Source organism: Amycolatopsis sp. NPDC101161 (genome assembly GCF_044768185.1).
Lineage (GTDB): Bacteria > Actinomycetota > Actinomycetes > Mycobacteriales > Pseudonocardiaceae > Amycolatopsis.
Map to the genome: position 1 here is coordinate 135,440 of NZ_JBIWPI010000009.1, position 55,345 is coordinate 190,784.

Genomic DNA, 55,345 nt, shown 5'->3' on the forward strand with positions numbered 1-55,345 from the left:
CCCCGGGGGCGGGGGGGGGGTGGGTGGGGGCCCGGGCCCCGGGGTGTTTTGTCACAACCTGTTTTCAACCCTGTTTCCCCCCCCACGACCGGTGCTCAGTCGCAGGCCTTCAGGACCGCGTCCGCCACTTCGCCCAGGTGCGCCGCCGCGCTGTGGCCCGACACCAGCCGGTCCGTCAAGTACGCGAAGACCAGCCGCCGGCCCGGGTCGGCCCACGCTATGCAGCAGTTGCTCCCGTTGTGCCCGAACGTGTCCCGCGCGCTCAACGTCCCCATCGGACGGCCCACCCCGCCCAGCTGGAAGCCCTGGGCCCAGCGGACGCGCGTCCCGATCGTGCGGTCGACCACCGCGTCGCCCGAGGGCCGGCGGGCCTCCGTGACCGCCGCTTCCGCGAAACCGTCCAGCAGGGCCTGGTAGAACCGGGCCAGGTCGCGGGCCGTCGTCGAGATGCCCGCCGCCGGGATCACCGCCCGGCGGACCGCGCGGCGGTTCACCACCCGGGCCGTCACCGGGCCGCCCAGGCCGTAGCCGCGGACCGGGACGTGCCGGGACCACAGCGACGACGGCAGCCCGAGGAACGTGTCCGCGAGCCCCAGCGGGACCAGGAACTCCGACGACAACAGCGACTCCACCGGCGTCCCGGTCACCCGCCGGACCAGCTCGCCCAGGATGTGCCCGAACACTAGCGGCTGGTACGCCGCCACCGAACCGGGCTCCCAGCGCAGCGGCGCGCGCTCGATCGCCCGGACCGTGCGCGGCCAGTCGGTCATCGTGAGGGCGTCGCCGGCGAACCCGCGGGCCGTCGCGAAGCCGGACCGGTGCCGCAGCACCTGCCGGATCGTCACCGCGCCCTTGCCGCCGCCCGCGAACTCCGGCCAGTACCGGGCCACCGGGGCGTCCAGGTCCACCTCGGACCGCACCGCCAGCTGGTGCACCAGCAGCGCGACGAACGGCTTGCTCGCCGAGAAGATCCAGTACAGCGCGTCCGGCGGGCCGATGTCGAGCAGCACCCGGCCGTCGCGCAGGACGCACAGGCTCGCCCGCGCGCCACGGGCGTGCACCAGTTCCGCGACGTGGATCACCAAGCGAGGCTACCCGCGCGGCGTATGCTCACGGGCGGACAGGAGGGGATTTGCCATGGCAGGCCACGAAATCACCGACCGCATCGCCGACCTGATCGACGAGGAGCACCGCCTCCGCACGGGCGCCCTCCACCACGGCGGGCTGACGCCGGAGGAGCGGCTGCGGCTCAAAGACCTCGAACAGCAGCTCGACGCGGCCGTCGACCTGCTGCACCGCCGCCAGGCCCTCTCGGTCTTCGACGAAGACTGACGCCGCGGTGCTCAGGCGTGGCGCAGGATGGCGCCGAAGCCTTCCCAGAGGTCCAGGCGCTCGTCCAGCACCACCACGCGCGCGCCGGTCGCCACCGCCGCGAAGGGGAGCGCCTCGTCCGCCCGGCGCGGCTCCGGCTCGCTGACCCCCAGCGCCCGCAAACCGGCCTTGCCCACGGCCACCTGCGCCGGGTCGGGGCCGCCGAACACCGCGGTGTCGCCCGGCGATCCCACCAGCAGCGTCTCGACGTTCGCCTCGGCCAGGGCGCCCGTGACCGCCTCGAGGCCGCTGACCGCCAGTCCGTCCTCGCGGCCCGAGCCGGCGCGGAACCGCTCGGCCAGGTCGTCGAGCACCGCGAGGTGGCGGCCGGCCAGCAGCTCGTGCACCTGCCGGTCCAGCTCCGCGCGTGACGAGCCGTCGGCCCGGGTGGCGCCTTCGACCTCGTGGGCGATCCGGCGGACGGACTCGGGCAAGATCTCGTGCAGGGCCGCGCGGGCCTGCTTTTCCCCGGCCAGGACGACGAGCCCGGCGCCGGACCGCTGCGCCGCCTTCGCCACGTGCTCGGCCACGGTGGCCAGGTTGCGGCGAGCCGTCTCCTCGGCCGAGTTCTGCAGGTGGTGGTGGGCCGGGCCGCCGCCCCGGACCTTGTGCACGGGGTGGTCCGCACCCTCGACCGTTTCGGTGCGGGGCTCGCCGCCGGCGTACTCGGTGATGTCGGCGCCGATCCGGTCGGTCACGACCAGGACGTAGGCCGGGGCCTCTTCGGTGTGGGTCGCCAGCGGCAGCAGGTACGGCAGCGCCGAGAAGCGCACGACCTGGGCCGGCGGCGGGGCGATCAGGCGTCGGTCGAGCAGCACCTCGCCGTGCGCGGCGACGATGCTCCGGCCCGCTTTGCCGGCCGGTGGCTCGCTTTCGCGCACCGCCCGCAGGACGGCTTCGATCGTCGCCTGGTCGGCCCGCTGGTCGCTGAGGGCCGCTTCGATCTCCTTCAGCCGGAGTTCGAGGACCTTGGCGGCGTCTTCGGTGTCGTGCGAGAAGTCGAAGTGGACGGACGCGAACGGCCCGTCCGCGACGGTCAAGTCACGCAGCGGCGAGGTATCCACAGTGGACTCCTTTCCGGATCGGGTCACGGAGTTCGACCCCTCCGGTTACCGCCCGTCCGCGTGCCTAAACGTCGCCGAGCGCCGCGCGGACCGCCGCCACCACGTCCGGGTGGCCGAGGGGCAACGGTGGTGGCACCCGGTCTTCCGGACCTCCGGTCGTCGACGCGACCAGCCGCACCTCCGTACCCGCTTCGCGCAGTTTCGCCACGACGTCCTCACGCTCGGCCAACCACTCCTCGTTGGCCTTCGCGGCGTCGCCGGCGGGCAGGAACGCGTCCGACGCCGGGTCGACCAGCAGCAGGTGCGTGGCGCCGCCCGGGTGGCGTTCGACGAGCTGGAGGGCTTCGGCCGCGAACGGGCCGCTCGCCACGACGGCGATGTCGGGATCGCCGGGCCCGTGGTCGCCGACGAGGTCGTCGGCCTCGGTGAGCGCGCCGCCGGCCGGAACCCGGCACCAGAAGACGCCGCGCTCCTCCGCCAGCGGACGCCAGGTGGCGGGCAGCTCGTCGTGGCGCGCGGCGCCCGCCGGATCGAGCACGATGATCTTCGGCCCGGACAGGTCGCCCGCGGTCACGACCGACGGGCCTTCGGAACGAGCGGGTGCGGCGGCCATGGAAGGTCCTCTCACTGGCGGGGGAGTTCGGGGGAGTCGGTGTCGAGCGGCACCGCGCCGGACCGGACCAGTCCCAATTGGACGGTCTGGCGGCCGGTCAGCCGGTCCAGGACCCAGTCGACCGCCGTGCGCACGCGGTTGCCGGGCATCGCCATGAGGTGGTAGCCGCGCGTCACGGCCTTCGCCGGGAGCCCGGAAAGGGGGATGTGCAACGGGTTCGCCGCCGCGGCGCCGGCCCCGAGGTCGACGACGAAGCCGAGGTCGTGGTGGCGGTAGGTGCCGGGACGGCCGTAGCCCAGCGACGCCGCGACGTTGCGCCCGGCGAGCTTGCCCTGCCGTTCCGCGTGCTGCGCGGTCATCGCGGTGTACTCGCCGGGGCGGGTGAGGTCGGGCACCGCGGCCGCGTCACCGCAGGCGAAGACGTCGTCGCGGCCGGGCACGGTCAGCTGCCCGGTGACGACCAGCCGGCCCTTGGCCGTCTCCAGCCCGAGGCCGGCGACCAGCGGGTCCGGCCGCACGCCGACGCACCACACCAGCGTGTGGGTCGGCACCGGGTCGCCGGTGGTCAGCGTGACGCCCTTGGCGTCCGCGTGGTCGATCGAGGTCTTCATCAGCACCTCGACCCCGCGGGCGCGCAGCACCTCGTCGGCGGTCCGGCCGAGCCGCTTGCCCAGCTCGGGCAGCACGCGCTCGGCGAGGTCGAGCAGCAGCCAGCGGATCTTCTGCCCGGCCAGCTCGGGGTGGCGCCGGGCGAGGGCCTCGGTGAACGCGGGTCCCTGCGCGGCGACCTCGGTGCCGGTGTAGCCGGCGCCGACGACCACGAACGTGCAGCGCGCGTCGCGTTCGGCGGGGTCGTCGGCGGCCGCGGCGAACTCGATCTGACGCGTGATGTGGTCACGCAGGTAGAGCGCCTCGGGCACGCCGCGGAAGCCGTGCGCGCACTCCGGCACACCCGGGATCGGCAGCAGCTTGTTGACGCTGCCCGCGGCGAGCACGACCCGGTCGTAGCGGATCCGGTGCTCGCGGTCCTCCGGGTCGGTGTAGCAGACCTCGCGGGCGTCGAAGTCGACCCCGGTCGCCCGGCCGAGCACGAGCCGCACCCCCGGCAGCGTCTCGGGGATCGACACCGTCACCCGCCGCGGGTCGAGGATCCCGGCCGCCACCTCGGGCAGCAGCGGCAGGTAGAGGAAGTAGTCGGTGGGGTTCAGCACGACCACTTCGACGTCTTCGCCGGCGGTCTTCCGCAGGCTCTTGGCCGCGTGGTAGCCGGCGAACCCGCCACCGACGATCACGACACGCATGGGTCTCCCTCCGGGGCGGACGCTTTCCGCGCCGGTTACCCGGGACCGCGCCGCGGAAACCCCGCGGGGTTGACCTGAGGGCTCAGGGGCGTACGGTCATGGAGTTGGCTGTTGTTCAGAATCAGTGCTCCGGTCAGCGCCCCTGCACGCTGCGTTAGGGAGCGCCATGTATCGTTTTCGCACGATCGACGAGCCGTCCGGCTTGACCTTCACCACCACCACCCGACCGGGCGATGTCCGGGTCATCACGGTGGTGGGTGACATCGACGCCGCCACCGTCACCACCCTCGACGAAGCTCTCGCCACCGGCGAGCGGCTGGTCATCGACCTGACCCGCGTCGCCTTCCTCAGCTGCGCCGGCGTCCGGTCGCTGCTCGAGGCGAACACCCGCGCCGAGGTCGCCGTCGTCGTGAGCGGCCACGCGGTCTCCCGCTCGCTGGAAGCCACCGGCGCGGACCTGCTGCTGACGATCCACCCCCGCGTCGGCGCGGCGATCGCCGAGCTGACCCCGTTGCCCGGCCGGGAGGCGTGACCGCCCGGCGGTCCCGCCTCCCGCCGTCCACTGTGGACAAATGGTGAGCGTCAGTCGTCCGGCCAGTCGCCGGTGGCCTTCTCGTACCCGATGGCACCGGCCCGCTCGGTAGCGGCCTTGACGGCGGCGAAGATCGCGCCCTGCACCGCCGCCGCGATGATCACCTGCTGCCAGGTGTAGTCGCGGTCGGTGGCGTCGGGCGCGTCTTCTTCGCCGGCCACGCGCTTCCAGACCTGCTTGAAGACCTGTCCGGCGAGGATGCCGCCGAGGGCGCCGACGACCCAGCTCAGCGGCTTGTACAGCGCCTTGTTCACGAGTCGTTCCTCCGTCGCAGGATCAACCGGATCACGATCACCAGGCCCAGCACGCCGGCGAACACCGGCAGCGGGTTGCTCCGGACGACGTCGGCGCCTTGGCGGAACTTGACCGCGGTCGGCGCGTTCGTCACGTCGGCGACCTTCGCGGTCGCCAGGTCGAGCTTCTCGTCGACGCTTTCCTTGACCCGGGTCTTCACGTCGAGCTTCTGCCCGAGCGCTTCCAGCGTCTCGGTCAGCTCTTCCCGGGTGGTGTCCCGGTCGAGCCGCGCCTCTTCGGCGTTCTTGGGGAAGTCCCCGCTCATGAGTGCACTCCCTGCTTCACGGTGTCCACGTCCTGGCGGACCCCGCTGATCGCTTCCTCGGGCACCGGTGGCACGCCCTGGGTGACTTCCTTCTTCCCGATCAGCGCGGCGATCCCGGCGACCAGGAACAGCGCGACCGCGACGAGCACCGCGGCCAGCCAGCCCGGCACGACGAGCGCCAGCGCCAGCACAGCGGCCGCGACCAGCGTGCCCGCGCCGAACAACGCGAACAGGCCCGCGGCGCCGAACAGCCCGGCGCCCACGCCCATCTTCTTGCCCTTGCGCTGCAGTTCGAACACCGCGAGCCGCATCTCGTCCCGGACGAGCCGCTTGACCTCGTCGGTCAGGTCCGTCACCAGCTCACCGACCGAGCGGTCGGCCGCCGGCTTCTTGTTCACTTCTTCGATCACGGAACACCTCCTTGCCTGGCCGCCGTGTACCCGGGTCCGCGCGAGGTCAACCACGCCGGGTTTGACGGGTGCGGCACCGGGTAGCCGATTCGGCGACACCACCGACGAGCCCATCGACGAGCCCATCGACGAGCCCATCGACGAGGAGGAGTGCATGAGCACGATCACCGAAATCGTGGACGTGGAGGTCCCCGTTTCGACCGCGTACAACCAGTGGACGCAGTTCGAGGAGTTCCCGCGGTTCATGGAGGGCGTCGAAGAGATCCGGCAGGTCGACGCCACCCACACCCACTGGGTGACGAAGTTCGGTGGCGTGACGCGCGAATTCGACGCGACGATCACCGAACAGCACCCCGACGAGCGGGTCGCCTGGACGTCGGACTCCGGTCCGGACCACGCCGGCGTGATCACGTTCCACCGGCTCGACGACTCCCACACCCGGGTCACCGCCCAGATGGACATCGACCCGGAGGGCTTCGCCGAAAACGTGGCGGACAAGCTGGGCGTCCTCGGCCGCCGGGTGAAGGGCGACCTCAAGCGCTTCAAGGAGTTCATCGAGCACCGCGGCGGCGAAACCGGCGCGTGGCGCGGCGAGGTGGACCGGCCGGGCAGCTAGTTCACACGATCGAGTGACACGGCGGGGCGGGCACCGCCCCGCCGTGTTTCGCGCGCGGACCCCTCGGGTAGGCGGCAGGCATGACGACCACCGACGTCCCGGCCGTGGAACTGAACAACGGCGTGCGGATCCCGCAGTTCGGGTTCGGCGTGTTCCAGATCCCGCCCGAGGACACCGCTGAAGCCGTGCGGACCGCGCTGGAAGCGGGGTACCGCCACATCGACACGGCGCAGATGTACCGGAACGAAGAGGGCGTCGGCGCCGGCGTCGCGGAATCCGGGCTCGCGCGCGAAGACGTGTTCGTCACCACGAAACTGGCGAACGACGCGCACGGGCACGACAACGCGATCACCGCGCTGGAAGGCAGCTTGCGGCGCTTGGGTTTCGACTACGTCGACCTCTACCTGATCCACTGGCCGTTGCCGCACAAGGACAACTACGTCCGGACGTGGCAGGGCTTCGAGGACATCCTGCGGGCGGGCAAGGCCCGCGCGATCGGCGTCTCGAACTTCCAGCCCGCCCACCTCGACCGGCTCGCCGAGGAGACCGCAACGGTGCCCGCGGTCAACCAGATCGAGCTGCACCCGGCGCTGCAGCAGGCCGAACTTCGCGCGTACCACCGGGAACACGGCATCGCGACCGAAGCGTGGAGCCCGCTGGCCCAAGCGGAAGTCCTCGGAGACCCGGTGCTCAAGGAACTGGCCGAAAAGCACGGCCGGACGGCCGCGCAGGTGGTGCTGCGCTGGCACATCCAGCTCGGCACGATCGTCTTCCCCAAGTCGTCGTCACCGGAGCGGATCCGGCAGAACATCGACGTCTTCGGCTTCGAGCTCGACGACGAGGACATGGCGGCCATCGGCGAGCTCGACGCGGGGCACCGGACCGGCCCGGATCCGGACACCTTCACGGGGTGACCGCGGCGTTTCCCTCCGCAACCCTCCGGGTACCCCACCCGGAGAGGTCCCCCTGGAAGGAGCGTCCCCGCATGAGCACCAACGCGTACTTGTCGTTTCTCGTGATCGGGGCGGTGCTGGTTCTGATCGACGGGCAGATCATCTACCGCAGCGGCCGCCGCTACCTGGAGAGCTCCTACGGCGACCCGGCGGCCGGTGCTTCGATGACCCGCCTGGTCACGGTGCTGTTCCACCTCGCGACCCTGGGTGTGCTGGCCCTGGTGTCGACCATCGACCTCGGCGGCGACATCACGGGCATCGTCGCCCGCATCGGCGTGCTCCTGCTGATCCTGGCCATCGCGCACGGGATCACGCTCGCCGTGCTGTCGCGCATCCGCGGTGAGCAGGAGGTCGAGGCGGTCGTCCAGCGCGGCCCCCGGCCGCGGGTCGACCCCGAGCCGCAGACCCCGACGGTGACGCCGGTGGTGCCGGGCCAGCCGGCTTCCTACCCGGACGTCAGCCCGTCGATGGAGAACCGGTCCCCGTACTCGGCCCAGTAGCCGGCGAAACGTTCGTGGGCGGCACTTTCGCGCGAAAGTGCCGCCCACGGTCGCGTCAGGCTTCGGCCACCGGGAGATCGACCTCGGTGTGCCGAGCGGCGAGCGTCAGGGCCAGGTCGGCCAGCTTGACGTTCAGGTCCTGGGACGCGCGGCGCAGCACGTCGAACGCTTCGTCGGCGGTGATGCCCCGCCGCTGCATCAGGATGCCCTTCGCCTGGCCGATCACGTCCCGGCTCTCGACGGCGCGGCGCAGGTGCTGGCGCTCCAGCTCGGCCGCCGCCACTGACTGGGTGTGCGCCAGCGCCAGCGACGCGTGTGTCGCCAGCAGGAGGGCCAGGTCGAGCGATCGGCTGTCGAACGCGTCCGGCCGGCTCGAGTAGATGTTGAGCGCCCCCGAGCGCCGGGGCGGGCGGGCGTCGGGCAGCAGCGCCGTCGCGAGCACCGAGTGGTAGCCGAACGCGGCCGCAGCCGGCCCGAACGACGGCCAGCGCGGGTCGTTCGCGAGGTCCTGCGACCAGCCGATGGCCGGGCCGTCCGGACGGGCCGACTCCACGCACGGCCCTTCGCCGTGGTCGTACTGCACCTGGTCCAGCCGCACCGCGACCGGGTCGGTCTCGACCGGGGTGTGGTACCTGCCGCCGGGCTCCCGCAGGGTGACGCTGACCAGGTCGGCGCCGGGGACGAGCGCGCTCGCGGCGCCGACGACGAGCCGCAGCACACCCCCGACGGTCGGCGTCACGTCGAGCAACGTGCGCGTGAGTTCGGCGAACTGCCGCGTCAGCGGGCCGGCCGGCGGCTCGCCGTCCTGCCCGAAGCGTTCCCGGTCGCGGGCCCATTCGTCTTCACCGATGCTCATGCCGGTCGTCGTCCTCCCTCAGGTGCCGGGTCCCATTCAACCCGATGCCGGCACCCGCCCCGTGCTCAACCGGGCGAGTCGGCGGCGCGGCGGAGCGCGTCCCGCGCCCGGTCCACGAAACCCGGGCCCGGCCACAGCTGGTCGATCTGCGGCACCCGGTCGGACAGATCCGGGTGCGGCACCGTCGCCGCGGCGTCGCGGACCGCGAGGACTTCCTTGCCCAGCTCGGCTCGCCGCTCGGGCGAGCAGGTGAGCCGGACCTGGCGCACGGCCGCCGGGCCCTCGTCGTGGACGTGCCGCCGGACGGCGCGGATGAGCCCGCCCAGCAGCCGCTCGAACCGCGTCTCCTGCGGTCCCGCCCCTTCCAGCTCCCGCATCAGGCCGTCCGCCTCGGCGAGCGCGCCGTCGCCGTCGATGAAGGACTCTTCGGCGACGGCGTGGCGGACCAGCTCCGCGATGAGGTGGTCGGCGAGGTCCTTGCGGTTCTCCGGACTGCCCTGGCCCAGCTCGAGCTCGGTGCACAGGCGGTCCAGCTCCCGGTGGTCGCCGGCGAGGACGGTGGTCAGGTCGGTTGCGGGCTGGCTGCCGTTCATGCACGCTCCTGGTCCGGGGCTCGTGGTTCGCGTTCGGGATACCCGCCGCTCGCACGGCGAATCCCGTGTCGGGTCCCCGCACGCCGGGTATCCGTCGGGAGAACCGGTCCCAGAGGAGGATGATCATGGCAGCGCCGTCGTCGGTGACCGAACGCGAGCGCAAGTACGAGATCGTCGCGGGCAGCGGGGTGCCGAGGCTCGTCGGCGTCGCCGGTGTCGCGACGCAGGACGATCCGGTCGAGCAGATCCTCGACGCGTCCTACTACGACACCGAGACGTTCCGGCTGGCCAGGAGCGGCATCACGCTGCGGCGCCGTGTGGGCGGCCACGACGCCGGCTGGCACCTCAAGCTGCCGGTGTCCGCCGACGAGCGGCAGGAGCTCCAGCTGCCGCTGGGCGGCGACCCGAACAAGGTCCCCGGCCGGCTGCGGCGGCTCGTGCGCGCGTTCACGCTGGGGGAGAAGCTGGTGCCGATCGCGCACCTGCGCACCGACCGGTTCGCCCACCGCCTGGCCGACGGCGACGGCCGGACGGTCGCGACGCTCACCGACGACCACGTCACCGGCGAGGCAGGCGGCGAGAGCGCGCGGCTCGACGAGTGGCGCGAGCTGGAGCTCGAACTGGAACCCGAGACCGACCCCGGCCGGCTCGACGAGTTCGACCGGGCCCTGGCCGACGCCGGCGCCTCGGCCTCGCCGTGGCCGTCGAAGCTGCGGCGCCTGATCGGCGACCGCGTCCCGGCGCCGCCGCGCGGCCGCAAGAAGCCGACGGCGGGCGACGTCGTGCTGGCCTCGCTGCGCGAGCACCACGCCCGCCTGCGCCGCGCGGACGTCGGGGTCCGGCTGGACGTCGAGGACTCCGTGCACCAGATGCGCGTCGCGACCCGGAAGCTGCGCAGCGCGCTGCGCACGTTCGGGTCCATTGTGGACAAGGACGCGACCGCGCCGCTCGCGGCCGAGCTGAAGTGGCTGGGGCAGCAGCTCGCCCCGGCCCGGGACACCGAGGTCACCGAGGAGCGGCTGCGCGAGCGGCTCGACGATGTGCCGTCGGAGCTGGTGTTCGGGCCGCTGCGCCAGTACCTCACGCGCTACTTCGCCCGCGAGGCCGAGGAGGGCCGGACCCGGGCGATGGCGGCGCTGACCGGCAAGCGGTACCTGAACCTGCTGCGCGCGCTGGACACCCTGGTCGAGGAACCGCCGTTGACCGCCCGCGCCCGCAAGCCCGCCAAGGCGGCGCTGCGCAAGCCGGTGCGCAAGGCGGCCAAGAAGCTGCGTCGCGCCGAGGCGGCGGCGAGCGGCGAGGAGGGCCACGAACTGGAGACGGCCCTGCACGACGTCCGCAAGAAGGCGAAGCGGGCCCGGTACGCCGCCGACACCGTGAAACCGGTCTACGGCAAGAAGCTGCGGGCGTGGCGCAAGAACGTCAAGGCCGTCCAGAGCACGCTGGGTGAGCACCAGGACACCGTGGTCGGCCGGGACGTCCTGCACCACCTGACCATCGCCGGGCACGGCGAAGGGCAGAACACCTTCACCTTCGGGCTGTTGTACGCGCGGGACGCCGCGGCGGCGGACGAGCTGCGCGAGCGGTTCGCGGGGGAGTGGCGGCGGCTGCGCAAGGGCGACCGGCCGGGCTGGCTCTGAGCAGCACCGTGTCGTCGTGAATGAGTCATTCAGGACCGGGAGAGGTCCTGAATGACTCATTCAAGGCGGGTGGTGGAGAAGAGGAGCGGGAGCCGGCGGGCGTTCAGCCTTCGCCGGTGAGCTTCCCGCGGAGCTGCTCCAGCGTCTGCGACAGCAGCCGGGAGACGTGCATCTGGGAGATCCCGACGCGGTCGGCGATCTGCGTCTGTGTCAGGCCGCCGAAGAACCGCATCACGAGGATCGCGCGTTCCCGCTTGGGCAGTTCCTGCAGCAGCGGCTGGAGGGCCTCGTGGTTCTCGACCATGGCCATCTCGTGGTCGGGTTCCCCCATGGTGTCCGCCAGCGACAGCGCCTCGGCGTCGTCGTGCACCGGCTTGTCGACCGACAGGGCCTGGTAGGCGTTGCCGGCCACCAGTCCTTCGCGGACCTCTTCGACGTCCAGGCCGAGGTGCTCGGCCAGCTCGGTCGGCGTCGGGGCGCGCCCGAGCCGCTGGGACAGCACCGCCGAACCCTGGCTCAGGGACAGGTGCAGCTCCTTGAGCCGCCGCGGGACCCGCACCGACCAGCCGGTGTCCCGGAAGTGCCGCCGCACCTCGCCCATGATCGTCGGCACGGCGAAGGACAGGAAGTCGTGGCCGCGGCTGGGGTCGAACCGGTCGACGGCGTTGATCAGGCCGATCCGCGCCACCTGGACCAGGTCTTCGCGAGGCTCGCCGCGTCCGGAGAACCGGGTCGCGATGTGCTCGGCCAGCGGCAGGAGCTCGGTCACCAGCTTGCTCCGGACCGCCTCTCGTCGCGGGTCGCCGTCCGCCAGCGTCCCCAGCTCTTCGAACAGCGGTTCGCAGTGGGCGTATTCGTCCGGGCGGTGCAGGAGGGTTTTGCGCTCGCCGCTCACGCGCTCGTTCCCGGGTTCAGCACCAGCTCGATCGTGACGATGCCCGCGCCTCCACCGGGGAGAACGTCGCAGTGCGCGGTCACCGACCGGCTCAGCGTGGTGAGCACGTGCCAGCCGAACGTGCGGTCGCTGGGCGGCCGCGGGTCCGCCGACCGCGTGGAGACGACCACGTGGAGGCCATCGACGGCCTGCACGAACCGGCAGTGCAGCTGGGTACCGAGCTCGGCCAGCTGGACCAGCTGGGCGCACGCCTCGTCGACGGCCATCTTCGCGTCGGCGATGGCGTCCAGCCCGAAGTCCGCGCGCGACACGACGCCGTGCGTGAGCATCCGGACCAGCGGGATCTGCTCGGCCATGGCAGGTAGCCGCAGCTCGACCGGCTCTTCGAGCAGTTCGTCCAGCGTCGGCTTGCCGCTGTGCGCGCCGCCGCTTCGTGTTTCTTCCATGCGCGAGTTACTACCCATCTGGGGGAATGCTGACACGTGCCGATCAGGGGTTTCCGGTTTTGTCACCGGCCGAGCGCCCGTTCGAGTTCCTTCTTGGTCATCGTCGAGCGGCCGTTGATGTTCCGCTTCTTCGCTTCGTTGTACAGCTGGTCCTTCGTCGGGCCTCCGGGGCCCTTGCGGTTGCCGGAGCGCTCGCCGCCGCGCTGCTGCGGCGACTTGTCCTTGACCGACGTCTTGCTCGCCTGCCGGGACTCGCCCGACTGCGCGCGGTTCTTGTTCACTGTCCGGGCCGCGATCTCCTCGGCCCGTTTCGTGCTCGCCCCGCGGTCCTCGGCCGAGTCCTTGACGTGCTCATATTGCCGTTCGCGCTTGGCGCTCCACGACTGAGGCATCGCACACTCCCTTCTCCTCGCGGGCGGGATACCCGGTTGATCACCCGGTAAACCCCGGCGAAGGCCGGTTACCCACGCCACCGGGCGGGTACGCGGGGAGCCGACCCGAGAGGAGGCGCCGATGAAGATCGGCTACACGCTGATGACCGAGCAGGCCGGACCGAACGACCTGGTCCGGTTCGCCGCCGGTGCGGAACAGGCCGGCTTCGACTTCGAGGTGATGAGCGACCACTACTCGCCGTGGCTGGACGAGCAGGGACACGCGCCCTACGCCTGGAGCGTGCTCGGCGCGGTCACGCAGAGCACCGAACGCGTCGAGCTGATGACCTACGTGACCTGCCCGACCATGCGGTACCACCCGGCGGTGGTGGCGCAGAAGGCGGCGACGGTCCAGGCGCTGTCGGGCGGCCGGTTCACCCTCGGGCTCGGCGCGGGGGAGAACCTCAACGAGCACGTCGTCGGCCGCGGCTGGTCGCCGGCCAACGTCCGGCACGACATGCTCGCCGAGGCCCTGCAGATCATCGGCGGCCTCTTCGACGGCGGGTACTTCGACTACGAGGGTAAGCACTTCCGCGTCGACTCGGCGAAGCTGTGGGATCTGCCGGAGCTGCGGACGCCGATCGGGGTCGCGGTGTCCGGTTCGCAGTCGATCCGGCGGTTCGCCCCGTTCGCCGACGCGATGATCGCCGTCGAGCCGAAGGCGGAGCTGGCGAGTGAGTGGGACGCGACGAAGCCCGGGCCGCCGAGCCGCAAGATCGGCCAGATGCCGGTGTCGTGGGGCACCGACCGTGACGCGGCGGTGAAGCGCGCTCACGAGCAGTTCCGCTGGTTCGCCGGCGGCTGGAAGGTCAACGCCGAGCTGCCGGGGCCGGCCGGGTTCGCCGGGGCGACGCAGTTCGTCCGCGAGGACGACGTCGCCGGCTCGATCCCTTGCGGCCCGGACGCCGGGCCGATCGTCGAGGGCCTGCGCGAGTTCGAGAAGGCGGGCTTCACCGACGTCGCCCTGGTCCAGATCGGCGGCGACCAGCAGGACGGCTTCCTCGACTTCGCCGAGAAGGAGCTGCTCCCGGCTTTGCGGGAGTAGTTCCACCCGTTCGGGGGAACGCGGGACGTCGCCATCAGGAGTAGTACGCGGGTTACGGGACAGTCCGGCGACAGGAGTTGCGGATGACCGAGGTGAAGCCGGCACCGAGCCTGCGGGCGGTGCCCCTGGCGGTGGCGCGACGCGGGCCGAAGGGCGGGACCCTGCTCGCCCTGTTCCGGACCACCGACCCGAAGCAGATCGGGCTGCTGTACCTGACGACGTCGTTCGCCTTCTTCATGGCGGGCGGCGCGATGGCGCTGCTGATGCGGGGCGAGCTGGCCCGGCCGGGGCTGCAGTTCCTGTCGCCGGAGCAGTACAACCAGCTGTTCACCATGCACGGCACGATCATGCTGCTGCTCTACGCCACCCCGAACCTGTTCGGGTTCGCCAACTACATCCTGCCGCTGCAGATCGGCGCGCCGGACGTCGCGTTCCCCCGGCTCAACGCGTTCGCCTACTGGCTCTACCTGTTCGGCGGGCTGATCGTGATCAGCTCGTTCCTCACCCCGGGCGGCGCGCCCGACTTCGGCTGGACGGCCTACACGCCGCTGTCCAACGCGATCCACTCGCCGGGCATCGGCGGCGACCTGTGGATCATGGGCCTGATCGTGTCCGGGCTCGGCACCATCCTCGGCGGGGTCAACATGGTGACCACCGTCGTCTGCCTGCGCGCCCCCGGGATGACGATGTGGCGGATGCCCATCTTCACCTGGAACATCCTGTTCACCGCCGTGCTGATCCTGCTGGCGTTCCCGATCCTCACCGCCGCGCTGTTCGGCCTGGAGGCGGACCGCCGGCTCGGGGCGCACGTGTTCGACCCCGAGAACGGCGGGGCGATCATGTTCCAGCACCTGTTCTGGTTCTTCGGCCACCCCGAGGTCTACATCGTGGCCCTGCCGTACTTCGGGATCGTCACCGAGATCGTCCCGGTGTTCAGCCGGAAACCGCTCTACGGCTACCGGCTGATGGTGTTCGCGACCGTCGCGATCACCGGGCTGTCCGCGGTCGTGTGGGCGCACCACATGTTCGCCACCGGCGCGGTGCTGCTGCCGTTCTTCTCGATCATGACGTTCTTCATCGCGGTGCCGACCGGGATCAAGTTCTTCAACTGGATCGGCACGATGTGGAAGGGGCACCTGTCCTTCGAGACGCCGATGCTGTGGTCGGTCGGCTTCATGGTGACGTTCCTGTTCGGCGGCCTCACCGGCGTCATCCTGGCGTCGCCGCCGCTGGACTTCCACGTCACCGACTCCTACTTCGTCGTCGCGCACTTCCACTACGTCCTGTTCGGCACGATCGTGTTCGCGACCTTCGCCGGGATCTACTTCTGGTTCCCGAAGATGACGGGGAGGATGCTCGACGAGGGTCTCGGCAAGTGGCACTTCTGGACGACGTTCATCGGCTTCCACACGACGTTCCTGATCCAGCACTGGCTGGGTGACATGGGCATGCCGCGCCGGTACGCGGACTACCTGTCCTCGGACGGCTTCACGACGCTGAACACGATCTCGACGATCGGCGCGTTCATCCTGGGCGCGTCGACGCTGCCGTTCATCTGGAACGTGGTGAAGAGCTACCGCTACGGCGAGCAGGTCCTGGTGGACGACCCGTGGGGCTACGGCAACAGCCTCGAATGGGCGACGACGTGCCCGCCGCCGCGGCACAACTTCCTGGACCTGCCGCGGATCCGGTCGGAACGGCCCGCCTTCGAGCTGCACCACCCGGAGGCGGTGGAGCGGATGAAGGAGGAGCGGTACGTCCGGTCGAAGCGGGCCAAGGCCAAGCTCCTCGATCCGGGCGCCGACCCGGCCGGGTCGCGGGAAGGCCACGCCGGCTCGGCCGGTTCTTCGCGCTGACCCGGCTGCCGGAGTCAGGCCGGAGCGGGCTCCGGCCGTCCGGTCGCGATCGTGAGGCGCCGGTCGGCGGCCGTCACCCGCAGCGCGCGCCGGACCATCGGGTTCGTCCCGGTGACCACCAGCAGCTCGGTGCCGTTCTGCTCGGCTTGCAGCGCCGCGTGCAGCAGCACGCGGACGCCCGCCACGCCGAGGAAGTCCACTTCGGACAGATCGAGGGTGAGCCGCTCCGGAACCGCCCACAGGCGGTCCGAAACCAGCGAAGCGAGGTCCGCCGCCGTCGCCGTGTCGAGGGCACCGCGGGCGGTGATCAGCACCGCGTGCGGGGCGGGCCACGTCGTGCGCAGCCGGAGGGCGGGATTTCGGGGTCGGGGGACTTGCATGCCGGTTCGCCGCCGTCCTGGGTGCGCGGGTCGGAGCGCCGCGCTCGAGGGTGTTGCAGAGCCGGCTGCTGTGTTGAACCGTCACCCGAGCCTAACCGCGTCCGGACCGGCCGCAACCGGCGTTGCTCCGAACGGGGGTGTCGCCGCGCCGCGGCGGTGACCGCTTGTGCCTGCCGTGACCGGGATGCAGTAATCTCGCGCTGGACCCGTTAAAGCGCTAGCGGCCCACTAGTGGCGCGCGCCCGGGTCCTCCCTGGTTGAGAGCGCCCCGAGAACCGAGTAGAGGGGCGTCACCAGGATGACGGGCGGCGATGAGCAGCTCACCGCGCGGTTGGACGAGGTCACGCTGGCGATGGAGTCGCTGACCGCGATGCTGGACACCGAGCTGGACCTCGGCCAGATGCTGCAGTCGGTGTGCGACCACGCCGTGCAGGTGGTGCCGGGGGCCGACATGGCCAGCATCACGCTGGTGCGCGAAGGCGTCCCCGAGACGGTGGCCAGCACCGACCAGCGGGCGGTGAACTTCGACCGCGAGCAGTACCGGATCGGGGACGGGCCGTGCCTGCGCGCCGCCGAGACCGGGCAGCCGGTCCGCGTCGGCGTCGGGGCGGTGGGCGATGTGTGGCCGCAGTTCGTGTCGGCGGCCGAGCAGCTGGGGGTGGCCAGCTTCCTGGCCGCGCCGCTGACCGTGGACGAGGACATGTCCGGCGCGGTGAACCTCTTCGGCTTCGGCGAACACGGCTTCAGCGAGCTGGGCACGAAGATCCTCGAGCTGTACACGGCGACGGTGGTGATCGGCCTGCGCAGCGCCCGCCGCTACTTCGCGGCGCGCGAGCTGATCGACCAGCTGAACCGGGCCCTCGAAACGCGCGCGGTGATTGACCAGGCGAAGGGGATCCTGATGGCCGCGCACCGGATCACCGCGGAGGAGGCGTTCCAGCGCCTGGTGAAGCGGTCCCAGGACGGCAACCGGAAGCTGCACGAGGTGGCGGCGGAGTTCGTGGCGGCGGTCGCGACCACGAGGGCCTAGCCGGCCGGGACTGTCGGGGCGGACGCTCCCGCCCGGCTGCCTCGGCGACCGGCTGTGCTCCGGGCCTCGCGAGCCGGTGAGCTAGCCGGCCGGGACCTCGTCCGGCGGCGCTTCGGTCTCCGCCGCCTCGGGTCTGTGCCGGCCGCGCTGGCACGTCGTGCAGACCAGCGTGCGGCCGAGGACGGTCCCGTCGTCGGCCACCACCCGGGCGACGTGCATCGTCGGGAAGCCGCACACTTCGCACGGCAGCGACCCGTCCTCGCGGCTGATGCGGAGCTGGGTGCCCATCCGGCCTCCTGATGTGACGTGGGTCTCACACACCTTGCCGGTTTCCTCGGCAGAACCGGGTGAATTCACTCGTTCGGCCTAGTCGTGGCCGTCTCCGGGAACCCGATCGGTGCCTCTTGTGTTGGGCAGGGTGAGACGGGGTAATCGGCCGGCGACCGGGTTCACCGGGGGACTGCCGGAGGGGAGCGAACAATGCGAGACAAGCGGAACGACCTGCGACCGGTGGCGGACCTGCTGCTCGAAGGCGGGGACACGCCGGCCCAAGCGGACACGCGGCGCAAGGCGGCGCTGGCCGTCGCGGCCCGGGCGAAGGATCCTGAGGACTGCGCGCAGCTGCTCGACATGCTGGGCCTGCACCGGTCCGGCGGGCGCAGCAGCGAAGTCGCCTGACGAACGACCCCCGGAGCCCGCCGAGACCACCGGTCCGGCGGGCTCCGGTGCGTCACCCTGCGCTACGACGGGGCGTTTCGGGCCGTGATCACGCGGGTATCGCTGCCGGTGAGGAGGTCGACATGGCCAGACCGGTGTGGAGCGGTGCCCTGAGCCTGGGGCTGGTCACCGTCCCGGTGGAGCTGTACCCCGCGGTGGCGGACCACACGATCCACTTCCACCAGTTCGAACGCGGGACGTCGGACCGGATCCGCAATCGCCGGGTCAACGAGCGGACCGGCGACGAGGTCACCCAGGACGAGATCGTCAAGGGCTACGACCTCGGCGGCGGCGACCACGTGCTGGTGGAGCCCGACGAGCTGGACGAGATCGCCCCGGAGCGGTCCCGGCGGATCGACATCGAGCAGTTCGTCGGACTCGACGAGATCGACCCGTGGTTCTACGACCGCACGTACTGGCTGAAGCCGGCGAAGGAGGACTTCGCCAAGGCGTACGGCCTGCTGCTGCAGGCGATGGACCGCAGCGAGAAGGCCGGCATCGCGAAGTTCGTGCTGCGCGGCAAGGAGTACCTCTCGGCGATCCGCGCCGGCGAGGACGTCATGGTGCTCAACACCCTGCACTTCGTCGCCGACCTGCGGAAGCCGAAAGACGTGCTGGGCGGGCTGCCCAGCCTGCCCAAGCCGCGGCCCAAGGAGCTCGACATGGCGCTCGCGCTCGTCGACGAGATGACCGCGCCGTGGAAGCCCGAGGACTACCGCGACGAGTACTCCGAACGCGTCGAGGAGCTCATCAAGGCCAAGAAGCAGGGCAAGGAGATCGCCCACGAAGAGGAGCCGGAGCCTTCGGCCGACGTCGTCGACCTGTTCGAGGCGCTGTCGCGCAGCGTGAAGAACCGCAAGGGTGGCGGCAAGAAGACGGCGAAGAAGAAGGAGCCGGACCTCGCGGAGCTGACCAAGTCCGACCTGGACAAGCTGGCCCGCGAGCAGGGCGTGAAGGGCCGCTCGAAGATGACGCGCGCCGAGCTGGAGAAGGCGCTGAAGGCCTCGTGACCGGAGGGACCGGACCCGGCTGGCGCGAACCGGCGCTGGCCACGCTCACCGACCGCCGGTTCTCCGACGAGGACTGGATCTACGAGCGCAAGCTCGACGGCGTCCGGGCGATCTGCGTGCGGGACTCGGGCACCCCGACGCTCTACTCGCGCAACCACAAGGTCATGGACAACGCCTACCCCGAGCTCGTCGAGGCGCTGGCGGCCCAGGGCGGGCCGCGGTTCGTGGCGGACGGCGAGATCGTGGCGTTCGACGGCGCGAACACCAGCTTCGCCGCGCTGCAGCCGCGGATCCACCTCACCGACCCGGACCGGGCGCGGGCCACCGGCGTGCGCGTCTACTACTACCTGTTCGACCTGCTGTACTACGACGACCAGGACACGACCGGGCTGCCCCTGCGGCAGCGGAAGGCGTTGCTGCGCGACGCGTTCGACTTCCAGGACCCGCTGCGGCTCTCGGCCCACCGCAACACCGAGGGCGAGAAGTTCTACGCGGAGGCCTGCCGGCGCGGCTGGGAGGGCGTCATCGCGAAGCGGGCGGAGGCGCCGTACCACCACGGACGGACCCCCGACTGGCTGAAGTTCAAGTGCGCCCAAGGGCAGGAGTTCGTCATCGGCGGTTTCACCGACCCGCAGGGCGCCCGCCACGGCTTCGGTGCCCTGCTGCTCGGCTACCACGAGGACGGCGCCTTGAAGTACGCCGGCAAGGTCGGCACCGGGTTCGACGAGCGGCTCCTGGCGTCCCTGCACGCGCAGCTGAGGGAGCGCGAGACCACGCGGTCGCCGTTCGCCGGGACGGTGAAGGAAAAGGGCGCGCACTGGGTCCGGCCGGACCTCGTCGCGCAGATCGGCTTCTCGGAGTGGACGCGCGACGGGCGGCTGCGGCACCCGCGGTTCGCCGGGCTGCGCGAGGACAAAAAGGCGGCGGACGTCGTGCGGGAGCGCGGATGAAGATTTCCCATCCGGACAAGGTGTACTACCCCGGCGACGGGCTGACGAAGGGCGACGTCGTCGAGTACTACCGCGCGGTCGCCGGCGTCATGGTGCCACACCTGCGCGGCCGCCCGCTGACGTTGCGGCGCTACCCCGACGGCATCGAGGGCCAGGGCTGGTTCCAGAAGCACCCGGGGGAGCACTTCCCGGACTCGATCCGCGTCGAAAGCGTTCCCCGGCGGGGCGGCGGCACGGATGACTACGTCGTCTGCGAGGACGCCGAAACGCTGGAATACCTGGCCGGGCAGGGCACGCTGGAGTTCCACGTCTGGCTGTCCACTGTGGACGCACCGGAGCGGCCGGACCGGCTGGTGCTCGACCTCGACCCACCGGACGGCACGCCGGTCGCCGAGCTGCGCGCGGTCGCGCGGCGGATCCGCGACCACTACGAGCGGGTGGGGCTGACGCCGTTCGTCCAGGCGACCGGCGGCCGCGGCTTCCACGTGCTCGCGCCGCTGGACACCAAGACCGACACCGAGACCGTCCTGGAGCTGTCGCGCGCACTGGCGGACCGCGTCGCCGCGGACGACCCGGACCGCCTGACGACGGCCCAGCGCAAGGACAAGCGCGGCGACCGGATCTTCCTGGACGCCAACCGCAACGGCTACGCGCAGACGTTCGTCGCGCCGTACTCGCTGCGCGCCCGCCCGGGTGCCGCGGCGGCGACCCCGCTGGACTGGCGCGAGCTGGGCAAGGCGGAGCCGGCCGGGTGGAGCCTGGCGAAGGAGAAGCAGCGCTTGGCGCGCAAGGAGGACCCGTGGCGGGACCTGGACGCGCACGCAGCATCGGCCGAAGCGGCGTTGAAGCAGCTCACTTGAGCAGCTTGCTCGCGGCCTTGAGGTCGTCGACGAACGCCGCGTAGGCCACGTCGCGGTCGGGGGCCCGCAGGACCGCCGACGGGTGCACGGTGGCGATCGCGGCGGGGACCAGCTCGGCCACGTCCTCGGGCGCTTCGACCACTTCGCCGCGGTGGGCCGTCAGCTTGAACTTGGTGCCCAGCAGCGACTGCGCGGCCGTCGCACCCAGCAGCAGCACCAGCTCCGGGCGCACCGCGCGCAGCTCCGCCAGCAGCCACGGCCGGCAGGCGACCACCTCGGTGCGGCCGGGCTTCTGGTGGATGCGGCGCTTCCCGCGTTCGTCGCGCTTGAACTTGAAGTGCTTGACGGCGTTGGTGACGTACAGGGCCTTCCGGTCGAAACCGGCCTCCTCGAAGGCGCGGTCGAGGAGCTTCCCGGCCGGCCCGACGAACGGCTCGCCCGCGAGGTCCTCCTTGTCGCCCGGCTGTTCGCCGACGACCAGGACCTTCGCCTGCTTGGTGCCTTCGCCGAACACGGTCTGCGTGGCGTCCTGGTACAGCGAGCAACCTCGGCAGCCCGACGCCGCCGACCGCAACCGGTCGAGATCGGTGGTGTCCGGCGGCTCGGCACCGCGGGTGTCCGGCATGTGCCGGGAATTTCCCGCCGCGGCGCCCGAGTAAACCCCCGCGTCCCGGGTAGCCGCGCCGTGACGCTCGAGAAACGGAAGGAGTTCGCGATGACCACCGCACGCGAGATCATGACGTCGGACGCGACCTGCGCCCGGGAGTCGGACACCGTGCACGACGCGGCGCAGACCATGGCCCGGCTGAACGTCGGCGCCCTGCCGATCTGCGGTGAGGACAACCGGCTGAAGGGCATGATCACCGACCGCGACATCGTGGTCAAGGTGCTGGCCGAGGGCAAGGACGTGCGCGCGGTCCACGTCGGCGAGCTGGCGCAGGGCGAGGTCGTGACGATCGGGGCGGACGACGGCGCGGAGGAGATCCTGCGCACCATGTCCGAGCACCGCGTCCGCCGGCTCCCGGTGATCGACGGGCACGAACTGGTCGGGATCGTCGCGCAGGCCGACGTCGCGCGGGCCTTGTCGAACCCGACGGCCGGTGAGCTGGTCGAGGCCCTGTCCTACGACTGAGCGACGGTGATTCGCCCCGCGCGGTCCGGGTACCCCGCGGATATGTCACGCAGCCGAGGAAAAGTGGAAGTCGCGACCCGCGTCGCCTTGGACACCCCCGACGACCTGGCCGAGCACTACACGCCCGGCGTCGCGGAGCAGGCGAAGCGGGTCTGGGACGATCCGTCGGTCCTCGCCCGCGAGACGGTCAAGGGCAACTCGGTCGCCATCGTGTCCGACGGGTCCGCCCTGCTCGGGCTCGGCGACCGGGGCCCGGCCGCCGCGCTGCCCGTGATGGAGGGCAAGGCGGCGCTGCTCAAGCGGTTCGCCGACGTCGACGCGTGGCCGATCTGCCCCGTGAGCCGCGAACCCGACGACCTCGTCCGCACCGTGAAGGACCTGGCGACGTCGTTCGGCGCGATCAACCTCGAGGACATCGCCGCGCCGCGGTGCTTCACCGTCGAGCGGCGGCTGCACGACGAGCTGGACATCCCGGTGTTCCACGACGACCAGCACGGGACGGCCGTCGTCGTGCTCGGCGCGCTGCACAACGCGCTGAAGCTGACCGGCCGCGACCCCGAGGGCACGTCGGTCGTCATCGCCGGGGCGGGCGCGGCGGGCAGCGCCATTACCCGGCTGCTGCTGCGCGCGGGCTACCGGTCCGACGGCATCATCGTCTGCGACAGCGAAGGCGTGCTCCACCCGGACCGGGACCTGATGGGGGAGAAGCACTGGCTGGCCGAGCACACCAACGCCGGCCGCGCCACCGGCAGCGTCCAGGACGCGCTGCGCGACGCGGACGTGTTCATCGGCGTCAGCGCGGGTGGCCTGCTCGACCCCGGCGACCTCGCCACGATGGCCGACCGCCCGATCGTCTTCGCGCTGGCCAACCCCGAACCGGAGGTCGACCCCGAAGCGGCGGGCGAGCACGCCGAAATCGTGGCGACCGGCCGCAGCGACTTCCCCAACCAGATCAACAACGTGCTGGCGTTCCCGGGCATGTTCCGAGGCCTGCTCGACTCGGGGGCGCCGAAGGTGACTCCCGAAATGCTGCTGGCGGCGGCGCACGCGCTGGCGGACGTGGTCGGCGACGGCCTGGACGCGGGGCACATCGTGCCGAGCGTGTTCGACGAGGCGCTGGTGCCGGCCCTGGCGGAGGCGGTGGCCGGCGCGGCGAAGGCGGCCGATCAGTCGACTGTGGACCCGGCCGCCGGCGTCCCGTCCTGAGCGGACTTCGGGGCCGTCTCGGCGCGGGCGATGTGCCAGGCGACCAGCGCGCCGGCGCCGACCGTGCCCCAGAGCACGAGCGCGGCGTCGCGGGCGAACAGGCCGACGACGAGCATGACCACGGCGGTGACGTCGCACAGCACGAGCAGCAGGTTCCACCGCTTCGCCTCGCGCAGGGTGCGGCCGGTGAAGGCGGCGGCGAACGCGGGGTCGCTCGCCTGCAGCTCCGCTTCGATCTCGCGCAGAGCGTGGCGCTCTCGGTCCGGCAGCATGGTGGCCTCCTCGCCTTCGGCTACCGCAGAGGTACCCCCTCCGCGCGCCTCCCAAGCAGCACTTTCTCGTGAAATCGGCGCTAGTGGTTGTCGCGGGGGATGCCCTTCGTCTTGGCGATCCGCTGGTAGGCCACGGCCGGGCGGAGCACCATGCCGTCGCACAGCTGGTCGACCATCGAGCGCTGGATCTCCTGCCACGGCGTCTGCGCGTCCGGGACCGGGTAGCCGCCCGCTTCGGCCAGCTCCTTGTGCCGCAGCGCGAGCTCTTCGTCCGGGATCAGGACGTCGGCGGTGCCGGCGGCGAGGTCGATCCGCACCCGGTCGCCGGTCCGCAGCACCCCGAGCCCGCCGCCCGCGGCCGCTTCCGGGGAGGCGTTGAGGATCGACGGCGACCCGGACGTGCCCGACTGGCGGCCGTCGCCGAGGCACGGCAGCTCGTGGACGCCCCGCTTGATCAGCTCCGCCGGCGGCCGCATGTTGACCACCTCCGCGGAGCCGGGGTAGCCGAGCGGGCCGGTGCCGCGCATGACGAGCAGCGAGTGCTCGTCGACGCCGAGGTCCGGGTCGTCGATGCGGGCGTGGTAGTCCTCGGGGCCGTCGAACACGACGGCGGTGCCCTCGTAGACGCCGCCGGCCAGGTAGCGGCGCCGGAACTCCGGCGAGATCACGCTGGACTTCATGATGGCCGCGTCGAAGAGGTTGCCCTTGAGGACCAGGAACCCGGCGTCTTCGGTGAGGGCGGTGCCGAAGGTGCGGATGACGTCGCGGTCCTCGGCTTCGGCGTCGCGGCAGTTGTCGCCGAGCGTGCGGCCGTTGACCGTGCGGGCGCCTTCGTGGATCAGGTCGTGGCGCATCAGCTCGTGCACGACGGCGGGGACGCCGCCCGCGCGGTGGAACTCCTCGCCGAGGTACTTCCCGGCCGGCTGGAGGTCGACGAGCAGCGGGACGGCGTAGCCCAGCCGCTGCCAGTCCTCGAGGGGCAGGTCGACGCCGACGTGCCGGGCGATCGCGCCGATGTGGATCGGCGCGTTGGTCGAGCCGCCGATCGCGGAGCTGACGACGATGGCGTTCTCGAAGGCTTCGCGCGTCAGGATGTCCGACGGCTTGAGGTCTTCGCGCACCATCTCGACGATCCGTCGCCCGGTCAGGTAGGCCATCCGCGCGCGGTCGCGGTGCGGCGCCGGGATGGCGGCGCAGCCGGGCAGGCTCATCCCGAGCGCCTCGGCGAGCGCGTTCATGGTCGAGGCGGTGCCCATGGTGTTGCAGTGGCCGGGCGAAGGCGCGGAGGAGGCGACGAGCTCCATGAACCCGGCGTCGTCGATCTCCCCGGCGGCGAGCAGTTCGCGCGCCTTCCAGATGATGGTCCCGGACCCGGTGCGCTCGCCCTTGTGCCAGCCGTTGAGCATGGGGCCGCCGGACAGCACGATGGCGGGGAGGTCCACGGTCGCGGCGGCCATCAGGCAGGCGGGGGTGGTCTTGTCACAGCCGGTGGTGAGGACGACGCCGTCGATGGGGTAGCCGTAGAGGGTCTCGACGAGCCCGAGGTAGGCGAGGTTCCGATCCAGGGCGGCGGTCGGGCGCTTGCCGGTCTCCTGGATGGGGTGGACGGGGAACTCGATGGCGATGCCGCCGGCCTCCCGGATGCCCTCCCGGGTGCGGTCGGCGAGCTGCAGGTGGTGCCGGTTGCAGGGGGACAGGTCGGAGCCGGTCTGCGCGATGCCGATGATCGGTTTGCCGGACTGCAGCTCTTCGCGGGTCAGGCCCCAGTTCATGTACCGCTCGAGGTAGAGGGCGGTCATCCCGGGGTCGGCGGGGTTGTTGAACCAAGCTTCGCTGCGCAGTCCCATACCGGCCAGTTTGGCAATGCGGGCGGCCGGATGCACGCCCCTGGGGCGGGGAAGGTGTTGGATGAGTCCTCGCCTCTGTCTCACCGCGCTCCCTGCCGCGTCCTCGCTCTTGCCTCACCGCGCCCCCCTGCCGTGCCCTCGCCCTTGCCTCGCCGCGCCCCCTGCAGCGCCCTCGCCCCTGCCTCGCCGCGCCTCCCTGGCGCGCCCTCGCCCTTGCTTCACCGCCCCTGCCGCCCACTCGCCCTGCGTCACCGCGCCCCCTGCCGCGCCCCTGCCTCACCGCCCCCCTGGCGCGCCCTCGCCCCTGCCTCGCCGCGCCTCCCTGGCGCGCCCTCGCCCCCCCCGCGCGTCCTGAATGACTCCTTCGGGACCCCCGACGCCCTGAATTGGCGCAGCAGGGGGCGGCGCGGTGGGCGGGGCAGGCGCGTTGGGGCGACGTGGAGCGGGGCTCGGCCGTGTGTGGTGACGGTCGCGGACCCTAAAAGCCCTTCCGGCACCCCGAAGCTGTCATTGTGACTACGGCCGGCAACACCGCGTCAAGGCGGGAAAGATGCCTTGACCCGGCGCTGCCTGCCGTGTTCTGGCTTCGGATCGGGGTGCGGGGGAGTCTGGGTACTCGTCCGTGTCTGTTCTCGAGTTCCCCTTGCGTTCGCATGCTGGCGTGGGCGGCTCGCCTGCGGAACCGGCCAGAGGGGCGCGGCGTGGGGTGTGGCGGCCGGGCCCGGATCCCTCGGGCCCGGCCGCACCCCTCGGCGGGCGGTGGCGGCCAGCCGCGCCGGTGGTCGCCGCCGCCGTGCGGGTCAGCCGAGGCCGTTCAAGCCGATCACCCGGGAGTACCAGTGCGCGCTCTGCTTCGGCGTCCGGCGCTGCGTCTTGTAGTCCACGTGGACCAGGCCGAACCTCTTCGCGTAGCCCTCGGCCCACTCGAAGTTGTCCAACAGCGACCAGTAGAAGTACCCGCGCAGATCCACCCCCGCCGCCAGCGCGTCGTGCGCTGCCCGCAGGTGGGAGTCCAGGAACGCCACGCGGTCGGTGTCCACGATCTCGCCGCCGTCGGCCAGCACGTCCGGGTACGCCGCGCCGTTCTCCGTGATGTACAGCGGCACGCTCCGGTAGCCGCGGTGGACCTGCAGCAGCGACTCGGTCAACCCGGCCGGCTGGACCTCCCAGCCCGAGTCCGTGCGGGGGGCCGCCGGGTCCGGGACGAAGTGGACGTCGCCCGCTCCGACCCACTCGGGCCCCGCCGGCTCGCTGCCCGGCACCGGGCGGCCCGCTACCCGGTAGTCGCGGTAGTAGTTCACGCCCAGCCAGTCGATGTGCGCGGCGATGACCGCGGCGTCCTCGTCCCGGACCACGTCGCCGAGCCCGAACGGGGCCAGGTCGGCGACCAGGTCGTCCGGGTAGCCGCCGCGCAGGACCGGGTCGAGGAACAGCCGGTTCTGCAGGCCGTCGATGCGCCGGGCGGCGGCGACGTCGCTGACGTTCGCCGGGTCGTGCGGGGCGACCGGGTACAGGTTGAGCGTGATCCCCGCCGGCGTGCCCGGCGCGTGCCGCCGGATGATGTCCATCGCCAGCCCGTGGCCCAGCAGCAGGTGGTGCGTGGCGGCGACGGCGGCCGGGTGGTCGGTGCGGCCGGGCGCGTGGATGCCGCCCGCGTAGCCGAGCATCGCCGCGCACCACGGCTCGTTCAGCGTCGACCAGCTGGCGACGCGGTCGCCGAGCCGGGCCAGCACGGTCTCGGTGTACTCGGCGAACCGGTACGCCGTGTCCCGCGAAGTCCAGCCGCCCTGCTCCTCGAGCGTCTGGGGCAGGTCCCAGTGGTAGAGCGTCGCCCACGGCTGGATCCCGGCCTCCAGGAGGCAGTCGACCAGCCGGTCGTAGAACGCGAGCCCGGCGGCGTTCGGCGCGCCGCCGTCCGGCCGGACGCGGGGCCAGGCCAGCGAGAAGCGGTACGCGCCGAGCCCGAGCTGGCGCATCAGGCCGACGTCTTCGCCGTACCGGCGGTAGTGGTCGGCCGCCGGGTCGCCGGTGTCGCCGCCCACGACCGCACCCGGACGGCGCGCGAAGACGTCCCAGACCGAGTCGGTGCGACCGTCGGCCGTGGTGGCCCCTTCCACCTGGAACGCCGCGGTGGCGGCGCCCCAGACGAAGCCGGGCGGGAACATCAGCGCTGTCTCCGCCCGAACGCTGTCGGGATGTACGGACATGTTCACCCTTTCACGGCACCTTGCATGATCCCGGCCACGATCTGGCGGCCGAGGAGGACGAAGACGATGAGGATCGGGATGGTGGCCAGGGTCGTACCGGCCAGCACCAGCGAATAGTCGACGTAGTAGCCGCTCTGCAGCTTCTCCAGCGCGACCTGGACGGTCGGGTTGCCCGCGTCCAGGACCACCAGCGGCCACAGGAAGTCGTTCCACGACATCATGAACGTGAACATCGCCAGGATCGCCGCGGCCGGCCGGACCGCGGGCAGGCAGACGTTCCAGAAGATCCGGATCATGCTGCAGCCGTCGACGCGCGCGGCCTCGATCAGCTCGTACGGCAGTGCGTCCACTGTGTACTGCCGCATCCAGAACACGCCGAACGCGGTGACCAGGTTGGGCACGATCACCGCCTGGAGGTGACCGGCCCAGCCCAGCTCCGACATCGCGATGAACAGCGGGATGATGCCCAGCTGCGTGGGTACCGCGAGCGTCACGACGATGAACACGAACAGGCCGTTGCGGCCCTTGAACCGCAGTTTCGCGAAGGCGAACCCGGCCAGGGACGAGAACAGCACCGTCGTCAGCGTGACCGTGCCGGACACGATGACGCTGTTGGCCAGCGCCTTCCAGAACGGCACGGAGTCGAAGACCCGGGCGGCGTTGGCGAAGAAGTTGCCGCCGGGCAGGAACGGCGGGATGCGCTCGGTGAGCATCCCGTTGTCGCGGCTGGCCACCAGGAACGACCAGTAGAACGGGAACAGCGAACCGACGACGAAGATCGCCAGCACGACGTACGTCGCCTTGCGCGGCTTGCCGAGCGTGGCGACGCGCCGGCGCAGGTCGCTTTGCAGTGCGGTCATTTCTTCTTCACCGCCGGGGTGTTGGCCAGCCGGCTGGTGAGGAAGAAGTTCACCAGCGCGATGAGCACGATGATCACGAACAGGACCCAGGCGATCGCCGAGGCGTAGCCGAGGTTGTAGTTCTCGAACGCCGACTGGTACAGGTACAGCGTCACGGTCTGGAACTGGTTCGTCGACCCGCCGTTGTTCGACCCGGGCAGGGCGTCGAACAGCTTCGGCTCGGTGAAGATCTGCAGGCCGCCGATCGTCGAGGTGATGATGACGAAGATCAGCGTCGGCTTCAGCAGCGGCAGGGTGACGCTCCGGAAGCGGCGCCACATGCCCGCGCCGTCGATCAGCGCCGCCTCGTGCAGCTCCTTCGGGATGGCCTGCATGGCCGCCAGCACGATCAGGGCGTTGTAGCCCGTCCAGCGCCAGTTCACCATGATCGCGATGGCGACGTGGCTGCCGAAGCGGCTGGCCTGCCAGTCGACCGGGTCCAGCCCGATCGTCTGCAGCACCCCGTTGATCAACCCGTACTTGGGGCCGAACAGGTTGGCGAAGATGATGCCGATCGCGACGAGGCTGGCCGCGTAGGGCAAGAGAATGCCGACGCGCCAGCCCGTCGCGCCGCGCAGGCGGGCACCGAGCAGCGCCGCCAGCATGACCGCCATGATGATCTGCGGGACGCTGGAGAGCAGGAAGATGCTGACCGTGTTGGTCAGCGCGTTCCAGAACTGGGTGTCGGCGAAGAGGTCCTTGTAGTTGTCGAGGCCGATGAAGTCGGGGTCGTCGGACCCGGCCTTCCACTTGAACAGCGAGACATACGCGGTGTACAGCAGCGGGAACAGCCCGACGATGCCGAACACGATGAAGAACGGCGCGACGTAGAGGTACGGCGATACCTTGACGTCCCACCGGCTCAGCTTGTGCCGGAAGGTGGGCCGGGGAGACGTTCGCTCCCCGGCCTTGCTCCCTTCCGGCGCGACTTTGTCGAGGACGGTCATGAGGTCAGCGGGTGATCTTCTTCGCCGAGTCGACCAGTTGCTGCCAGCCGTCCGCCGCCGACTTGCCCTGTTCGACCGCCTGCAGTGCCGGGCTGGCGGCGTTTTCCTGGATCTGGCCGTCACCGGGGCCCTTGTACTGCGGCTTCTGGACCTTCTTGGCCTGCTCGGCGAACAGTTCGCCGACCTTCGCGCCGCCGAAGTAGGCGTCGGTCTGGCTCAGCAGGGCGGGGTCGGTCAGCGCCTTGACCTGGCTCGGGAACGTGCCCTTGGCCTGGAACGCCTTGATCTGCTGCTCCGGCGCGGTCAGCCAGGCCGCGAGCTCGGCGGCCTCCTTCGGGTGCTTCGACTGCGTCGGCACGGTCAGGTACGAGCCGCCCCAGTTGCCGCCGCCGCCGGGGAAGGCCGCGGTGACCGCCCACTTGTTCGCGTTCTCCGGGCCGGCCTGCTCCTTGATCACGCCGAGCATCCAGGCCGGGCACACCTTCGTGGCGAACGCGCCCTGCTTGAAGCCGGTGTTCCACTCGTTGCTGAACGCCGTGAGCTTGGCCGACTCGCCCTTGGCGACGGCGTCGGTGACCTTGGTCCAAGCGTCCTTGATGCCCTGGTTGTTCTCGACGGCGAGCTTGTCATCGCTGCCGATGTAGCCCTGGGGGAGCTGGTTGACCATGGCGTTGAAGTTCTGCGAGGCCGAGTCGAACCAGGCCTTCTTGGTCTTGGCGGCGTAGTCGGCGCCGGCCTGGAAGTAGCTGTCCCAGGTGGCGAACAGCGGCTTGACGGCCTCGGGGTCGGTCGGCAGCCCGGCCGCGGCGAACATGTCCTTGCGGTAGCACATCGCCAGCGGGCCGATGTCGGTCCCGTAGCCGATGACCTTGCCGTCCTTGGTCTTCGCGGCGTCGTACTTCCAGCTCAGCCAGCGGTCGGGGGAGGCGTCGGCGGGACCGATCTTGCTCAGGTCGTTGAACTTCGAGCCCTTGTCGAGGACGTCGGACAGGTGGCCCTCTTCGACCGCGGTGACGTCGGCGAGGCCGGAGCCCGCGGCCAGCTTGGTGATGAGGTCCTGGTGGTAGGGCCCGCCCTGGCCGGTCTTGCGGTGGGTGATCTTGATGTTCGGGTGCAGCCGCTCGTACTCCGGGATGAGTGCCTCGTAGCCGAACTCGGTGAACGTCGCCAGCGTCAGGTCCACGTGCTCGTTGGGGGCCGCCGCCGGCGGGGTTTCGTCACCGCCGCTGCCGCAGGCCGTGGCGCCGAGCGCCGTCATCGTGATGCCCAGTGCGAGGACCAGGCCGTTCCGGATCGTTCTCACGTGTTCAACCACCTTGTTGATGGGAATGAGCGCTCTCACTGCTGGGAGCCCGACTGGGAGCGCTCCCAGGTGTCGCAGAGTCTGCTGGGGGCCTTCACCGGTGTCAAGGGGTCGTAACCGGAGTGTTTCCTGCGAGGAGCGCTCCCGGACGTGCGAGGGCGTGAACGTTAAGCTGAGGCGGTCAGGGTGGTAGCGGGTGATTGAGGGCGGTGCCGTGGGGCCTCGAGCAGGGGATGAAGAACGGCCGACGCTGGAGGACGTCGCGGCGTTCGCCGGCGTGTCGCGGTCGACGGCGTCGCGGGCGTTGAACGACGACGCGTACGTCAGCGCGGCGGCGCGCGAGAAGGTCCTCGCCGCGGCCCGCGACCTGGGCTACTCCCCGAACCAGGCGGCTCGTTCCCTGGTCACGCGCCGCACCGGGGCCGTCGCGGTGGTGCTGTCGGAGCCGGAGTCCCGGCTGCTCGACGACCCGTACCGCGCCGCCGTCATGCGGGCCGGCTACCGGGAGCTCGCCGACGTCGGCCGCCAGATGGTGCTCATCTTCAGCGACATCCGTGAGGACCTGAGCCGGACGGTCCGCTTCCTCGAAGGCGGCCACGTCGACGGCGCGCTGGTGTTCGCGCCGCACCGCGCCGACCCGCTGCCCAAGGCGCTGCGGCTGCTGCGGATCCCGGTGGTGTTCGGCGGGCAGGCGGCCGGCATCCGGCGCGGGGTGCACGTCGTCGACTTCGACAACGAGGGCGGCGCCCGGCTGGCGGTCGAGCACCTGGTCGCGTCCGGGCGGCGGCGGATCGCCACGATCTCCGGCCCGCAGGACCAGAGCGCGCCGATCGACCGGCTCGCCGGCTGGCGCAAGACCCTGCTCGACGCCGGGCTCGACCCCGCCGACCTGGCCGAAGAAGCCGACTTCACGCTGTCGGGCGGCGCGAACGCGATGTCGGCGCTGCTGAACCGGCACCCCGACCTCGACGCGGTGTTCGTCGCCAGCGACATGATGGCGGTGGGCGCGTTGCGGACGCTGGACTCGGCGGGCCGGCGCATCCCCGAGGACGTCGCGGTGGTCAGCTTCGACGACAACGCCACCCTGGCCCCGGCGATGGACCCGCCGCTGACGTCGGTCCACCAGGACCCGCGCGAGCAGGTCCACGCGATGGTCGAGACGCTGATGCAGCTGCTCGACGACCAGAGCCTCAAGCCGCGGCAGCACATCCTGCCCGTCTCGCTGGCGGTCCGCGCCTCGAGCTGATCTCCCTCCCACCGGCCCTCCGAGCACGCGTGCTCGGAGGGCCGGTGTGTTCCCGGGTGCCGATGGCCGGGAGCGCTCCCCGTTCAGATCTACGCGTTCGGCGCTAAACAGTGTTTCCCCGGCACTGCGCGTGACCATTTCGCTGGGCCGTTCGAGTGAACGGCCGACGATCGGCGGCGGCTGTTCAGGAGCGTTCAGCGAGCCCTCGTGCGCCGGGTGCGCCGATGTGACGTTCGCGGTCGCGGTGTCCTTCTGACTCGATTCTTTACATCCAGGTTTCCGGCTGGCTACCGTCTGCGCCTGGAAGCGCTCCCAGATCGCTGGCTCCCTACGGACAAAGGAGTTCCGCAGCCATGCGTTCCTCTCCCCGAATGCGCCGGTTGCGCGGCCGCACCCTGGCCCTGGCCTCGGCCACGGTCGCGGTCGCCGCCGCGCTGGTCGCCCCACCGCCCGCGCTCGGCGCGGACATCGCCTGTTCCGTCACCTACACCACCAACGACTGGGACACCGGGTTCACCGCCAACGTCTCGCTGCGCAACGACGGCGCGCCTCTCGACAGCTGGAAGGTCGGCTGGACCTTCCTCGACGGCCAGAAGGTCCAACAGGGCTGGAGCGCCACCTACGCCCAGTCCGGCGCCGCGGTCACCGCCACGAACCTCTCCTACAACGGCCACCTCGACACCGGCGCGAGCACGTCGTTCGGCTTCAACGGCTCCAAGGGCTCCGCCAACCGCCCACCGACCGACTTCTCCGTCAACGGCAGCGCCTGCACCGGCGCCAACAAGGCGCCGACGGTCACCCTGACCTCGCCCACGTCGAGCGGGACGTACTACGCCCCGGCCACGATCCCGCTCGCCGCGACGGCGGCCGACAGCGACGGCACGATCAGCAAGGTCGAGTTCTACGCCGGCGACACGCTGCTGGCCACCGACACGGCCGCGCCGTTCGAGGGCAACTGGGGCAACGTCCCGGCCGGGACGTACTCGATCACGGCGAAGGCCTACGACAACAAGAACGCCTCGACGACGTCGGCCCCGGTCAGCGTCAAGGTGCTGTCCGGCCCGACGATCGTCGCTTCGCCGGCGACGGCGCAGGTCAAGCAGGGCGGGACGACGACGTTCGCCGTCAGCCTCGCCGGGGCGCCGACCGCTCCGGTGACCGTCGACGTGGCGAGGACCGCGGGGAGCACCGACCTCACCGCGAGCCCCGCGAGCCTCACCTTCTCGACGACGAACTGGAACACCCCGCAGAACGTCACGGTGAAGAGCGCCGACAACGGGGGAGACCTGGGCAGCGCGACCTTCACCGCGAGCAGCGGTGGCTACACCGCCGCGACCGTGACGGTCAACGAGATCTCGTCGTCCACATCGGACTACCAGCTCGCGTTCCTGACGCAGTACAACAAGATCAAGGACCCGAACAACGGTTACTTCCGCAAGTTCGGGAACATCCTGGTGCCCTACCACTCGATCGAGACGCTGATCGTCGAGGCCCCGGACCACGGCCACGAGACGACGTCGGAGGCGTTCAGCTACTACCTGTGGCTGGAAGCGTCCTACGGGCGGATCACCGGTGACTGGGCCCCGTTCAACCAGGCGTGGACGTCGATCGAGACGTACGCGATCCCGTCGGCGGCCGACCAGCCCGGCAACTCCGGCTACAACGCGAGCAAGCCGGCGACCTACGCGGCCGAGTACCCGAGCCCGAAGCAGTACCCGTCGCAGCTGCAGTCCGGCGTTCCGGTCGGGGCCGACCCGATCGCGGCGGAGCTGAAGGCGGCCTACGGCTCGGCGGACGTCTACGGCATGCACTGGCTGCTCGACGTGGACAACATCTACAAGTTCGGCCACTGCGAGGACGGCACGAACACCGCGCCGGCGTTCATCAACACCTTCCAGCGCGGCTCGCAGGAGTCGGTCTGGGAGACGGTCACCCAGCCCAGCTGCGACCTGCTGAAGTTCGGCGGCAAGAACGGCTACCTCGACCTGTTCACCGGCGACTCGTCGTACGCGAAGCAGTGGAAGTACACCGACGCGCCCGACGCGGACGCCCGCGCCGTGCAGGTGGCCTTCCAGGCCGAGAAGTGGGCCGGCGCGCAGGGCAAGAGCGCCGACGTCGCGGCCGTCGTCAAGAAGGCGTCGAAGATGGGCGACTACCTGCGGTACTCGCTGTTCGACAAGTACTTCAAGAAGATCGGCAACTGCGTCGGCGCGTCGAGCTGCGCCGCGGGCACCGGCAAGGACAGCGAGCACTACCTCATCTCGTGGTACTACGCGTGGGGCGGCTCGATGGACTCGTCCAGCGCCTGGGCGTGGCGGATCGGGGACGGCGCGGCCCACCAGGGCTACCAGAACCCGCTCGCGGCGTACGCGCTGTCGACCGACCCGGGCCTGAAGGTCACCTCGGCCACCGGCGCGACCGACTGGGCGAACAGCCTCAGCCGGCAGATGGAGTTCCTGCAGTGGCTCCAGTCGTCCGAAGGCGGCCTCGCCGGCGGCGCGACCAACAGCTGGGACGGCCAGTACGGCACCCCGCCGTCCGGCACGCCGACGTTCTACGGGATGTTCTACGACCAGCAGCCGGTCTGGCACGACCCGCCGAGCAACCAGTGGTTCGGCTTCCAGACCTGGGGCATGGAACGGATCGCCGAGTACTACCAGGCGACCGGCGACGCCCGCGCCAAGAAGATCCTCGACAAGTGGGTGCCCTGGGCGATCGCGAACACCACGGTCGGCGCCGGCGGGAGCTTCCAGATCCCGTCCGACCTGACCTGGAGCGGCGCGCCGGACACCTGGAACGCCACCAGCCCGGGCGCGAACACCGGCCTGCACGTCGCGGTGAAGAACTACAGCCAGGACGTCGGGGTCGCGGCCTCGCTGGCTAAGACGCTGCTGTACTACGCGTCCGGGTCGAGCAACGCCCAGGCCAAGACGGTCGGCGAGCAGCTCTTGACGGCGCTGTCGGCGAACGCGGACAGCAAGGGCATCGCGGTGCCGGAGACGCGGTCGGACTACAACCGCTTCGACGACACCTACAACGCCACCACCGACCAGGGGCTGTACGTGCCCAGCGGCTGGAGCGGCACGATGCCGAACGGCGACGCGATCAACCCGAGCTCGACGTTCCTGTCCATCCGGTCGTTCTACAAGAGCGACCCGCAGTGGCCGAAGGTCCAGTCCTACCTGGACGGTGGCGCCGCGCCGACGTTCACCTACCACCGGTTCTGGGCGCAGTCGGAGATCGCCACGGCGTTCGCCGCGCACGTCGCCCTGTTCGGCTGAAAGGCACTCGATGAAGCGACTGCTCGCACTGGCGGTCGCCGCACTGGTCGGGGGCGCCGTTCTCACGGCGTCCCCGGCCACCGCGGCCCCGCAGGCAACCGGGACCGGCACCGGGTACTGGCACGCGTCCGGTTCCCAGCTCGTCGACGCCACCGGCGCGCCGGTCCGGATGACCGGCGTCAACTGGTTCGGCGCCGAGACCGGCAACTACTCGCCGCACGGCCTGTGGAGCCGCAACTACAAGGACATGCTCGACCAGATGGCGGGCCTCGGCTACAACACGCTGCGGCTCCCGTACTCCAACCAGCTCTTCGACCCCGGCGTCAAGCCGAACAGCATCGACGCCGTCCAGAACCCGGACCTGCAGGGCCTTTCCGGCCTGCAGGTGCTCGACAAGATCATCGCCTACGCCGGTACCAAGGGCATGCGCGTGATCCTCGACCAGCACCGGCCGGACTCCGGGGCGCAGTCCCCGCTCTGGTACACCAGCGCCTACCCCGAGAGCCGGTGGCTGTCGGACTGGACGATGCTCGCCCAGCACTACAAGGGCAACCCCACGGTGATCGGCGCCGACCTGCACAACGAGCCCCACTCGATCCAGGGTGGCGGGGGAGCGTGCTGGGGCTGCGGCGACACCGCGACCGACTGGCGGCTGGCCGCCGAACGCGGCGGCAACGCCGTCCTGGCGGCCAACCCGGACTGGCTGGTCATCGTCGAAGGCGTCGACTGCGTCAGCGGTACCGGCGACCCGCAGTGCGGCTGGTGGGGCGGCAACCTCTCCGGCGCGCGGCAGTTCCCGGTCCGGCTGTCCAAACCGGACAAGCTCGTCTACTCGGCGCACGAGTACGCGACCTCGGTGTTCGCCCAGCCGTGGTTCTCCGACCCGTCGTTCCCGGCGAACCTGCCCGCGCTCTGGGACCACTTCTTCGGCTACCTGCAGAAGCAGAACATCGCGCCGGTGCTGCTCGGCGAGTTCGGCACCACCCTCGCCGACCCGCGCGACAAGACCTGGCTGCAGGAGCTGATGAAGTACGCCGGCACCGGCGCGACCGGGATGAGCTTCACGTACTGGTCGTGGAACCCCAACTCCGGCGACACCGGCGGCATCCTCAACGACGACTGGACGACGGTCAACCAGGCCAAGCAGTCGATCCTGCAGCCCTACCTGATCCCCCCGGTGGGCTCCGGTGGCGGGACGACCGACCCGCCGCCCGCGGTGAGCTGCGCGGTCACCTACCACGTCGACAACACGTGGCAGGGCGGGTTCGTCGCCTCGGTGACGCTCAAGAACACCGGCACCTCGCCGCTGAAGACCTGGGCGCTCGGCTGGACCGTGCCGTCCGGGGTGCAGATCACCGGCAGCTGGGGCGCGACCGTCACCCAGACCGGGCAGCAGGCGAGCGCCAAGGCGCCGTCGTGGGCGCCCGACCTCGCCGGCGGCGCCTCGACGTCGATCGGCTTCCAGGCGACCGGCGCCTCGACCGGCACCCCCGGCGGCTTCGCCGTCGGCGCGACCGCCTGCACCACCTGACCCACCCACCGAACACGAAGGAGCACACTCGATGAAGAGTGAATTCTGGTCCGCGAGGAGGAAGTCACGGCTCGCCGTGGCGTCCTCGCTGACGGCCGCGGCCGTCGTCTCGGGGCTCCTGGTGGCCGGCGGCAGCCCGGCGACCGCCGCCACGGGCTGCAAGGTCACCTACACCGTCAACCAGTGGGACACCGGGTTCACCGCGAACATCGCGGTGACCAACCTCGGCGACGCCGTCTCGAGCTGGGACGTCCAGTGGGACTTCGCCGGCAACCAGCAGGTGCAGCAGGGCTGGAGCGCCACGTTCAGCCAGTCCGGCAAGCACGTGAGCGCGAAGAACCCGTCGTGGGGCGGCGCGCTCGGGTCGAACGCGACGGCGAGCTTCGGCTTCAACGGCTCGTACTCCGGCACGAACGCCGTCCCCGCGTCGTTCACGCTGAACGGCGTCGTCTGCGACGGCAGCACGGGCGGCCCGACCACCACGCCGACGACCCCGACCACGCCGACCACCCCGACGACGCCCACGACCCCGACGGGCCCGACCACGACGCCCCCGCCCGGGACGCACGTGGACAACCCGTACGCCGGCGCGAAGGGGTACGTGAACCCGGACTGGTCGTCGGAGGTGTCGACCGCGGCCGCGGCCAAGGGCGGCACGCTCGGCGCCCAGATGGCCAAGGTGGCGAACACGTCCACGGCCGTCTGGCTCGACCGGATCGCCGCGATCGAGGGCACGTCGAGCGCCCGCGGCCTGCGCGGTCACCTCGACGCCGCGCTGGCCCAAGTGAGCGGCGGGACGCCGGTGACGATCCAGATCGTCGTCTACGACCTGCCCAACCGCGACTGCGCGGCGCTGGCGTCCAACGGCGAGCTGCAGGCCGGCTCGAACGGCCTGGCCCGCTACAAGAGCGAGTACATCGACCCGATCGCGTCGATCCTGTCCGACGCGAAGTACGCGCCGCTGCGGGTCGTGGCGATCGTCGAACCCGACTCGCTGCCCAACCTGATCACCAACACCGCGACGGCCAAGTGCGCCGAAGCGCAGTCCACCGGGGCCTACACCCAGGGCATCCAGTACGCGCTGAACAAGCTGCACGCGATCTCCAACGTCTACAACTACCTGGACATCGCGCACTCGGCGTGGCTGGGCTGGGACAGCAACTTCGGCCCGTTCGTCAACCTGGTCAAGCAGGTGCTGCAGGGCACGACGGCGGGGGTGAACAGCATCGACGGCTTCATCAGCGACACGGCGAACTACACCCCGCTGACCGAGCCGAACCTGCCGGACCCGAACCTGACCGTCGGCGGTCAGCCGCTCAAGTCGGCGACGTTCTACCAGTGGAACCCGTACTTCGCCGAGGTTCCGTTCGCGACGGCGATGTACAACGCGTTCGTCGCCGCGGGCCTGCCGAGCGGGATCGGCATGCTGGTCGACACCTCGCGCAACGGCTGGGGCGGCGCGGCCCGGCCGAGCGGCGCGTCGGGGTCCACTGTGGACGCTTACGTCAACTCCGGCCGGATCGACCGGCGGCTGCACCGCGGCAACTGGTGCAACCAGAGCGGAGCCGGGCTGGGCGTGCGGCCGACGGTGTCGCCGGCGGCGCACTTCGACGCCTACGTCTGGATCAAGCCGCCGGGTGAGTCCGACGGCGCGAGCTCGCAGATCCCGAACGACGAAGGCAAGGGTTTCGACCAGATGTGCGACCCGACCTTCCACGGCAGCTCGCAGGCCAACGGCGGCAACCTGACCGGCGCCCTGCCGAACTCGCCGCTGTCCGGCAAGTGGTTCGAGGCCCAGTTCGAAGAGCTGGTCCAGAACGCCTACCCGCCGGTGTCCTAGCAAGACTCCCGGGCCGGGCGGTGCCGCGCAGCCGCCGTCCGGCCCGGGTCTCCATCAGAGGTCTTTGCGGAAGGACAGCCGGTCCAGTCCCGGCCCGTCGTAGTCGGGCTGGACCGGCAGTCCGCCGACCTCCTTCGGACCGGGCTCGGTGACGAACCCCATCCGGGTGTGGAAGGCGTGCGACGCCGTGTTCACGGGCGAGGTGATGGCGCGGACGACCTCCCGGCCGTTCGCGCGGCTGTAGGCGAAGAAGCGTTCGTACAGCGCGGCACCGAGGCCCTTGCCGCGCTCGGCGGGGTCGACGCCGACGAAGTGGATGTAGCTCTCGGCCGGCCGGGACGGCGAGAGGAACCCGATCAGGAACGCGGCGATCCCGCGGTCCGCGGTCACCAGGAAGCTGCTGCCGGTGAAGTGCTGGAACATCAGCTTCGGCAGCAGCAGCGCCCGCTGGCGGGAGCCCTCGTCGCCACCGAGCCCACCCCACCAGCGGTCGAGCACGGCGAGGACGGGCAGGTGGTCGTCCGGGCCGGGGTGGCGGACGGGGTGGCCGAGGAGCGGGGAGAGGTCCGGAGTCGTCACGGGGCCAGGGTGCCGGAGCGGAGTGGGTCGCGCGACCGGGTTTCGGATGGGCTGTACCTCCTGGCCATCTCCCACGTGGCGACCGTCCACTCCGGAGCGACCCAGCCCCGGGCGGCATGGCTCAGACCATCGACAGGAGTTCGCCGGGTGTCCCTCCGCCAAGGCAATCCACTCCGCCCGGCCGTCCACTCCGGACCGGCCCGGCCGTCACGGCACCACGCGGTGCACCCCGATCAGCACCTGCTGCCAGACCGCGGCCGGGTCGGCGCCGTGCTCGACCGACTTGAGCGCCGGCGCGACCACCGTCTCCTGGATCTTGCCGTCGCCCGGGCCCTTGTACTGCGGCTTCCCGACCTTCCGCGCCTGGGCGACGAAGACCTGCCCGCTCAGCGCGCCGCCGAAGTAGCCGTTCATCTCGCTGAGCAGGTCGGGCGACGTGAACGCGTCCACCTGGCTCGGGAAGGTCCCGCTCACCCGGAACGCGTGCAGCTGCTGCTCGGGCGCGGTCAGCCAGGCGGCCAGCGCCGCGGCCTCCCGCTGGTGCGGGCTCGCGGCCGGGACCGTCAGGTAGGAGCCGCCCCAGTTGCCGCCGCCGTCCGGGAACGCGTCGGTGATCGCCCACTTGCCCGCGTTGCCGAGCCCCGCCTGCTGCTCGATGACGCCCAGCATCCACGCCGGACAGACCTTCGTCGCGAAGGCGCCCAAGCGCAGGCCATTGTTGCCGTCGTCGGCGAAGGCGGTGAGCCCGGCCGACTGCCCCTGCTTCACCGCGGTCGTGACCTGGTTCCACGCGGCGCGCAGCGCGGTGTTCGTCTCGAGCGTCGGGTGGTCGTCGCGGTCGAGGTAGCCGACCGGCAGCTGGTTGACCATCGCGTTGAAGTTCTGCGCCGCGGAGTCGAACCAGGCCTTGCCCTTCGAGCGCTTGACGTACCGCTCGCCGGCCGCGAAGTAGCTGTCCCAGGTCGCGAACATCGTCTTCACCGAGCCGGGGTCGGTCGGCAGCCCGGCGGCCTCGAGGAGGTCCTTGCGGTAGCACATCGCCAGCGGGCCGATGTCCGTGCCGTAGCCGACGAGCTTGCCGTCCTTGCTGCGGCCGGCTTCGTACTTCCACTCCAGCCAGCGGCCGGGCTTCACGTCGGGCGGGCCGATCTCGGCGAGGTCGGCGAACTTCCCGGACTGCGCGAGGACGTCGGCGAGGTGGCCCTCCTCGACGGCCTGGACGTCGGCGAGCCCTTGTCCGCTTTGGAGCTTGTCCAGCAGGTCCTGGTGGTACGGTCCGCCCTGCTCGGTCCGGACCTGGGTGACGGTGATCCCGGGGTGGGTGAACTCGTAGCCGGGGATCAGGTCGTCGTAGCCGAACTCGCCGAACGTCGCGAGCGTCAGCGTGATGCGCTCGGGCGTACCGGGGCCGCAGCCGCCGGTCAGGACGAGCAGGACGACGGCGACGGCGACGGCCAGCCGTCTTCGGATGGATCTCATTGGCACTCCTCACCCCTTCGTGATTGGGAGCGCTCCCGGACGGAGTCTCGGTTCCGGGTGCGGTGGGTGTCAAGGTGCGCGACGGCGGGTGTCCGCGCGGACACGGAAGGGGTGCGATGAAGCGTCCGACGATCACCGACATCGCGCGGGAGGCCGGCGTCTCCAAAGGCGCGGTGTCCTACGCGCTCAACGGCCGGCCGGGAGTGTCCGAGGAGACCCGCCACCGGATCACGCGCATCGCCCGCGAGCTGGGCTGGTCGCCGAGCAGCGCGGCGCGCGCCCTGTCGGGCGGGCGCTCCGGGACGATCGGCCTGGTGCTCGACGGGCCGTCGGAGGTGTTCTTCCCGGCGTTGCTCGACGGGTTTTCCCAGGAGCTGCTGCTGAGGGTCGCGTCCGGCCCCGACGCGGCGCTGGCGGTCTACCGCCGCTGGCGGGCGGAGCGCAAGGTGGACGGCGTCCTGCTGACCGGCCCGGACTGCGCACCGGAGCTGGCACGGATCGGCTTGCCGGCGGTGGTGCTGGGCGGCCCGGGAGGCCTGCCGGAGGCGCCCTCGGTCCGGGTGGACGACCGTGCGGGAGCGGCGGAGGCGTTGGAGTACTTGGCGGCGCTGGGCCACCGGCACGTGGTCCGGATCCCGGGAGCGGCGGCGTTCGCGGATGCGGGGGAGAGGGAGGAAGCGTTCACGACGGAGGCCCGCCGGCTGGGGTTGGCCGAGGCGCGGACCGCGGGGGACGTGGGGACAGCATGCTGCGGGGATAGGGAAGGCCTAGGTGCGGCGCATCGCGGTGGCACCGGGCGGGCTGGAGCTTCGGGCGGGGTGCAGGGCCCCGGTTCCGCGCGCCACGGTGGCGGCGGGTCAGAGGACTCAGGCTCCGCTTACCGCGGTAGCGCTGGGTCGGCTGCCGGGGTGCAAGGCTTGGGTCCGGCGCATCGCGGTGGAGCCGGGTGGGCTGGAGCTTCGGGCGGCGGGGTGCAAGGCGCCGGTTCCGCGCGCGGCGGTGGTGTCGGGCCGCAGGACTCCGGTTCCGCGTACCGCGGGAGCGCTGGGCCGGCCGCCGGGGTGCCGGGCCTCGGTCCGGCGCCCCGCGGTAGCGCCACGCAGGCCGGATCTCCGGGCCCCGGCGTGCAGAACCCCGGTTCCGTGCGCCGCAGCACTGCAACCCCGCTTGGCGACTGGGCCGACGATCCCTGGCGCCCCGGCGTCTGGCCCGGCCGGATCCACAGCTCGGACCCGGCCGGGAGCGGCCGAGCCGGGATGTGGTCCCCGAGTCCCGAGCCCCTCGGCCGGCCCCTCACCCTCCCCATCGAACCCTCGGCCGAGGCCGTCCGCCGGGTGCTCCTCGCCGATCCGCGGCCCACCGCCCTCCTCTGCGACACCGACTCCCTCGCCGTCGCCGCGCTCGTTGCCGCGCGGGAGCTCGGCCTCTCCGTCCCCCGGGACCTCTCCGTCGTCTCCTGGGACGACTCCGACCTCTGCCGGCTCGTGCGGCCCACCCTCTCCGCCGTCCGGCGCCCGCTTGCCGAGCTGGGGGCACTCGCCGCGTCGATGTTGCGGGACCTCGTCGCCGGGGAGGACGTCGGGGATGTCTGCGCCTCGCGGCCGCGGCTGGTCACGCGCGGCAGCACCGGTCCCGTCCGCTGACGGGGCCGGTGCCGCGCGATGCCTCAGCTGCCCTGGCAGGTCACCGACGGCTGGGCCGGGTTCGTCCCCGGCGCGTTCACCACCAACCCGAACGTGGTGGACCCGTCCGGGGCGACGCGGCCGTTCCAGTCGGCGTTGCGGACCGTCACCACCGAACCCGACTGGCTCAGCGTCCCGTTCCAGACACTGCCGATCGTCTGGCCCGACGGCAGCGTCCAGCCCGCCTGCCAGCCGTTGTAGGCCGCGGTGCCGTGGTTCATCACCGTCACCGTCGCCTGGTAGCCGCCGCTCCAGGCGTTCGTCACCTCGTACATCGCCATGCACGAGCCGGTCGGCGGGGGCGGGCTCGTGGGGGCCGTCGGCGTGGTCGTCGGGGTGCCCGGCTGGTGCACCCCGGTGACTTCGCCGTGGCCGCCGTCGAACGTCACGTCCGAGCAGCCGTAGAACGTCTCGGCGCTGTCGGAGCGCTTCCACACCGAATAGATGATGTGCCGCCCGGACTTGTTCGCCGGCAGCGCGCCGGTCCACTTGTACTGCCCGTCGACCGTGCCGACCTGGCCGGTCACCGCCGGGTGGTCCACCGTCAGGAACGGCTGGTCCTCCAGCGAGTCCCAGGTGAGCGGCTTCGACGGGTCCCAGCCGTCCTTCGTCACGTACGTGTAGAACCAGCCCGGGTGCGCGGCCCACGCGTTGTACGAGAAGTCGAACGACGCCCCGGCCGTCAGGTGCGTCAGCGGCCAGTCGCCGACCTGGTCGAAGCCGGCGTAGTTCGGGTTGCCGCCCGAACACAGCTTGCCGTCGTCGATGAACCCGCGCGTGCGGCCGGCGCCGTCGGAGCGCAGCACGGCGAACCAGTTGTACAGCGAGTTGGCGCCGCTGGTGGCCACCGCGGCCGCGCAGGCCGGGTTCTGCGGGACGATCTGGCCGGTCGAGCTGAGGCCGTCCTGCCAGCACAGGAACGTCCGGCTGCCCGGTTTCATCATGGCGCCGTGCGCTTCGGCGGTGCCCGTGTTCAGCAGGACGGCGGTCAAGCTCGCCAGCAGCACGGTCACGGCGGCGAGGATCGTACTTCGTCTCCTGGTCACGTCAGTCCCTTCGTCGGGTAGCGTGCGTCGAAGACTGGGAGCGCTCTCACGATCAGGATACGCGGCGGTGGTCACTTCCGGAACATCCCGCGGTGACCGGGGCCGGTGCCTTGGCCTACCTTGACGCAAGGCCGTCGATCACCGAGAAAGGCAGAGAGTGGACATTCCCTCATCGGTTCCCGCGTGGGTGCGCGCCGAGCCCGCTCGCCTGCTCGGTTTCGCCGCCCGCGCGGCCCATCCCGGCGGCGGCTTCGCCTGGCTCGACGACAGTGGCCAACCGGTGCTCGACCGGCCCGTGGAAACGTGGATCACCTGCCGGATGACGCACGTCTTCGCGCTGGCGCAGCTCCAGGGTGCCGACACCGCGGCGCAGGTCGCCCACGGCGTCGACGCGCTGACCGGCGTCCTGCACGACCCGGACCACGGCGGCTGGTACGCGACGACAACGTTGTCAGAGAAGCGCGCGTATGAGCACGCCTTCGTCGTCCTGGCCGCCTCGAGCGCGGTGGCCGCCGGCGCCGAGGGCGCGCGACCGCTGCTGGCCGACGCCCTCGACGTCGTCGAACGCCGGTTCTGGGAGCCGGGCCCCGGCCGGGTCGCCGACGTCTGGGACCGCGGCTGGACGCACCTGGAGGACTACCGCGGGGCCAACGCCAACATGCACACCGTCGAGGCGTTCCTGGCCGCGGCCGACGTCACCGGCGACCGGGTCTGGGCCGATCGCGCACTGTCCATTGTGGAGCACCTTGTGCACGGCGAAGCCCGCGCGCACGGCTGGCTGCTCCCGGAGCACTACGACGCCGGCTGGCACGTCCGCCTGGACCACAACCGCGACGAACCCGCCCACCCGTTCCGGCCCTTCGGTGCCACGATCGGTCACCTCTTCGAGTGGGCGCGGCTGGCCGTCCACCTCGAGCGCGCGCTCGGGACCGACGCCCCGGAGTGGCTGCTGCCCGACGCGGAAGCCCTGTTCGCCACCGCGGTCCGCCACGGCTGGGCCGTCGACGGGCGGCCGGGATTCGTCTACACCACCGACTTCGCCGGGACGCCGGTCGTGCGCACCCGCCTGCACTGGGTCGTGGCCGAGGCGATCGCCGCCGCGTGGACGCTGCACCAGGAGACCGGCGAGGCGGCCTACCTCGACCGCTTCCGGGAGTGGTGCGACCACGCCGAGGCGTGCTTCGCCGACCGCGAGCGCGGTTCGTGGCACCACGAGCTGGACCCGGAGAACCGCCCCGCGGCGGCGGTCTGGGCCGGCAAGCCCGACATCTACCACGCCTACCAGGCGACGCTCCTGCCCGCGTTGCCGCCCGCCGCGTCGTTCGCCGGCGCGCTGATCACCCGCCGCTAGACTGCGCGGACCCCTGCCGACGAGGAGAACCATGTCGCCTTACGCCGCCGCCGAAGACCGGTACGCGGACATGCCCTACCGGCGCGCCGGGCGCAGCGGGCTGAAGCTGCCCGCCGTTTCGCTCGGGCTGTGGCACAACTTCGGGGACGACAAGCCCCTCGACGTCCAGCGCGCGGTGCTGCGCCGGGCGTTCGACCTCGGGGTGACGCACTTCGACCTCGCCAACAACTACGGCCCGCCCCCGGGTGCGGCCGAGGCGAACTTCGGCAAGCACTACGCCGCCGACTTCCGCCCGTACCGCGACGAGATCCTCGTGTCGTCGAAGGCCGGCTACCTGATGTGGGACGGCCCGTACGGCGAGTGGGGCTCGCGCAAGAACCTCCTGGCCAGCCTGGACCAGAGCCTCGCGCGCACCGGACTGGACCACTTCGACGTCTTCTACTCCCACCGCCCGGACCCCGAGACGCCGATCGAGGAGACGATGGGCGCCCTCGACACCGCGGTCCGGTCCGGAAAAGCGCTCTACGCGGGCATCTCGAACTACTCGCCCGAGCAGACGACGGCCGCGCTGGCCGCGCTGAAGGAGCTCGGCACGCCGCTGCTGATCCACCAGCCGTCGTACTCGATCCTGAACCGCTGGGTCGAGGACGGCCTGCTGGACACCCTGGCCGAGCACGGCGTCGGCTCGATCGCCTACTCACCGCTGAGCCAGGGCCTGCTGACCGACCGCTACCTCGACGGCGTCCCCGCCGACTCGCGGGCCGCCGGCGCCAGCCCGTTCCTCACGACGGACCGCCTCACCGAGGAGACCCTTTCCACGATCCGCGCGCTGAACGACGTCGCGAAGCAGCGCGGCCAGACGCTGGCCCAGCTGGCCATCGCCTGGGTGCTGCGCCGCGGTCGCGTCACCTCCGCGCTGATCGGCGCCAGCAGCGTCGCGCAGCTGGAGAACACCGTCGCGGCGACGAAGAACCTCGAGTTCACCGACGACGAGCTGGCCGAGATCGACCGGATCGTCGCGGGCTAGCAGCCGATCCTCGCGGAGCCCAGGGCCACGTCGTCGAACCACAGCGTGTCGGCGTCCCCGCCGTAGCTTTCCCAGCCGAGCCGGAAGTCGGTCACCGCCGGGTGCCAGGCGCGGGCGAGCCACTGCTGGTCGACGTCGGGAGTGGGGACGCCGTCGACGACGAGCCCGGGCACCGCGGCGGAGCCGAGCCACGTCCGCAGCTGCCCGGCGGCGCCGTCGATCGCGAACTCGAAGCAGGACCAGGTGCCGGTCGGCAGCGGGACGCTCTGGGCGACGCCGGCCGGGCTCTGCGCGGGCAGCGTCGCGTCGTCGGACTCGCGGTTCCACTGCAGGGCCTGGTTCTGCCCGCCGGCCCGCAGGTCGCGGCCGCCGTCCGCGCTGTCGCGCAGGGCCAGGAACGTGACGTGCCCGGTGGGCAGCGCGGTGGTGTGCCGGACCCAGAACCGGCCGTACAGCACGCCGGAGCCGGGCACGCTCGTCCCGAAGAAGGCGTGGTTGCAGTAGCCGCCCCCGCCGGCGACCTTCACCGAGCGGAAGCCGGAGTGCGCGACCGCCGTGTCGACGGTGACCGTGCCGGTGCCCTGGCAGTTCGCCGCGCCGACGGTCCAGCGGCCGGCCGGCGCGCTGCCGGTCTGCTGCTCGAAGTCGTCGCAGACCGCCGCGGCCGCGCACCCGGCGGGTGCCGGCGTGGACGTCGTGGTGGTCGGCGTCACCGAGGTCGTCGTCGCCGGGGGAGTGGTGGTGTCCCCGCACGCGACGCCGTTGAGGGCGAAGTCCGTGGGGTCGGGACCGGTCGACGTGCCTTGGAGGCCGAACGAGACGGTGCCGCCCGCGGGCAGCGAAGCGTTGTAGGGCAAGCTCTCCGCGGTCACGGCGGTGCCGGCCTGCCGCACGGTGGCGTTCCAGGCGGAGGTGACGGACTGGCTGCCGGCGTAGTGCCAGGTGAGCGTCCAGGACGAGAGCGCGGTGGCGCCGTTGGTCACGGTGATCTCGGCGGTGAACCCGGTCTGCCACTGGTTGACGCGGTAGCCGACCGAACAGGCCGGCGCCGCGGTGGCCGGGCCGGCGAGGACGACCGCCGTGGTGCCCGCCGCGGCGAGGCAGACTCCGGCGAGGGCGGCGGCGAACCTGTGCATCGGGCCTCCCGGGACGCGGACAGGGGCGCCGTGGCTCGCACCACGGCGCCCCTGGGTGGTGGCCGCGTTCGGTTGAGGCGACCTGGCATGGGAGCGCTTCCAGCCGCCGGAAAGGTAACCCCGGTGTGTCGTCGTTGTAAAGCGCGACCCGGACGCGGGCCGATCCGGTGGTCGGTTTTCCGCGATCTTCCCGGCGGCCGCCGGGAACTGAACGCTCCTGAACGGCCGAATCCCTTGGATGGCAACGACTCCCTGTGGTCGCGCTGCGCCATCGGCCGGCGTCCTCTCCTGCCGCCGTTCGAGTGGAATCCGGGAATCCACGCCGAAGATCGCCGCGGGGTTTACAGCGCCGCGAAGGGCCGGGTACTGTCCACCGCTGCTGGGAGCGCTCTCATGGATTGTCCTGTACCGAGGGAGTGATCGATGCGTTCCGGACCAGCACTGCTCGGCGCCTTCAGCGCGCTCGCCGTCGTCGGCGCGACGACGGCGTTCACGCTCGGCACGCCTTCGCCCGCCGCGGCGGCGACGGCCTGCGAAGTGGGCTACACGGTGAACGACTGGGGAAGCGGTTTCACCGCGAACCTCACCTTGAAGAACCTCGGGACGGCGCCGCTGTCCGGGTGGCGGATCAGCTACACCTACACCGGGAACCAGCAGCTGCAGCAGGGCTGGAACGCCACCTGGGCGCAGTCCGGCGCGACCGTCACCCTCACCCCGGCCACCTGGAACGGCACGATCGCCCCGAACGCGTCGATCAGCGCCGGCGCGAACTTCGCCTACAGCGGGGCGAACGCGGCGCCGGTGTCGTTCAGCGTCAACGGCGAACCCTGCGGCGGCACCCAGCCGCCGTCGACCACACCCACCACGCCGCCGCCGACGACCACCACCACGCCGACACCGCCGCCCGGTGGCGCGCCGCAGCTGCACGTCTCCGGCAACCGGCTGACCGACGCCGCGGGCACCGCCGTGACGCTGCACGGGGTCAACCGCTCCGGCGGCGAGTTCGCGTGCGTGCAGGGCAACGGCCTCTTCGACGGTCCGATGGACGCGACGTCGGTCGCCGCCATCAAGAGCTGGCACGCCAACGTCGTGCGCGTGCCCTTCAACGAGGACTGCTGGCTCGGGTTGTCCGATGTGGACCCGCGGTACGCCGGGGCCACCTACCGCGCGGCCATCAAGTCCTATGTGGACCTGCTGCACCAGAACGGCCTGGTCGCGATCCTCGACCTGCACTGGACCCACGGTGTCTACACCGGAAACTCCTCGGCGTGCAGCGACGTCAACGCCACCTGCCAGAAGCCGATGACCGACAGCGAGCACTCGGTCGACCTGTGGACGTCGGTCGCGAACACGTTCAAGGGCGACAACGCGACGATCCTCGACCTGTTCAACGAGCCCTACCTCGACCGCGCGGTCTCCGGGTCGGCGCAGGCGTGGACGTGCTGGCGTGACGGCGGCTCAGCGTGCTCCGGCATCGGCTACCCGGTGGCCGGCATGCAGGCGCTGGTGAACGCGGTCCGCGCGACCGGCGCCACCAACGTGATCATGCTCGGCGGCCTCGCCTACTCCAACGATCTCACCGGCTGGCTGCAGTACAAGCCGAGCGACCCGGCGGGCAACCTGGTCGCGTCCTGGCACTCGTACAACTTCAACACGTGCAGCTCGTCGTCGTGCTGGGACAGCCAGCTCGCGCCGGTCGCCGCGGCCGTCCCGCTGGTGGCCGGGGAAATCGGCGAGAACGACTGCGCGAGCGGGTACGTCACCGGCCTGATGGACTGGCTCGACCGGCACCAGGCGTCCTACCTCGGCTGGACCTGGAACACCTGGAACTGCGGCACGGGCCCGGCGCTCATCACCTCCTACGACGGCACCCCGACGGCGTTCGGCGCGGGCATCCGCGCGCACTTCCTCGCCGCCGGCTGACGGGACCGGCGGTGAGGCGGGGCGGCGGATTCCCTCCGCCGCCCCGCTCCCGTCCCGCCGTCAGGACGTGGTGCAGGCGTGGCCGTTGAGGCTGATCGTGGCGGGCTTCCCGTTGGTGGCGCCGGAGGTGCCGGTGAAGCCGAACCCGGCGCTGCCACCCGCCGGGATCGTCTTGTTCCAGCCCGCGTCCACCGCCGAGACCGCCGCGCCCGTCTGCGTCACCTGGGCGTTCCAGGCCTGCGTAACGCGCTGGCCGTCGGCGAAGGACCAGGTGACCGTCCAGCCGGTCACCGGTGTGGTCCCGGTGTTGCCCACCTTCACGTCGGCCTGGAAACCGCCCTGCCACTGGTTCGTCACCGTGTAGGCCGCGGTGCACGACGACGACGGCACCGGTGTGGTCGTGGTCGTTGTGGTCGGCGGCGGGGAAGTGGTGGTCGTGGACGTCGGCGGCGGCTGGTCACCGCCGGACTCGCCCACGATCACGCCTCGCCCGTTCGTGCCCACGTACACCCGGCCGTACACCCGCGGATCGCCGCTCAGCGCCGCGCCGATGTTGCCGTACTGGTGCTGGTCGTCGTTGATCCGCGTCCACGACGCCCCCGAGTCGTCCGACCGGAAGATCCCGCGCACCCCGCCGATCTTCGCGATGGTGTATAACGCCGAATACGTCCGGCCGGAAGCGGCTTTGCCGAACCCGATGTTGTCGGCGTCGGTGACCCCGGTCAGCTTCGTGAAAGACGCTCCGGAGTCGGTGGAGTGCCAGAGCCCGTACGCCGACCCGGATCCGCCGGCCAGCCAGACGTCCCCGGCCGCGCCCGGCAGGGCCTTGAAGTGCACCGATCCGCTCGGCAGCCCGGTGGCCGCGGTGGCGGTGAACGTCGCGCCGCCGTCGGTGCTGACGTAGAACTTCCCCGCGGCGAACCCGTAGAACCGCTTCGGGTCCACCCGGTCGGACTCGACGACCGCGCCGGCGGGGATGCCGGCCGACGCCGTCCACGACGAGCCGAACCCGACGGAGTAGCTGACCCTCGTGCCGTCCGGGCTCCACACGAACCGGCTGCCGTCGGCGGCCGCGGCCACTGTCCCGCCGCTCGCGCCGCCGCCCGGTTCGGCGCCCTGGAACCAGTTCTTGCCGCCGTCGGTGGAGAAGGCGACGCGGTTGTCGTTCGGCCGGGCACCGCGGTCGAGGGTGCCGACGCGCACGATCGTCGCCGGGCTGAGCTCGGCGTAGTCCAGGCTGGTGGTCGTCGTGAACACCGGCGAGGTGAACATCGTCGACGGCACGGCGTCGAGGCTGTCGTGCCGGAACCCGCCGATGTCGCCGAGCCCGGAGAGCAGCGGGGCGCCCGACGGCGGGCTGATCAGGTCCAGCACGGCGGTTTCCTCGAGGCCGCCGACGACCGGTTTGAGCGTGATCTTGCCGCCGCTGTCCCACTTGGTGAGGTCGGACGTGCCGTAGATGGTCGCGCCGGTGCCGTAGAGCAGGTGGTTCGAGTCGAACGGGTCGATCTCGACCGACTCGGTCATCCAGCCGAGCTTCGGCGACGGCACCGGGGGAGCGGGCTGGGTGCCGAAGGTCAGCCACGGCACCGAAGAGATGTCCTGGGTGTACCGCAGCGACCGGTCGGGGTAGCCGGCGAAGTCCCAGATCCGGGTCCAGGTGGCGCCGCCGTCGGTGCTGCGGAAGAAGATGACGTCCGGCCACCACGACACCTGCGTCGCGACCATCAGCGTGTTCGGGTGCTGCCGGTCGATCGTCAGGCCGCTGTAGCCGAAGTAGTCGTCCGTGCTGTCGGACGGGATCGGGCTGATCCGCGTCCACGCGCCGGTCTTCGTGGCGTACTTCCAGACGTCGCCCTTCGCGCCGTCGTAGGGGCCGCCGGTGTCGCTGGTCGCGAGGTAGAGGTAGCCGCCGACCGGGTCGAGGACGCCCTTGTGCGCGAGGAACCCGGTGGGCTGGCCGGCCAGCCGCGCCCACGTCGCGCCGCCGTCGGTGCTGCGGTAGACGGTGTTCGCCTTGTCGGCGACGCCGACGTAGATGGTCTGCGTGGTGCTGCCGCGGGTGCCGGTCGACGGGTCGAACGTCACCCAGGTGACGCCTTCGTTGTCGCTGGAGTAGCCGGTCGTGTCGCTGGGGTCGGGCGCGTAGTTCCCGGGGTTGGGGAAGGCGGTCACCTTCGCCCACGTGACGCCGGAGTCCGTGCTGCGCCAGAGCCCGTTGCCGCTGGGCGCCCCGAGGTAGAGGACGCTGTCGCGGTTCGGGTCGATCGCGAGCCGCTCGCCCATGCCGCGGCCGGGCATGTTGCCGCCGAGCTTGAACGGCAGCGCCGAAGCCTGCCACGTCGCGCCGCGGTCGGCCGAACGCAGGATCGCGCCGGGGTTCGGGTCCCAGCTGTTGGTGTACATCCCCGCCGCGGCGTAGACGCGGTTCGGGTCGACCGGGTCGGTGGCGAGGCTGACCACGCCGTTGTGGCCCCAGTCGGTCCAGCCGACCGAGTCCAGCAGCGGGACCCAGCGCCCGGTGGCCGGGTTCCAGCGGTACGCGCCGCCGATGTCGGTGCGGGCGTAGGCCAGGCCCGGTTCGGCCTGGTTGAAGACGATGCCGGGGACGAACCCGCCGCCGCCGATCTCCGCGTTGCGCCACGTGTACGGCGCGGAGGCGGCGGGAGACGCGGGCGCGCCGGCGGTGATCGCGACGGCGATCGGTGTGAGCGCGGCCAGCGCGTACGCGAGCAATTGTCTCGGTGATCGGGAACGCGTGCTTCGCACGTTTGCCTCCATGCGTCGGGCGATAGGAGGCTGGGAGCGCTTCCGAAAACCGTAAACCAGGCCTGCGACCAGGTCAAACCCTTCGACGATTTCGCCCGCGCGATCCGTCCACAGTGGATTTCCTGAACCGGCGGCACCGGCCGGCCGTGTCCATTGTGTATCGATTCACGGCCGGAAAGGAGGGTGCGGCGGACGGAGCAACGTTGTGCGCCAACCGGTATCACATATGTGAACGACGATCAGGTTTCTGAATCGTTATCAAGAACTGTCTTGCCCGGTTTTTTCGGGCGTGTGAGTGTGGTGGCCGCTGGCTGGACTGGACCTACGAAAGAGGCGACCCGGCAATGACGCAGACAGCCCCGGCGCGGCAGATCAGCCGAACCACCCTGTACTTCTTCGGCGCGCTCGGCGGCATCCTCTTCGGTTACGACCTCGGCGTGATTTCCGGGGTGCTCCCGTTCATCGGGAAACTCTGGGCACTGACGAGCTGGGACAAGGGCGTGATCACCGCCAGCCTGTCGGTCGGTGCCATCGTCGGCGCGCTGTTCTCCAGCCGCACCAACGAAGCGCTCGGCCGCCGCCGCACGATCCAGGTCGCCGCGGCGATCGTCATCGTGGGCACGCTGGCGGCGACGTTCTCGCCGACGTTCGCGCTGCTGGTGATCTCGCGGCTGATCATCGGCCTCGGCATCGGCCTGTCGTCCTCGACGGTGCCGACGTACCTCTCCGAGCTGGCGCCGGCGCGGTTGCGCGGCGCGATGGGTGCGCTGAACCAGATCTTCATCGTGCTCGGCATCCTGATCGCGTTCCTGGTCAGCTACTGGCTCGGCCCGGTATCGGCGTGGCGGTGGATGTTCGCCGGTGCCATCGTGCCGGCGGCGATCCTGCTCGTCGGGCTGCTGTTCCTGCCGGAAACCCCGCGCTGGCTGGTGAAGAACGGCCGTGAAGAGGAAGCCCGGCAGGTGCTCGCGAGCGCGCACGGCAACTCCGTGAACCTCGACGAGGAGATCGCGACGATCAACGAGGTCATCCGGCTCGACACCGAGGACAAGCCGCGGGTGCGCGACCTGTTCTCCGGCTTCGTCCGGCCGATGCTCGTGGTGGCGCTGCTGCTCGCGATCGGCCAGCAGTTCAGCGGCGTCAACGCGATCAACGCGTACTTCCCGACGATGCTGATCGGCCTCGGCTTCGCGACGCAGGCCGCGCTGCTGTCCGGCGTGCTGCTGGGGGTCACGAAGTTCCTGTTCACCGCCTGGGTCGTGTTCGTGGTGGACCGCTGGGGCCGCAAGCCGCTGCTGCTCATCGGCAACGTGATCATGGTGATCACGCTGGTGGCGGCCGGGCTCGTCGTGCTGAACGTCCACGACACCGGCACGCGCGGCATCCTGATGCTGGTGATGATGGTGCTCTACCTGGTCGGCTACGAGCTCGGCTGGGGCGCGGTCGTCTGGGTGATGATGTCCGAGGTGTTCCCGCTGAAGTACCGGGCGACGGGCATGGGCGTCAGCAGCGTCGTCCTCTGGGCCGCGACCGGCATCGTGAGCGCGGTGTTCCCGATCATCTCCGACCCGAAGTCGCTCGGCATCGGCGGTTCGATGTTCCTGTTCGCCGGCATCAACGTGGTGCTGTTCGTGCTCACCAAGTGGCTCGTGCCGGAGACCAAGGGGCGCACGCTGGAGCAGATCGAGCTCGACCTCCGGGCGCGGCAGGGGGTCGCGGCCAAGAGCTGACCCGGGGGGTCTCGCGCGGCGGGGCCCGGCGCTGGTGCGCCGGGCCCCGACGCGTTATTCGTTTGCCCGGGGCCGGTCCGGCGCTGCACTGTGCCCCGATGGAGATCCGTGCCACGACCGAGCAGGACCGCGACGCCTTCGTCGACACGCTTTTCGCCGCCTTCGGGCGCTTCCCCGCGGAAGGCGACCGGGTCTGGTCGGCGTTGGAGCTGGACCGCGGCTTGTTCGCCGTGACGCCGGAAGGGCGACCCGTCGGCACCTCGGCCGTCTACTCCTTCGAGCTGACGCTGCCGGGCGAGGTCGTCGTCCCGGCCGGGGGCGTGACCGCCGTCGGCGTCCTGCCCTCGCACCGGCGTCGAGGCGCGCTGACCGCGATGATGCGGCGTCAGCTCGCCGACGCGCGGGCACGCGGGGAGTTCCTGTCCGTGCTGCTGGCCAGCGAGGCCGTCATCTACCGCCGGTTCGGCTACGGGCCGGCGACCACCACGCACCGGCTGACGGTGCCGCGGGGCCAAGCCGCCCCGCGGAGCACCGCCGTCCCGGCGGAGGGCTCGATCGAGGTGCTGCGGCGCGCCGAGTGCGGCGACGTCCTGGAGGAGGTCTACGACCGCTACCGCCGGGCCCGGCCGGGTGCGCTGTCGCGGCCGCCGCACTGGTGGGCCCGCGGCGCGGGGCAGCCGCCGACCTCCGCGGCCCCGCGGTACGTCGCCCTGCACCGCGACCCGGCCGGTGTCCCGGACGGGTACGCGACCTACCTGCTCGACGGCACGTTGACGGTCGACGAGACGATCGCCGCCGACGACGCCGTGGCGACGGCGCTGGCCCGCTTCCTGCTCGACCACGACCTGGCCACCCGCGTCGTGTTCAAGCAGTGCCCGCCGGACCACCCGTTGCGCTGGCAGCTCGCGGACTTCCGCGCGGCCGAGGTGAGCGACGAGACGGACTGGCTGTGGGTGCGCCTGCTCGACGTCCCCCGCGCGTTGACGGCCCGCGGCTGGTCAGCCGACGGTGAGCTGGTCCTCGACGTCGAAGACCCGTTCCTCGGCGAGCACGGGCGTTACTTGCTGACGGTCCGCGAGGGCAAGGCCGAATGCGTCCCGACGGACCGGGCCCCCGACCTGTCCCTCGACGTGGGCGACCTGGGCTCGGTGTACCTCGGCGGGGTCGCGCCGAGCACGCTGGCGCGGGCCGGGCACCTGCGCGTCCACCATCCGGACGCGGCCGCGCGCGCCGACGCGCTCTTCCGCACCGAGCGTGCGCCGCACTGCTTGCACTGGTTCTGAGGAGCCCCTCAAAGGGTGACGGCGAGCCCGAGCTTCCCGGCCAGCCGCGCGATCCAGGCTTCGACCTCGTCGGGTGCGCGGTCGGGCAGCCCGAAGATCGTCTCCGTGACGCCGAGGGAATCCAGGTGTGCCAACCGGTCCGGGGCGGGGCGTTCGCCGAGCGCGCAGATCTGTGGCGCCCCGGACCGCCCCTCGGCGGACCAGATCTCCTTCAGCAGAGCCACGTGCCCGTCGAGGTCGCTGTCGGCCGGGGTGGTGATCCAGCCGTCGGCGTGGCGGGCGATCCAGCGGAACGTCTTCTCGGTCGGGCCCGCGCCGAGCAGCACCGGGATGTGGGCCTGGACCGGCTTCGGCCACGCCCAGCTCGGGCCGAACGACACGAACTCCCCGGCGTAGGAGGCTTCTTCCTCCGTCCACAGTGCACTCATCGCTTCGAGGTACTCCCGCAGCGCGGTGCGGCGCCGGTTGCCCGGCACGCCGTGGTCGGTCAGCTCGTCGACGTTCCAGCCGAAGCCCGTCCCGAGCGTGACCCGCCCGCCGGACAGGTGGTCGAGGCTCGCGATCGTCTTGGCGAGGGTGATGGGGTCGCTCTCCACCGGCAGGGCCACCGCCGTGGACAGCCGGATCCGCGACGTCACCGCGGCCGCCGTCGCCAGCGCGACCCAGGGGTCGAGGGTGCGGCTGTAGCGGTCGTCGGGCAGGGACGCGTCGCCGGTGCGCGGGTGCGGCGACTCGCGTTTCACCGGGATGTGCGTGTGCTCGGGCACGTAGAAGGTGGCGAACCCCGCGGCCTCCGCGGCGCGCGCGGCGGACGCCGGGGTGATGCCCCGGTCGCTGGTGAACAGCACGATTCCGTAGTCCACGGGAGGAGCGTATTAGAACGTGTTTCAGTTTTCAAGGAGGGCAGTCGATGAGGTGAGCGCCGCTGTCGCCGTGAGGAG

At 71.4% G+C, this 55,345-nt stretch carries 52 protein-coding genes; 25 read left to right on the top strand and 27 right to left on the bottom strand.

Annotated features, from left to right (window positions below; all coding sequences use genetic code 11):
* Positions 1-95: 95 nt before the first annotated feature.
* The gene (locus ACIRSS_RS49220) at positions 96-1,082 is read right to left on the bottom strand and encodes a serine hydrolase domain-containing protein (protein ID WP_400909182.1); all 987 of its coding nucleotides are present in this window, start codon (positions 1,080-1,082) and stop codon (positions 96-98) included.
* A 55-nt stretch (positions 1,083-1,137) separates the two neighbouring features.
* Here ACIRSS_RS49220 and ACIRSS_RS49225 point away from each other — a divergent pair, with 55 nt between their 5' ends.
* Complete coding sequence (locus ACIRSS_RS49225) at positions 1,138-1,332, top strand: DUF2630 family protein (protein ID WP_400909185.1); 195 nt, start codon at positions 1,138-1,140, stop codon at positions 1,330-1,332.
* An 11-nt stretch (positions 1,333-1,343) separates the two neighbouring features.
* Here the strand turns inward: ACIRSS_RS49225 and ACIRSS_RS49230 are convergent, their stop codons facing one another.
* The 3 genes from ACIRSS_RS49230 to ACIRSS_RS49240 are packed head-to-tail and all read right to left on the bottom strand — an operon-like array spanning position 1,344 to position 4,349.
* Positions 1,344-2,462, bottom strand: a complete 1,119-nt coding sequence (locus ACIRSS_RS49230) for a Vms1/Ankzf1 family peptidyl-tRNA hydrolase (RefSeq protein WP_400909188.1) — start codon at positions 2,460-2,462, stop codon at positions 1,344-1,346.
* Positions 2,463-2,499: 37 nt separating this feature from the next.
* Entirely contained in the window at positions 2,500-3,048 is a 549-nt protein-coding gene (locus tag ACIRSS_RS49235) for a hypothetical protein (protein WP_400909190.1), read from the bottom strand.
* An 11-nt stretch (positions 3,049-3,059) separates the two neighbouring features.
* Positions 3,060-4,349, bottom strand: a complete 1,290-nt coding sequence (locus ACIRSS_RS49240; protein ID WP_400909193.1) for an NAD(P)/FAD-dependent oxidoreductase — start codon at positions 4,347-4,349, stop codon at positions 3,060-3,062.
* A gap of 166 nt (positions 4,350-4,515) precedes the next feature.
* Between ACIRSS_RS49240 and ACIRSS_RS49245 the strand changes: the two genes are divergently transcribed.
* A complete protein-coding gene (locus ACIRSS_RS49245; RefSeq protein WP_400909196.1) occupies positions 4,516-4,881 on the top strand; it encodes an STAS domain-containing protein in 366 nt (121 codons plus the stop codon).
* Positions 4,882-4,931: 50 nt separating this feature from the next.
* Here ACIRSS_RS49245 and ACIRSS_RS49250 read toward each other — a convergent pair whose 3' ends face one another.
* From ACIRSS_RS49250 to ACIRSS_RS49260, 3 genes are read right to left on the bottom strand one after another with little or no spacing between them, the layout of a single operon-like run.
* On the bottom strand, positions 4,932-5,195 hold the full coding sequence (locus ACIRSS_RS49250; protein ID WP_400909199.1) for a DUF4235 domain-containing protein: 264 nt from the start codon (positions 5,193-5,195) through the stop codon (positions 4,932-4,934).
* Positions 5,192-5,500 carry a DUF3618 domain-containing protein gene (locus tag ACIRSS_RS49255; protein ID WP_400909201.1) on the bottom strand — a complete coding sequence of 103 codons (309 nt, stop codon included), beginning with the start codon at positions 5,498-5,500 and terminating at the stop codon, positions 5,192-5,194. The genes ACIRSS_RS49250 and ACIRSS_RS49255 overlap by 4 nt, the downstream gene beginning before the upstream one ends.
* Complete coding sequence (locus ACIRSS_RS49260) at positions 5,497-5,910, bottom strand: phage holin family protein (protein WP_400909204.1); 414 nt, start codon at positions 5,908-5,910, stop codon at positions 5,497-5,499. The genes ACIRSS_RS49255 and ACIRSS_RS49260 overlap by 4 nt, the downstream gene beginning before the upstream one ends.
* 154 nt (positions 5,911-6,064) lie before the next feature.
* Between ACIRSS_RS49260 and ACIRSS_RS49265 the strand changes: the two genes are divergently transcribed.
* The 3 genes from ACIRSS_RS49265 to ACIRSS_RS49275 all read left to right on the top strand — a co-directional run bounded on the left by ACIRSS_RS49265 (position 6,065) and on the right by ACIRSS_RS49275 (position 7,979).
* Positions 6,065-6,526 (top strand): SRPBCC family protein, encoded by a 462-nt coding sequence (locus ACIRSS_RS49265; protein ID WP_400909206.1) that lies wholly within the window; start codon positions 6,065-6,067, stop codon positions 6,524-6,526.
* Between the two features lie 80 nt (positions 6,527-6,606).
* Positions 6,607-7,440 carry an aldo/keto reductase gene (locus ACIRSS_RS49270; RefSeq protein ID WP_400909208.1) on the top strand — a complete coding sequence of 278 codons (834 nt, stop codon included), beginning with the start codon at positions 6,607-6,609 and terminating at the stop codon, positions 7,438-7,440.
* Between the two features lie 71 nt (positions 7,441-7,511).
* Positions 7,512-7,979, top strand: a complete 468-nt coding sequence (locus ACIRSS_RS49275) for a hypothetical protein (RefSeq protein WP_400909211.1) — start codon at positions 7,512-7,514, stop codon at positions 7,977-7,979.
* A 55-nt stretch (positions 7,980-8,034) separates the two neighbouring features.
* Here the strand turns inward: ACIRSS_RS49275 and ACIRSS_RS49280 are convergent, their stop codons facing one another.
* Positions 8,035-8,835, bottom strand: coding sequence for an ANTAR domain-containing protein (locus tag ACIRSS_RS49280; RefSeq protein ID WP_400909214.1), 801 nt, complete (start codon positions 8,833-8,835; stop codon positions 8,035-8,037).
* Between the two features lie 65 nt (positions 8,836-8,900).
* A complete protein-coding gene (locus tag ACIRSS_RS49285; protein WP_400909217.1) occupies positions 8,901-9,428 on the bottom strand; it encodes a hemerythrin domain-containing protein in 528 nt (175 codons plus the stop codon).
* A 125-nt stretch (positions 9,429-9,553) separates the two neighbouring features.
* Here ACIRSS_RS49285 and ACIRSS_RS49290 point away from each other — a divergent pair, with 125 nt between their 5' ends.
* Positions 9,554-11,068 (top strand): CHAD domain-containing protein, encoded by a 1,515-nt coding sequence (locus ACIRSS_RS49290; RefSeq protein WP_400909219.1) that lies wholly within the window; start codon positions 9,554-9,556, stop codon positions 11,066-11,068.
* Positions 11,069-11,171: 103 nt separating this feature from the next.
* On the opposite strand, the gene ACIRSS_RS49295 is transcribed toward ACIRSS_RS49290, so the two are convergent.
* The 3 genes from ACIRSS_RS49295 to ACIRSS_RS49305 all read right to left on the bottom strand — a co-directional run bounded on the left by ACIRSS_RS49295 (position 11,172) and on the right by ACIRSS_RS49305 (position 12,801).
* On the bottom strand, positions 11,172-11,963 hold the full coding sequence (locus tag ACIRSS_RS49295) for a SigB/SigF/SigG family RNA polymerase sigma factor (RefSeq protein WP_400909222.1): 792 nt from the start codon (positions 11,961-11,963) through the stop codon (positions 11,172-11,174).
* Positions 11,960-12,409, bottom strand: a complete 450-nt coding sequence (locus tag ACIRSS_RS49300; RefSeq protein WP_400909224.1) for an anti-sigma factor — start codon at positions 12,407-12,409, stop codon at positions 11,960-11,962. Before ACIRSS_RS49300 ends, ACIRSS_RS49295 begins: the two co-directional genes overlap by 4 nt.
* 62 nt (positions 12,410-12,471) lie before the next feature.
* Complete coding sequence (locus ACIRSS_RS49305; protein ID WP_400909226.1) at positions 12,472-12,801, bottom strand: plasmid stabilization protein; 330 nt, start codon at positions 12,799-12,801, stop codon at positions 12,472-12,474.
* 121 nt (positions 12,802-12,922) lie between these two features.
* Between ACIRSS_RS49305 and ACIRSS_RS49310 the strand changes: the two genes are divergently transcribed.
* Positions 12,923-13,885, top strand: coding sequence for a TIGR03557 family F420-dependent LLM class oxidoreductase (locus ACIRSS_RS49310; protein ID WP_400909229.1), 963 nt, complete (start codon positions 12,923-12,925; stop codon positions 13,883-13,885).
* Positions 13,886-13,968: 83 nt separating this feature from the next.
* On the top strand, positions 13,969-15,741 hold the full coding sequence (gene ctaD / locus ACIRSS_RS49315; protein ID WP_400909231.1) for a cytochrome c oxidase subunit I: 1,773 nt from the start codon (positions 13,969-13,971) through the stop codon (positions 15,739-15,741).
* Positions 15,742-15,755: 14 nt separating this feature from the next.
* On the opposite strand, the gene ACIRSS_RS49320 is transcribed toward ctaD, so the two are convergent.
* The gene (locus ACIRSS_RS49320; protein WP_400909233.1) at positions 15,756-16,121 is read right to left on the bottom strand and encodes an STAS domain-containing protein; all 366 of its coding nucleotides are present in this window, start codon (positions 16,119-16,121) and stop codon (positions 15,756-15,758) included.
* A 298-nt stretch (positions 16,122-16,419) separates the two neighbouring features.
* Between ACIRSS_RS49320 and ACIRSS_RS49325 the strand changes: the two genes are divergently transcribed.
* The gene (locus ACIRSS_RS49325) at positions 16,420-17,151 is read left to right on the top strand and encodes an ANTAR domain-containing protein (RefSeq protein ID WP_400909235.1); all 732 of its coding nucleotides are present in this window, start codon (positions 16,420-16,422) and stop codon (positions 17,149-17,151) included.
* An 81-nt stretch (positions 17,152-17,232) separates the two neighbouring features.
* On the opposite strand, the gene ACIRSS_RS49330 is transcribed toward ACIRSS_RS49325, so the two are convergent.
* Positions 17,233-17,439, bottom strand: coding sequence for a hypothetical protein (locus ACIRSS_RS49330; protein ID WP_400909237.1), 207 nt, complete (start codon positions 17,437-17,439; stop codon positions 17,233-17,235).
* 192 nt (positions 17,440-17,631) lie between these two features.
* On the opposite strand from ACIRSS_RS49330, the gene ACIRSS_RS49335 reads away from it, so the two are divergent.
* From ACIRSS_RS49335 to ligD (ACIRSS_RS49350), 4 genes are all read left to right on the top strand, one after another.
* Positions 17,632-17,829 (top strand): hypothetical protein, encoded by a 198-nt coding sequence (locus ACIRSS_RS49335; RefSeq protein WP_400909239.1) that lies wholly within the window; start codon positions 17,632-17,634, stop codon positions 17,827-17,829.
* 122 nt (positions 17,830-17,951) lie between these two features.
* Positions 17,952-18,878, top strand: a complete 927-nt coding sequence (locus tag ACIRSS_RS49340) for a Ku protein (RefSeq protein WP_400909241.1) — start codon at positions 17,952-17,954, stop codon at positions 18,876-18,878.
* Positions 18,875-19,828, top strand: a complete 954-nt coding sequence (gene ligD, locus ACIRSS_RS49345; RefSeq protein WP_400909243.1) for a non-homologous end-joining DNA ligase — start codon at positions 18,875-18,877, stop codon at positions 19,826-19,828. Before ACIRSS_RS49340 ends, ligD (ACIRSS_RS49345) begins: the two co-directional genes overlap by 4 nt.
* Positions 19,825-20,688, top strand: coding sequence for a non-homologous end-joining DNA ligase (gene ligD, locus ACIRSS_RS49350; protein ID WP_400909245.1), 864 nt, complete (start codon positions 19,825-19,827; stop codon positions 20,686-20,688). The genes ligD (ACIRSS_RS49345) and ligD (ACIRSS_RS49350) overlap by 4 nt, the downstream gene beginning before the upstream one ends.
* On the opposite strand, the gene ACIRSS_RS49355 is transcribed toward ligD (ACIRSS_RS49350), so the two are convergent.
* The gene (locus ACIRSS_RS49355) at positions 20,681-21,313 is read right to left on the bottom strand and encodes a UdgX family uracil-DNA binding protein (protein ID WP_400909247.1); all 633 of its coding nucleotides are present in this window, start codon (positions 21,311-21,313) and stop codon (positions 20,681-20,683) included. The genes ligD (ACIRSS_RS49350) and ACIRSS_RS49355 overlap by 8 nt on opposite strands.
* 90 nt (positions 21,314-21,403) lie before the next feature.
* Here ACIRSS_RS49355 and ACIRSS_RS49360 point away from each other — a divergent pair, with 90 nt between their 5' ends.
* Together ACIRSS_RS49360 and ACIRSS_RS49365 are read left to right on the top strand one after the other, a co-directional pair.
* Positions 21,404-21,820, top strand: a complete 417-nt coding sequence (locus ACIRSS_RS49360; protein ID WP_400909249.1) for a CBS domain-containing protein — start codon at positions 21,404-21,406, stop codon at positions 21,818-21,820.
* A 63-nt stretch (positions 21,821-21,883) separates the two neighbouring features.
* On the top strand, positions 21,884-23,026 hold the full coding sequence (locus ACIRSS_RS49365) for an NADP-dependent malic enzyme (RefSeq protein WP_400909251.1): 1,143 nt from the start codon (positions 21,884-21,886) through the stop codon (positions 23,024-23,026).
* On the opposite strand, the gene ACIRSS_RS49370 is transcribed toward ACIRSS_RS49365, so the two are convergent.
* From ACIRSS_RS49370 to ACIRSS_RS49395, 6 genes are all read right to left on the bottom strand, one after another.
* A complete protein-coding gene (locus ACIRSS_RS49370) occupies positions 22,987-23,298 on the bottom strand; it encodes a DUF3040 domain-containing protein (protein WP_400909253.1) in 312 nt (103 codons plus the stop codon). The genes ACIRSS_RS49365 and ACIRSS_RS49370 overlap by 40 nt on opposite strands.
* A gap of 80 nt (positions 23,299-23,378) precedes the next feature.
* Positions 23,379-25,145, bottom strand: a complete 1,767-nt coding sequence (locus ACIRSS_RS49375) for an IlvD/Edd family dehydratase (RefSeq protein WP_400909255.1) — start codon at positions 25,143-25,145, stop codon at positions 23,379-23,381.
* An 800-nt stretch (positions 25,146-25,945) separates the two neighbouring features.
* On the bottom strand, positions 25,946-27,358 hold the full coding sequence (locus tag ACIRSS_RS49380; protein WP_400909257.1) for a GH1 family beta-glucosidase: 1,413 nt from the start codon (positions 27,356-27,358) through the stop codon (positions 25,946-25,948).
* The gene (locus ACIRSS_RS49385; RefSeq protein ID WP_400909259.1) at positions 27,355-28,212 is read right to left on the bottom strand and encodes a carbohydrate ABC transporter permease; all 858 of its coding nucleotides are present in this window, start codon (positions 28,210-28,212) and stop codon (positions 27,355-27,357) included. Before ACIRSS_RS49385 ends, ACIRSS_RS49380 begins: the two co-directional genes overlap by 4 nt.
* Positions 28,209-29,198 carry a carbohydrate ABC transporter permease gene (locus ACIRSS_RS49390; protein ID WP_400909261.1) on the bottom strand — a complete coding sequence of 330 codons (990 nt, stop codon included), beginning with the start codon at positions 29,196-29,198 and terminating at the stop codon, positions 28,209-28,211. Before ACIRSS_RS49390 ends, ACIRSS_RS49385 begins: the two co-directional genes overlap by 4 nt.
* Positions 29,199-29,202: 4 nt before the next feature.
* Positions 29,203-30,501 carry an extracellular solute-binding protein gene (locus ACIRSS_RS49395; protein ID WP_400909263.1) on the bottom strand — a complete coding sequence of 433 codons (1,299 nt, stop codon included), beginning with the start codon at positions 30,499-30,501 and terminating at the stop codon, positions 29,203-29,205.
* A gap of 250 nt (positions 30,502-30,751) precedes the next feature.
* Here ACIRSS_RS49395 and ACIRSS_RS49400 point away from each other — a divergent pair, with 250 nt between their 5' ends.
* From ACIRSS_RS49400 to ACIRSS_RS49415, 4 genes are all read left to right on the top strand, one after another.
* A complete protein-coding gene (locus ACIRSS_RS49400) occupies positions 30,752-31,747 on the top strand; it encodes a LacI family DNA-binding transcriptional regulator (RefSeq protein ID WP_400909527.1) in 996 nt (331 codons plus the stop codon).
* A 353-nt stretch (positions 31,748-32,100) separates the two neighbouring features.
* Positions 32,101-35,028: a glycoside hydrolase family 48 protein gene (locus ACIRSS_RS49405; RefSeq protein WP_400909265.1), complete on the top strand. Its 2,928-nt coding sequence runs from the start codon at positions 32,101-32,103 to the stop codon at positions 35,026-35,028.
* A 10-nt stretch (positions 35,029-35,038) separates the two neighbouring features.
* Complete coding sequence (locus ACIRSS_RS49410; RefSeq protein WP_400909267.1) at positions 35,039-36,559, top strand: cellulase family glycosylhydrolase; 1,521 nt, start codon at positions 35,039-35,041, stop codon at positions 36,557-36,559.
* Positions 36,560-36,590: 31 nt separating this feature from the next.
* Complete coding sequence (locus ACIRSS_RS49415; RefSeq protein ID WP_400909268.1) at positions 36,591-38,399, top strand: glycoside hydrolase family 6 protein; 1,809 nt, start codon at positions 36,591-36,593, stop codon at positions 38,397-38,399.
* Between the two features lie 54 nt (positions 38,400-38,453).
* Here the strand turns inward: ACIRSS_RS49415 and ACIRSS_RS49420 are convergent, their stop codons facing one another.
* Together ACIRSS_RS49420 and ACIRSS_RS49425 are read right to left on the bottom strand one after the other, a co-directional pair.
* Positions 38,454-38,978 carry a GNAT family N-acetyltransferase gene (locus ACIRSS_RS49420; RefSeq protein ID WP_400909269.1) on the bottom strand — a complete coding sequence of 175 codons (525 nt, stop codon included), beginning with the start codon at positions 38,976-38,978 and terminating at the stop codon, positions 38,454-38,456.
* A 207-nt stretch (positions 38,979-39,185) separates the two neighbouring features.
* Positions 39,186-40,457, bottom strand: a complete 1,272-nt coding sequence (locus tag ACIRSS_RS49425) for an ABC transporter substrate-binding protein (protein WP_400909270.1) — start codon at positions 40,455-40,457, stop codon at positions 39,186-39,188.
* Positions 40,458-40,573: 116 nt separating this feature from the next.
* On the opposite strand from ACIRSS_RS49425, the gene ACIRSS_RS49430 reads away from it, so the two are divergent.
* Complete coding sequence (locus ACIRSS_RS49430) at positions 40,574-42,100, top strand: LacI family DNA-binding transcriptional regulator (RefSeq protein WP_400909272.1); 1,527 nt, start codon at positions 40,574-40,576, stop codon at positions 42,098-42,100.
* 23 nt (positions 42,101-42,123) lie between these two features.
* Here ACIRSS_RS49430 and ACIRSS_RS49435 read toward each other — a convergent pair whose 3' ends face one another.
* Positions 42,124-43,152, bottom strand: coding sequence for a lytic polysaccharide monooxygenase (locus ACIRSS_RS49435; protein WP_400909274.1), 1,029 nt, complete (start codon positions 43,150-43,152; stop codon positions 42,124-42,126).
* Positions 43,153-43,342: 190 nt separating this feature from the next.
* Here ACIRSS_RS49435 and ACIRSS_RS49440 point away from each other — a divergent pair, with 190 nt between their 5' ends.
* Both ACIRSS_RS49440 and mgrA read left to right on the top strand, forming a co-directional pair.
* Positions 43,343-44,536 (top strand): AGE family epimerase/isomerase, encoded by a 1,194-nt coding sequence (locus ACIRSS_RS49440; protein WP_400909276.1) that lies wholly within the window; start codon positions 43,343-43,345, stop codon positions 44,534-44,536.
* Between the two features lie 31 nt (positions 44,537-44,567).
* Positions 44,568-45,563, top strand: coding sequence for an L-glyceraldehyde 3-phosphate reductase (gene mgrA / locus ACIRSS_RS49445; protein ID WP_400909277.1), 996 nt, complete (start codon positions 44,568-44,570; stop codon positions 45,561-45,563).
* Here the strand turns inward: mgrA and ACIRSS_RS49450 are convergent.
* A complete protein-coding gene (locus tag ACIRSS_RS49450) occupies positions 45,560-46,699 on the bottom strand; it encodes a cellulose-binding domain-containing protein (RefSeq protein ID WP_400909279.1) in 1,140 nt (379 codons plus the stop codon). The two genes, mgrA and ACIRSS_RS49450, sit on opposite strands and share 4 nt — an antisense overlap.
* 423 nt (positions 46,700-47,122) lie before the next feature.
* Between ACIRSS_RS49450 and ACIRSS_RS49455 the strand changes: the two genes are divergently transcribed.
* Positions 47,123-48,622 carry a cellulase family glycosylhydrolase gene (locus ACIRSS_RS49455; protein WP_400909281.1) on the top strand — a complete coding sequence of 500 codons (1,500 nt, stop codon included), beginning with the start codon at positions 47,123-47,125 and terminating at the stop codon, positions 48,620-48,622.
* A 60-nt stretch (positions 48,623-48,682) separates the two neighbouring features.
* Here ACIRSS_RS49455 and ACIRSS_RS49460 read toward each other — a convergent pair whose 3' ends face one another.
* Positions 48,683-51,391 carry a cellulose binding domain-containing protein gene (locus ACIRSS_RS49460; RefSeq protein WP_400909283.1) on the bottom strand — a complete coding sequence of 903 codons (2,709 nt, stop codon included), beginning with the start codon at positions 51,389-51,391 and terminating at the stop codon, positions 48,683-48,685.
* Positions 51,392-51,735: 344 nt separating this feature from the next.
* Between ACIRSS_RS49460 and ACIRSS_RS49465 the strand changes: the two genes are divergently transcribed.
* Both ACIRSS_RS49465 and ACIRSS_RS49470 read left to right on the top strand, forming a co-directional pair.
* On the top strand, positions 51,736-53,121 hold the full coding sequence (locus tag ACIRSS_RS49465) for a sugar porter family MFS transporter (protein WP_400909285.1): 1,386 nt from the start codon (positions 51,736-51,738) through the stop codon (positions 53,119-53,121).
* A gap of 98 nt (positions 53,122-53,219) precedes the next feature.
* A complete protein-coding gene (locus ACIRSS_RS49470) occupies positions 53,220-54,404 on the top strand; it encodes a GNAT family N-acetyltransferase (protein ID WP_400909287.1) in 1,185 nt (394 codons plus the stop codon).
* 8 nt (positions 54,405-54,412) lie between these two features.
* Here ACIRSS_RS49470 and ACIRSS_RS49475 read toward each other — a convergent pair whose 3' ends face one another.
* Positions 54,413-55,267 (bottom strand): TIGR03619 family F420-dependent LLM class oxidoreductase, encoded by an 855-nt coding sequence (locus ACIRSS_RS49475; RefSeq protein WP_400909289.1) that lies wholly within the window; start codon positions 55,265-55,267, stop codon positions 54,413-54,415.
* Positions 55,268-55,345 lie beyond the last annotated feature (78 nt).

What these genes read in the sequence shown, in the direction of transcription:
- ACIRSS_RS49225 (WP_400909185.1), top strand. Translation starts at nt 1,138, where the DNA reads ATGGCAGGCCACGAAATCACCGACCGCATCGCCGACCTGATCGACGAG.
- ACIRSS_RS49235 (WP_400909190.1), bottom strand. Translation starts at nt 3,048, where the DNA reads ATGGCCGCCGCACCCGCTCGTTCCGAAGGCCCGTCGGTCGTGACCGCG.
- ACIRSS_RS49240 (WP_400909193.1), bottom strand. Translation starts at nt 4,349, where the DNA reads ATGCGTGTCGTGATCGTCGGTGGCGGGTTCGCCGGCTACCACGCGGCC.
- ACIRSS_RS49245 (WP_400909196.1), top strand. Translation starts at nt 4,516, where the DNA reads ATGTATCGTTTTCGCACGATCGACGAGCCGTCCGGCTTGACCTTCACC.
- ACIRSS_RS49255 (WP_400909201.1), bottom strand. Translation starts at nt 5,500, where the DNA reads ATGAGCGGGGACTTCCCCAAGAACGCCGAAGAGGCGCGGCTCGACCGG.
- ACIRSS_RS49265 (WP_400909206.1), top strand. Translation starts at nt 6,065, where the DNA reads ATGAGCACGATCACCGAAATCGTGGACGTGGAGGTCCCCGTTTCGACC.
- ACIRSS_RS49270 (WP_400909208.1), top strand. Translation starts at nt 6,607, where the DNA reads ATGACGACCACCGACGTCCCGGCCGTGGAACTGAACAACGGCGTGCGG.
- ACIRSS_RS49275 (WP_400909211.1), top strand. Translation starts at nt 7,512, where the DNA reads ATGAGCACCAACGCGTACTTGTCGTTTCTCGTGATCGGGGCGGTGCTG.
- ACIRSS_RS49280 (WP_400909214.1), bottom strand. Translation starts at nt 8,835, where the DNA reads ATGAGCATCGGTGAAGACGAATGGGCCCGCGACCGGGAACGCTTCGGG.
- ACIRSS_RS49285 (WP_400909217.1), bottom strand. Translation starts at nt 9,428, where the DNA reads ATGAACGGCAGCCAGCCCGCAACCGACCTGACCACCGTCCTCGCCGGC.
- ACIRSS_RS49290 (WP_400909219.1), top strand. Translation starts at nt 9,554, where the DNA reads ATGGCAGCGCCGTCGTCGGTGACCGAACGCGAGCGCAAGTACGAGATC.
- ACIRSS_RS49300 (WP_400909224.1), bottom strand. Translation starts at nt 12,409, where the DNA reads ATGGAAGAAACACGAAGCGGCGGCGCGCACAGCGGCAAGCCGACGCTG.
- ACIRSS_RS49305 (WP_400909226.1), bottom strand. Translation starts at nt 12,801, where the DNA reads ATGCCTCAGTCGTGGAGCGCCAAGCGCGAACGGCAATATGAGCACGTC.
- ACIRSS_RS49310 (WP_400909229.1), top strand. Translation starts at nt 12,923, where the DNA reads ATGAAGATCGGCTACACGCTGATGACCGAGCAGGCCGGACCGAACGAC.
- ctaD (WP_400909231.1), top strand. Translation starts at nt 13,969, where the DNA reads ATGACCGAGGTGAAGCCGGCACCGAGCCTGCGGGCGGTGCCCCTGGCG.
- ACIRSS_RS49320 (WP_400909233.1), bottom strand. Translation starts at nt 16,121, where the DNA reads ATGCAAGTCCCCCGACCCCGAAATCCCGCCCTCCGGCTGCGCACGACG.
- ACIRSS_RS49325 (WP_400909235.1), top strand. Translation starts at nt 16,420, where the DNA reads ATGACGGGCGGCGATGAGCAGCTCACCGCGCGGTTGGACGAGGTCACG.
- ACIRSS_RS49330 (WP_400909237.1), bottom strand. Translation starts at nt 17,439, where the DNA reads ATGGGCACCCAGCTCCGCATCAGCCGCGAGGACGGGTCGCTGCCGTGC.
- ACIRSS_RS49335 (WP_400909239.1), top strand. Translation starts at nt 17,632, where the DNA reads ATGCGAGACAAGCGGAACGACCTGCGACCGGTGGCGGACCTGCTGCTC.
- ACIRSS_RS49340 (WP_400909241.1), top strand. Translation starts at nt 17,952, where the DNA reads ATGGCCAGACCGGTGTGGAGCGGTGCCCTGAGCCTGGGGCTGGTCACC.
- ligD (WP_400909245.1), top strand. Translation starts at nt 19,825, where the DNA reads ATGAAGATTTCCCATCCGGACAAGGTGTACTACCCCGGCGACGGGCTG.
- ACIRSS_RS49355 (WP_400909247.1), bottom strand. Translation starts at nt 21,313, where the DNA reads ATGCCGGACACCCGCGGTGCCGAGCCGCCGGACACCACCGATCTCGAC.
- ACIRSS_RS49360 (WP_400909249.1), top strand. Translation starts at nt 21,404, where the DNA reads ATGACCACCGCACGCGAGATCATGACGTCGGACGCGACCTGCGCCCGG.
- ACIRSS_RS49370 (WP_400909253.1), bottom strand. Translation starts at nt 23,298, where the DNA reads ATGCTGCCGGACCGAGAGCGCCACGCTCTGCGCGAGATCGAAGCGGAG.
- ACIRSS_RS49375 (WP_400909255.1), bottom strand. Translation starts at nt 25,145, where the DNA reads ATGGGACTGCGCAGCGAAGCTTGGTTCAACAACCCCGCCGACCCCGGG.
- ACIRSS_RS49385 (WP_400909259.1), bottom strand. Translation starts at nt 28,212, where the DNA reads ATGACCGCACTGCAAAGCGACCTGCGCCGGCGCGTCGCCACGCTCGGC.
- ACIRSS_RS49390 (WP_400909261.1), bottom strand. Translation starts at nt 29,198, where the DNA reads ATGACCGTCCTCGACAAAGTCGCGCCGGAAGGGAGCAAGGCCGGGGAG.
- ACIRSS_RS49405 (WP_400909265.1), top strand. Translation starts at nt 32,101, where the DNA reads ATGCGTTCCTCTCCCCGAATGCGCCGGTTGCGCGGCCGCACCCTGGCC.
- ACIRSS_RS49410 (WP_400909267.1), top strand. Translation starts at nt 35,039, where the DNA reads ATGAAGCGACTGCTCGCACTGGCGGTCGCCGCACTGGTCGGGGGCGCC.
- ACIRSS_RS49415 (WP_400909268.1), top strand. Translation starts at nt 36,591, where the DNA reads ATGAAGAGTGAATTCTGGTCCGCGAGGAGGAAGTCACGGCTCGCCGTG.
- ACIRSS_RS49425 (WP_400909270.1), bottom strand. Translation starts at nt 40,457, where the DNA reads ATGAGATCCATCCGAAGACGGCTGGCCGTCGCCGTCGCCGTCGTCCTG.
- ACIRSS_RS49430 (WP_400909272.1), top strand. Translation starts at nt 40,574, where the DNA reads ATGAAGCGTCCGACGATCACCGACATCGCGCGGGAGGCCGGCGTCTCC.
- mgrA (WP_400909277.1), top strand. Translation starts at nt 44,568, where the DNA reads ATGTCGCCTTACGCCGCCGCCGAAGACCGGTACGCGGACATGCCCTAC.
- ACIRSS_RS49450 (WP_400909279.1), bottom strand. Translation starts at nt 46,699, where the DNA reads ATGCACAGGTTCGCCGCCGCCCTCGCCGGAGTCTGCCTCGCCGCGGCG.
- ACIRSS_RS49455 (WP_400909281.1), top strand. Translation starts at nt 47,123, where the DNA reads ATGCGTTCCGGACCAGCACTGCTCGGCGCCTTCAGCGCGCTCGCCGTC.
- ACIRSS_RS49465 (WP_400909285.1), top strand. Translation starts at nt 51,736, where the DNA reads ATGACGCAGACAGCCCCGGCGCGGCAGATCAGCCGAACCACCCTGTAC.
- ACIRSS_RS49470 (WP_400909287.1), top strand. Translation starts at nt 53,220, where the DNA reads ATGGAGATCCGTGCCACGACCGAGCAGGACCGCGACGCCTTCGTCGAC.